General features: G+C 58.3%; 54 protein-coding genes and 1 tRNA gene (1 of these 55 running past the window's edge). 20 read left to right on the top strand and 35 right to left on the bottom strand.

What is annotated here, in order from left to right; genetic code table 11:
• Nucleotides 1-1969 carry the 3' portion of an efflux RND transporter permease subunit gene (locus ACYQ11_RS15075; RefSeq protein WP_459924633.1) on the top strand. Its footprint begins 1067 nt before the window's first position, so the window shows 1969 of its 3036 coding nt (coding positions 1068-3036); the start codon falls outside the window, past its left edge; it ends in the stop codon at nucleotides 1967-1969.
• Here ACYQ11_RS15075 and ACYQ11_RS15070 read toward each other — a convergent pair.
• A complete protein-coding gene (locus ACYQ11_RS15070; RefSeq protein ID WP_459924632.1) occupies nucleotides 1966-3513 on the bottom strand; it encodes an NAD(P)/FAD-dependent oxidoreductase in 1548 nt (515 codons plus the stop codon). The two genes, ACYQ11_RS15075 and ACYQ11_RS15070, sit on opposite strands and share 4 nt — an antisense overlap.
• Before the next feature lie 732 nt (nucleotides 3514-4245).
• Here ACYQ11_RS15070 and ACYQ11_RS15065 point away from each other — a divergent pair.
• On the top strand, nucleotides 4246-5238 hold the full coding sequence (locus ACYQ11_RS15065) for a DUF6765 family protein (protein WP_459924631.1): 993 nt from the start codon (nucleotides 4246-4248) through the stop codon (nucleotides 5236-5238).
• 7 nt (nucleotides 5239-5245) lie between these two features.
• On the opposite strand, the gene ACYQ11_RS15060 is transcribed toward ACYQ11_RS15065, so the two are convergent.
• From ACYQ11_RS15060 to yjjX, 4 genes are all read right to left on the bottom strand, one after another.
• On the bottom strand, nucleotides 5246-6406 hold the full coding sequence (locus tag ACYQ11_RS15060; RefSeq protein WP_459924630.1) for a multidrug effflux MFS transporter: 1161 nt from the start codon (nucleotides 6404-6406) through the stop codon (nucleotides 5246-5248).
• A 79-nt stretch (nucleotides 6407-6485) separates the two neighbouring features.
• Complete coding sequence (locus tag ACYQ11_RS15055) at nucleotides 6486-6836, bottom strand: cupin domain-containing protein (protein WP_459924629.1); 351 nt, start codon at nucleotides 6834-6836, stop codon at nucleotides 6486-6488.
• Between the two features lie 122 nt (nucleotides 6837-6958).
• Nucleotides 6959-7345, bottom strand: a complete 387-nt coding sequence (locus ACYQ11_RS15050) for a CBS domain-containing protein (RefSeq protein ID WP_459924628.1) — start codon at nucleotides 7343-7345, stop codon at nucleotides 6959-6961.
• Nucleotides 7346-7545: 200 nt separating this feature from the next.
• Nucleotides 7546-8088, bottom strand: a complete 543-nt coding sequence (gene yjjX, locus ACYQ11_RS15045) for an inosine/xanthosine triphosphatase (RefSeq protein WP_459924627.1) — start codon at nucleotides 8086-8088, stop codon at nucleotides 7546-7548.
• A 200-nt stretch (nucleotides 8089-8288) separates the two neighbouring features.
• Here yjjX and ACYQ11_RS15040 point away from each other — a divergent pair, with 200 nt between their 5' ends.
• Nucleotides 8289-9392 carry an NADH:flavin oxidoreductase gene (locus ACYQ11_RS15040; protein ID WP_459924626.1) on the top strand — a complete coding sequence of 368 codons (1104 nt, stop codon included), beginning with the start codon at nucleotides 8289-8291 and terminating at the stop codon, nucleotides 9390-9392.
• Between the two features lie 165 nt (nucleotides 9393-9557).
• Here the strand turns inward: ACYQ11_RS15040 and ACYQ11_RS15035 are convergent, their stop codons facing one another.
• From ACYQ11_RS15035 to ACYQ11_RS15015, 5 genes are all read right to left on the bottom strand, one after another.
• Nucleotides 9558-10256 (bottom strand): GntR family transcriptional regulator, encoded by a 699-nt coding sequence (locus tag ACYQ11_RS15035; protein ID WP_459924625.1) that lies wholly within the window; start codon nucleotides 10254-10256, stop codon nucleotides 9558-9560.
• 121 nt (nucleotides 10257-10377) lie between these two features.
• Nucleotides 10378-10791 (bottom strand): response regulator, encoded by a 414-nt coding sequence (locus ACYQ11_RS15030; RefSeq protein ID WP_459924624.1) that lies wholly within the window; start codon nucleotides 10789-10791, stop codon nucleotides 10378-10380.
• Nucleotides 10788-12623, bottom strand: a complete 1836-nt coding sequence (locus tag ACYQ11_RS15025; RefSeq protein WP_459924623.1) for a chemotaxis protein CheA — start codon at nucleotides 12621-12623, stop codon at nucleotides 10788-10790. The genes ACYQ11_RS15030 and ACYQ11_RS15025 overlap by 4 nt, the downstream gene beginning before the upstream one ends.
• Nucleotides 12616-13050: a response regulator gene (locus ACYQ11_RS15020; protein WP_459924622.1), complete on the bottom strand. Its 435-nt coding sequence runs from the start codon at nucleotides 13048-13050 to the stop codon at nucleotides 12616-12618. Before ACYQ11_RS15020 ends, ACYQ11_RS15025 begins: the two co-directional genes overlap by 8 nt.
• Nucleotides 13025-14257, bottom strand: a complete 1233-nt coding sequence (locus ACYQ11_RS15015) for a hybrid sensor histidine kinase/response regulator (protein WP_459924621.1) — start codon at nucleotides 14255-14257, stop codon at nucleotides 13025-13027. The genes ACYQ11_RS15020 and ACYQ11_RS15015 overlap by 26 nt, the downstream gene beginning before the upstream one ends.
• Before the next feature lie 450 nt (nucleotides 14258-14707).
• On the opposite strand from ACYQ11_RS15015, the gene ACYQ11_RS15010 reads away from it, so the two are divergent.
• On the top strand, nucleotides 14708-15538 hold the full coding sequence (locus ACYQ11_RS15010) for an alpha/beta fold hydrolase (RefSeq protein ID WP_459924620.1): 831 nt from the start codon (nucleotides 14708-14710) through the stop codon (nucleotides 15536-15538).
• A 4-nt stretch (nucleotides 15539-15542) separates the two neighbouring features.
• Here the strand turns inward: ACYQ11_RS15010 and ACYQ11_RS15005 are convergent, their stop codons facing one another.
• From ACYQ11_RS15005 to galU, 4 genes are all read right to left on the bottom strand, one after another.
• On the bottom strand, nucleotides 15543-15758 hold the full coding sequence (locus tag ACYQ11_RS15005; protein WP_459924619.1) for a hypothetical protein: 216 nt from the start codon (nucleotides 15756-15758) through the stop codon (nucleotides 15543-15545).
• Nucleotides 15759-15784: 26 nt separating this feature from the next.
• Nucleotides 15785-17167, bottom strand: coding sequence for a sensor histidine kinase (locus ACYQ11_RS15000; protein WP_459924618.1), 1383 nt, complete (start codon nucleotides 17165-17167; stop codon nucleotides 15785-15787).
• A gap of 106 nt (nucleotides 17168-17273) precedes the next feature.
• A complete protein-coding gene (locus ACYQ11_RS14995; RefSeq protein WP_459924617.1) occupies nucleotides 17274-17990 on the bottom strand; it encodes a response regulator in 717 nt (238 codons plus the stop codon).
• Nucleotides 17991-18007: 17 nt separating this feature from the next.
• Complete coding sequence (gene galU, locus ACYQ11_RS14990) at nucleotides 18008-18880, bottom strand: UTP--glucose-1-phosphate uridylyltransferase GalU (RefSeq protein WP_459924616.1); 873 nt, start codon at nucleotides 18878-18880, stop codon at nucleotides 18008-18010.
• A 232-nt stretch (nucleotides 18881-19112) separates the two neighbouring features.
• Between galU and ACYQ11_RS14985 the strand changes: the two genes are divergently transcribed.
• A complete protein-coding gene (locus ACYQ11_RS14985; protein WP_459924615.1) occupies nucleotides 19113-19925 on the top strand; it encodes a YkgJ family cysteine cluster protein in 813 nt (270 codons plus the stop codon).
• 81 nt (nucleotides 19926-20006) lie between these two features.
• Here ACYQ11_RS14985 and dapA read toward each other — a convergent pair whose 3' ends face one another.
• Nucleotides 20007-21038: a 4-hydroxy-tetrahydrodipicolinate synthase gene (dapA, locus tag ACYQ11_RS14980; RefSeq protein WP_459924614.1), complete on the bottom strand. Its 1032-nt coding sequence runs from the start codon at nucleotides 21036-21038 to the stop codon at nucleotides 20007-20009.
• 222 nt (nucleotides 21039-21260) lie between these two features.
• On the opposite strand from dapA, the gene ACYQ11_RS14975 reads away from it, so the two are divergent.
• The 6 genes from ACYQ11_RS14975 to ACYQ11_RS14950 all read left to right on the top strand — a co-directional run bounded on the left by ACYQ11_RS14975 (nucleotide 21261) and on the right by ACYQ11_RS14950 (nucleotide 27694).
• On the top strand, nucleotides 21261-21881 hold the full coding sequence (locus tag ACYQ11_RS14975; RefSeq protein ID WP_459924613.1) for a tetratricopeptide repeat protein: 621 nt from the start codon (nucleotides 21261-21263) through the stop codon (nucleotides 21879-21881).
• Between the two features lie 17 nt (nucleotides 21882-21898).
• On the top strand, nucleotides 21899-23041 hold the full coding sequence (locus tag ACYQ11_RS14970) for a hypothetical protein (RefSeq protein ID WP_459924612.1): 1143 nt from the start codon (nucleotides 21899-21901) through the stop codon (nucleotides 23039-23041).
• A gap of 310 nt (nucleotides 23042-23351) precedes the next feature.
• Nucleotides 23352-24728 (top strand): dissimilatory-type sulfite reductase subunit alpha, encoded by a 1377-nt coding sequence (gene dsrA, locus ACYQ11_RS14965; RefSeq protein WP_459924611.1) that lies wholly within the window; start codon nucleotides 23352-23354, stop codon nucleotides 24726-24728.
• A gap of 14 nt (nucleotides 24729-24742) precedes the next feature.
• Nucleotides 24743-25891: a dissimilatory-type sulfite reductase subunit beta gene (gene dsrB / locus ACYQ11_RS14960; protein WP_459924610.1), complete on the top strand. Its 1149-nt coding sequence runs from the start codon at nucleotides 24743-24745 to the stop codon at nucleotides 25889-25891.
• 86 nt (nucleotides 25892-25977) lie between these two features.
• Entirely contained in the window at nucleotides 25978-26226 is a 249-nt protein-coding gene (locus tag ACYQ11_RS14955) for a dissimilatory sulfite reductase D family protein (RefSeq protein ID WP_459924609.1), read from the top strand.
• Nucleotides 26227-26266: 40 nt separating this feature from the next.
• Complete coding sequence (locus ACYQ11_RS14950) at nucleotides 26267-27694, top strand: cobyrinic acid a,c-diamide synthase CobB (RefSeq protein WP_459924608.1); 1428 nt, start codon at nucleotides 26267-26269, stop codon at nucleotides 27692-27694.
• Nucleotides 27695-27718: 24 nt separating this feature from the next.
• Here the strand turns inward: ACYQ11_RS14950 and ACYQ11_RS14945 are convergent, their stop codons facing one another.
• The 3 genes from ACYQ11_RS14945 to ACYQ11_RS14935 all read right to left on the bottom strand — a co-directional run bounded on the left by ACYQ11_RS14945 (nucleotide 27719) and on the right by ACYQ11_RS14935 (nucleotide 29926).
• A complete protein-coding gene (locus tag ACYQ11_RS14945; RefSeq protein ID WP_459924607.1) occupies nucleotides 27719-28408 on the bottom strand; it encodes a PilZ domain-containing protein in 690 nt (229 codons plus the stop codon).
• 78 nt (nucleotides 28409-28486) lie between these two features.
• Complete coding sequence (locus ACYQ11_RS14940; RefSeq protein ID WP_459924606.1) at nucleotides 28487-29080, bottom strand: hypothetical protein; 594 nt, start codon at nucleotides 29078-29080, stop codon at nucleotides 28487-28489.
• Between the two features lie 45 nt (nucleotides 29081-29125).
• A complete protein-coding gene (locus tag ACYQ11_RS14935; RefSeq protein ID WP_459924605.1) occupies nucleotides 29126-29926 on the bottom strand; it encodes a PstS family phosphate ABC transporter substrate-binding protein in 801 nt (266 codons plus the stop codon).
• 260 nt (nucleotides 29927-30186) lie between these two features.
• Between ACYQ11_RS14935 and ACYQ11_RS14930 the strand changes: the two genes are divergently transcribed.
• The 3 genes from ACYQ11_RS14930 to ACYQ11_RS14920 are packed head-to-tail and all read left to right on the top strand — an operon-like array spanning nucleotide 30187 to nucleotide 33861.
• Nucleotides 30187-31305: a Coenzyme F420 hydrogenase/dehydrogenase, beta subunit C-terminal domain gene (locus ACYQ11_RS14930; RefSeq protein ID WP_459924604.1), complete on the top strand. Its 1119-nt coding sequence runs from the start codon at nucleotides 30187-30189 to the stop codon at nucleotides 31303-31305.
• Complete coding sequence (locus ACYQ11_RS14925; RefSeq protein WP_459924603.1) at nucleotides 31302-33248, top strand: thiamine pyrophosphate-dependent enzyme; 1947 nt, start codon at nucleotides 31302-31304, stop codon at nucleotides 33246-33248. Before ACYQ11_RS14930 ends, ACYQ11_RS14925 begins: the two co-directional genes overlap by 4 nt.
• Nucleotides 33241-33861: an indolepyruvate oxidoreductase subunit beta gene (locus tag ACYQ11_RS14920; protein WP_459924602.1), complete on the top strand. Its 621-nt coding sequence runs from the start codon at nucleotides 33241-33243 to the stop codon at nucleotides 33859-33861. The genes ACYQ11_RS14925 and ACYQ11_RS14920 overlap by 8 nt, the downstream gene beginning before the upstream one ends.
• Before the next feature lie 98 nt (nucleotides 33862-33959).
• On the opposite strand, the gene ACYQ11_RS14915 is transcribed toward ACYQ11_RS14920, so the two are convergent.
• From ACYQ11_RS14915 to pyrR, 10 genes are all read right to left on the bottom strand, one after another.
• Entirely contained in the window at nucleotides 33960-35675 is a 1716-nt protein-coding gene (locus tag ACYQ11_RS14915) for a flagellar assembly protein A (protein WP_459924601.1), read from the bottom strand.
• Nucleotides 35676-35921: 246 nt separating this feature from the next.
• Entirely contained in the window at nucleotides 35922-36401 is a 480-nt protein-coding gene (locus tag ACYQ11_RS14910) for a cytochrome c3 family protein (RefSeq protein ID WP_459924600.1), read from the bottom strand.
• A 110-nt stretch (nucleotides 36402-36511) separates the two neighbouring features.
• Nucleotides 36512-40969 (bottom strand): BadF/BadG/BcrA/BcrD ATPase family protein, encoded by a 4458-nt coding sequence (locus ACYQ11_RS14905; RefSeq protein ID WP_459924599.1) that lies wholly within the window; start codon nucleotides 40967-40969, stop codon nucleotides 36512-36514.
• Nucleotides 40970-41176: 207 nt separating this feature from the next.
• Nucleotides 41177-41833, bottom strand: coding sequence for a phosphate signaling complex protein PhoU (phoU, locus tag ACYQ11_RS14900; protein ID WP_459924598.1), 657 nt, complete (start codon nucleotides 41831-41833; stop codon nucleotides 41177-41179).
• Nucleotides 41834-41869: 36 nt separating this feature from the next.
• Nucleotides 41870-42706, bottom strand: coding sequence for a phosphate ABC transporter ATP-binding protein PstB (pstB, locus tag ACYQ11_RS14895; protein ID WP_459924597.1), 837 nt, complete (start codon nucleotides 42704-42706; stop codon nucleotides 41870-41872).
• Nucleotides 42703-43572 (bottom strand): phosphate ABC transporter permease PstA, encoded by an 870-nt coding sequence (gene pstA / locus ACYQ11_RS14890; RefSeq protein ID WP_459924596.1) that lies wholly within the window; start codon nucleotides 43570-43572, stop codon nucleotides 42703-42705. The genes pstB and pstA overlap by 4 nt, the downstream gene beginning before the upstream one ends.
• Entirely contained in the window at nucleotides 43569-44435 is an 867-nt protein-coding gene (gene pstC / locus ACYQ11_RS14885) for a phosphate ABC transporter permease subunit PstC (RefSeq protein ID WP_459924595.1), read from the bottom strand. Before pstC ends, pstA begins: the two co-directional genes overlap by 4 nt.
• Nucleotides 44436-44522: 87 nt before the next feature.
• Complete coding sequence (locus ACYQ11_RS14880; RefSeq protein WP_459924594.1) at nucleotides 44523-45323, bottom strand: phosphate ABC transporter substrate-binding protein; 801 nt, start codon at nucleotides 45321-45323, stop codon at nucleotides 44523-44525.
• 139 nt (nucleotides 45324-45462) lie between these two features.
• Nucleotides 45463-45975 (bottom strand): MogA/MoaB family molybdenum cofactor biosynthesis protein, encoded by a 513-nt coding sequence (locus ACYQ11_RS14875; RefSeq protein WP_459924593.1) that lies wholly within the window; start codon nucleotides 45973-45975, stop codon nucleotides 45463-45465.
• Nucleotide 45976: 1 nt separating this feature from the next.
• A complete protein-coding gene (gene pyrR / locus ACYQ11_RS14870; RefSeq protein ID WP_459924592.1) occupies nucleotides 45977-46516 on the bottom strand; it encodes a bifunctional pyr operon transcriptional regulator/uracil phosphoribosyltransferase PyrR in 540 nt (179 codons plus the stop codon).
• Nucleotides 46517-46713: 197 nt separating this feature from the next.
• On the opposite strand from pyrR, the gene mobA reads away from it, so the two are divergent.
• The 6 genes from mobA to ACYQ11_RS14840 all read left to right on the top strand — a co-directional run bounded on the left by mobA (nucleotide 46714) and on the right by ACYQ11_RS14840 (nucleotide 51490).
• Nucleotides 46714-47331 (top strand): molybdenum cofactor guanylyltransferase, encoded by a 618-nt coding sequence (mobA, locus tag ACYQ11_RS14865; protein WP_459924591.1) that lies wholly within the window; start codon nucleotides 46714-46716, stop codon nucleotides 47329-47331.
• Entirely contained in the window at nucleotides 47328-47705 is a 378-nt protein-coding gene (locus ACYQ11_RS14860) for a molybdenum cofactor biosynthesis protein MoaE (RefSeq protein ID WP_459924590.1), read from the top strand. Before mobA ends, ACYQ11_RS14860 begins: the two co-directional genes overlap by 4 nt.
• Nucleotides 47698-48189: a cyclic pyranopterin monophosphate synthase MoaC gene (moaC, locus tag ACYQ11_RS14855; RefSeq protein WP_459924589.1), complete on the top strand. Its 492-nt coding sequence runs from the start codon at nucleotides 47698-47700 to the stop codon at nucleotides 48187-48189. The genes ACYQ11_RS14860 and moaC overlap by 8 nt, the downstream gene beginning before the upstream one ends.
• Nucleotides 48176-49417 carry a murein transglycosylase A gene (gene mltA, locus ACYQ11_RS14850; protein WP_459924588.1) on the top strand — a complete coding sequence of 414 codons (1242 nt, stop codon included), beginning with the start codon at nucleotides 48176-48178 and terminating at the stop codon, nucleotides 49415-49417. Before moaC ends, mltA begins: the two co-directional genes overlap by 14 nt.
• A 392-nt stretch (nucleotides 49418-49809) precedes the next feature.
• A complete protein-coding gene (locus ACYQ11_RS14845) occupies nucleotides 49810-51375 on the top strand; it encodes a PAS domain S-box protein (protein ID WP_459924587.1) in 1566 nt (521 codons plus the stop codon).
• A 40-nt stretch (nucleotides 51376-51415) separates the two neighbouring features.
• Nucleotides 51416-51490, top strand: a tRNA-Glu gene (locus ACYQ11_RS14840).
• Between the two features lie 285 nt (nucleotides 51491-51775).
• Here ACYQ11_RS14840 and ACYQ11_RS14835 read toward each other — a convergent pair.
• The 7 genes from ACYQ11_RS14835 to ACYQ11_RS14805 all read right to left on the bottom strand — a co-directional run.
• Nucleotides 51776-52198 carry a nuclear transport factor 2 family protein gene (locus ACYQ11_RS14835; RefSeq protein WP_459924586.1) on the bottom strand — a complete coding sequence of 141 codons (423 nt, stop codon included), beginning with the start codon at nucleotides 52196-52198 and terminating at the stop codon, nucleotides 51776-51778.
• Nucleotides 52199-52234: 36 nt separating this feature from the next.
• Nucleotides 52235-52639, bottom strand: coding sequence for a GFA family protein (locus tag ACYQ11_RS14830; protein WP_459924585.1), 405 nt, complete (start codon nucleotides 52637-52639; stop codon nucleotides 52235-52237).
• 117 nt (nucleotides 52640-52756) lie between these two features.
• Nucleotides 52757-53359 (bottom strand): NAD(P)H:quinone oxidoreductase, encoded by a 603-nt coding sequence (gene wrbA / locus ACYQ11_RS14825; protein WP_459924584.1) that lies wholly within the window; start codon nucleotides 53357-53359, stop codon nucleotides 52757-52759.
• Nucleotides 53360-53749: 390 nt separating this feature from the next.
• The gene (locus ACYQ11_RS14820) at nucleotides 53750-54106 is read right to left on the bottom strand and encodes a hypothetical protein (protein ID WP_459924583.1); all 357 of its coding nucleotides are present in this window, start codon (nucleotides 54104-54106) and stop codon (nucleotides 53750-53752) included.
• Nucleotides 54107-54271: 165 nt separating this feature from the next.
• On the bottom strand, nucleotides 54272-54886 hold the full coding sequence (locus ACYQ11_RS14815; RefSeq protein ID WP_459924582.1) for a LysE family translocator: 615 nt from the start codon (nucleotides 54884-54886) through the stop codon (nucleotides 54272-54274).
• A gap of 171 nt (nucleotides 54887-55057) precedes the next feature.
• On the bottom strand, nucleotides 55058-56149 hold the full coding sequence (locus ACYQ11_RS14810) for an ATP-binding protein (RefSeq protein WP_459924581.1): 1092 nt from the start codon (nucleotides 56147-56149) through the stop codon (nucleotides 55058-55060).
• The coding region (locus tag ACYQ11_RS14805) for a PAS domain S-box protein (RefSeq protein ID WP_459924580.1) at nucleotides 56070-56417 on the bottom strand (348 nt) is incomplete at its 5' end. The genes ACYQ11_RS14805 and ACYQ11_RS14810, both read right to left, overlap by 80 nt.

Here is a 56417-nt window from a genome sequence, read left to right as displayed (position 1 = left end):
CTTCCAGAGCGCCGCCCTCATCGGGTTTATCTTGTTTCTCACGGTCATCGGCACCTTCATTTTCATGAAGCCCTTCGGCATCGCCCTCGAACGCATCTCCCTGGGGGCTCTGATCATCGCCCTGGGCATGCTGGTGGACAACGCCATCGTGGTCGTCGACGGCATTCTGATCCGTATCAGCCGGGGTACGGACAAGAAAACGGCGGCCATCGAAACCGTCAACCAGACGGCGTGGCCCCTGTTCGGCGCCACGGTCATCGCCATCCTGGCCTTTGCCGCCATCGGAACGTCCCAGGACAGCACCGGTGAATTTTGCCGATCCCTGTTCCAGGTCGTGATGTTTTCCCTGGGCCTGAGCTGGGTCACGGCGGTCACCGTCACCCCGCTTCTGGCGGTAATGTTCCTGAAGGTTCCCAAAAACCAGGGCGCCCCCCTTTACGGGTCCCGTTTCTACACCGGCTACCGCCGTCTTCTGTCTTTGTGCATTCATCACCGGTGGTTGAGCATGGGGCTCGTCGGCGTCATGTTCATCGCGGCTCTCTGGGGGTTCGGATCGGTGAAGACCAGCTTTTTTCCCGATTCCACCCGTCCCCAGTTCATGATCGATTTCTATCTGCCCCAGGGCACCCATATCGAGGAAACCGAACGGCAGGCCCTGAAGATCGAAGCCGATCTTCTGGATCGTGCGGGGGTCACCCATGTGACCACCCTGATCGGTCAGGGGGCTCCGCGGTTCATGCTCACCTACGCCCCGGAGAGGGCCAACAGCAGTTATGTCCAGTTTCTTGTGGATGTGCAGGATTATCGGGTCATCGACCACCTCATTCCCGAGATCAAGGGCCATCTGACAACGATGTTTCCCGACGGACTGGCCCGCATCCGGAAAATGGCCCTGGGGCCGGGAGGCAGCAAGATCGAACTGAGGATCGCCGGACCCGACGGCAGCGTTCTCCGCCAGGTGGGCGACCATGTCCGCCGGATCATCGAGGCCACGGGACAGGCCGACGCCGTCCGGACCGACTGGCGTCAGAAGGTTAAAACCGTTGAGGTGTCACCGGCAGAGGAACAGGCCAATCTCAACGGCATCACCCGTCCCGATGTCTCCCGCCTGCTCCGGGAGTCCTTCGAAGGTGCCGTCATCGGCCTGTTCCGGGACGGAGACGAACTCCTGCCCGTCAAGGTCCGGGCTCCCGGTGAGGAACGCAAGGATATCGCCAGTCTCAACAATCTTCAGATCTGGAGCCCCCACGCGGGGCGTATGATTCCCCTGCGCCAGGTGGTTCAAGATATCGGGATCGTGTTTGCCGACGACATCATCCACCGTCGCAACAGGCTAAGAACCCTGACCGTGTCCGCCGATCCCGTCGAGGGGGTGCTGACCAGCGATCTTCAGAAACAGGTGATGGCCCCCGTCAGCCGGATTGTCCTGCCGCCGGGCTACAGCCTGGTCTGGGGCGGGGAATACGAGAATTCCAGCAAGGCGTCGGCCCAGCTGATGCAGGGCATGCCCCTCATCGCCCTCCTGATGGTCGTCACCCTGATCGCCCTGTTCAATGCGTTGCGTGAGCCGCTGGTGATCATGCTCTGTGTGCCACTGGCCCTCATCGGCGTGACCGTGGGTCTTCTTGTGACCCATCAGCCTTTCGGGTTCATGGCCATTCTGGGGTTTTTGAGCCTGTCGGGGATGCTCATCAAAAACGCCATCGTCCTGATCGATCAGGTCAACGCGGATCTGGCCGAGGGCAAGACGCCCTACGCGGCGGTGATGGATTCGGGGGTCAGCCGGGTCCGGCCTGTGGCCATGGCGGCCCTGACCACGGCCCTGGGCATGGTTCCCCTGGTGTTTGACGCCTTTTTTGTCAGCATGTCCGTGACCATCATTTCCGGCCTGATGTTCGCCACGCTGTTGACCATGTTCGTCGTGCCGGTGCTGTATACCCTGTTTTTCAAGGTGCGCATCGAGGATTAGGACAGGTAGGCGGCCACGGCCCGGGCGACCCGCTCGCCGTCCATGGCCGCGGACACGATGCCCCCGGCGTACCCGGCCCCTTCGCCGCAGGGAAACAGGCCCCCTGCGCCGGGGCTCATCAGGGTGGCGGCATCGCGGAGGATGCGGACCGGGGTGCTGGTCCGGGACTCCACGGCCATGATCACGGCTTCGGCGGAGTCGTAGCCTTTGTATTTTTTTCCGAAGATCAGAAGGGCCTGACGCAGCCGCCGGGCCACGCCCTCGGGCAGGAGGGTGTGAAGGGGGGCCGAAACACGGCCGGGAATGTATGATCCGGCGCCCAGAGCCGTGGACAGGCGGCCTTCCATGAAATCCCGGACGGTCTGAGCCGGTGCCTTCTGACGGACGCCGTCGCCGGCCCGGAACATGTCCCTTTCCACCTTTTCCTGAAAGTGCAGGGCCGACAGGGGATCGTCTCCTGCGCCCATGTCGGCGAGGCGCAGCTCCACCACCAGGCCCGCGTTGGCAAAGGGGGCGCTGCGGCCCGCCATGCTCATGCCGTTTAACACCAGTTCCCCCGGCGCGGTGGACGCCGGAACCACAAAGCCCCCCGGACACATGCAGAACGAATACACGCCCCGGCCCTCCACCTGACAGGCGATGCGGTATTCGGACGGCGGCAGCAGGGGATGTCTGGGCGTTTGTTTGTAGAAAATCTCATCGATCAGGGCCTGGGGATGCTCGATCCTTACCCCCAGGGCAAAGGGCTTGGCCTCTGCGGGAATCCCCTTTGACACCATCAGCCGGTAGATGTCCCGGGCCGAATGGCCGGTGGCAAGAATCACCGCGTCGCCCTCGAGCCGTTCGTCCCCGTTGATACGGACACCCCTTATGTGACCGCCTTTGATGATCAGGTCATCGACAAAGGCCCCGAACCGGATCACCCCGCCTGCTCCTTCGATGGACTGACGGAGAGCCCGAACCACCCGGGGCAGCACGTTGGACCCCACATGGGGATGGGCGTCGATACGGATATCCGTCGGGGCTCCGTGGTCCACCAGAAGATCCAGAATGCGGCCCACGTTGCCCCGTTTGTCCGACCGGGTGTACAGCTTGCCGTCCGAATAGGTCCCGGCCCCGCCTTCACCGAAGCAGTAATTCGAATGGGGATCAACCGTGCCGTCGGTGTAAAGGCGCTTGATATCCTTGCGCCGGGCGGTCACATCCTTGCCCCGTTCGACGATCATGGGCCGGATGCCCTGCTCGATCAGGGACAGGGCGGCAAAATACCCTGCGGGCCCGGCCCCCACGATGATGACCCGCTTCTCCCCCAGGGGGACGGGCCTGAAATGCTCTTCAACCGGGCGGATGGCCGCCGCATCGTCGCCCACCATCACCCGGAGCTGATACCTGACCTGCCGGGACCGTGCATCGATGCTCCGCCGGACGATGCGGACCGCGCCCCGCATCTGTCCCGCCTTTTCCAGGGCAAGGGCCCGGATCAGCTCTGCATCCCGCGCCTCGTCCGGCCCCGCCGCGATATCGACCACCACCGTGTTGTCCATGTCTGATCCTTATGTTCAGACGGCTTCGTAAAACGTCCGATATCTGCGTTACGCGTCATTCCTCGTCACTGCGGCGTACCCTAAGTACGCCTCATTCCTCGGGATTCGCAAGCCTTGATCTCGAACATTTTACAAAGCCGTCTGAAATTCTAATTTTTACGAGTTCATCATGTTCTGATCCGTTAAAAAATCGCCGTCCCTGCATCCGACCTGCCGGACATCCTACCAGAAACACGGGGTTTGTGTACATGGGGAATCGTAGGTCATGCTCTCGGGAAAACGGACGATCATGATCAGGGAAAACCGGATCTTCTGCGATCCTGTCGGGGGAGCGTTTTTTTTGCTTGACTTCCCGGTGATGATGATATTCATTTTTGATTAATGTTTCTTCCAGAATCACGAACTGAAAGATTGCTTAACGATATTGAACTGGAGGCAGAGTGGCGGTATACAATCCTGATATCCACCACCGGCGCTCCATTCGACTGAAAAATTACAACTATTCAAGGGATGGGATGTATTTTATCACGATGTGCACCCACCAGCAGCAATGCCTGTTTGGTGGCATTGTCGGGGGTGTGAATGATGGAAAACAGATCGGATAATCAAAATTTCGGTGTATTTCGGCAATGGTGTCCCGGGTCGGTACAGGGGCGACCGGCGGGTCGCCCCTACGTGCCCGCGCCGAATACGGCACAAGCCGTCTGAACCCCTCACCTGCAAGGAGGCGTCATGGACAAGGAATTTCATTACCACATCACCGGGATCATCGCCCGACGGGCCGGTTTTTCTGAAGAGGATGCCGTCACCATCGCCCATGCGGCACAGCTGGTGGACGACAACGATTTTCTGTGCGTCATCGAAGCAAAGGATCAGGCCGAGCCCTACGAGGTCTATATCAGCCAGACCATGGACATCCTCAAGCCCAAACGGGATCTGATGCGGATCTATCCGATTTTTCATTTTCTTCCGGGCGATCCCCTGGCCCCGTCGGCCCGACGGTCCGACGGCAAGATGCACATTCTGACCACCACCCCCGGCAACGCCTTGGCCCGCAAGGTCATGAAGGCGGCAAGGGAGGACCGCAGCCCCTTTCGTCTGCACCGCCTGGGCGTGGCGGCCCATGCCTTTGCCGACACCTGGGCCCACCAGAATTTCGTGGGCTGGTACGACGGCATCAACGGCCAGGACCTGAACCTTCTGCCCAACATCGGTCATGCCGACTTCATCCACCATCCCGACTGGGTGGCCCACCAGTGGAACGACAGCCGGATCATCCGCAGTCAGGTGAACAACACCCATCGTTTTCTCGACGCGGCCAAATGTCTGTTTGACGAATTTGCCCGGTGTACCCGGAAGAAAAACAAAGAGGCCGCCTGGCAGGCCCTGGAGCAGGATCTGCTCGCGGCCATGGGCCCCGCCTACACGGGGGAAAAACTCAAAGGGGAGGAGGCCCGTCTCGAGCGTTACGACCGCCTGTTCAAACTGCCGGACTACGATCCCCGGGCCTGGTTCGACCGGGCCGTTGCGACCACGGTCAAGGGCCTGCCCGATACCTTCCTGCCGAGCCTCACGGTCTTCAGGGATCATTATCAGTGGAAAGACGGCTACCTGACTTCGGATTTCTTTTTGTTTCAGGAAGCCGTCAAAGCCCACCAGGCCTTTTGCATGGTCGAGCTGTCGCCGCTGTTCGAGCAGATGAACGTGACATTGCACAATCACTGACGCCGGATCATTCGGGCAAGCGGATTCGTTTTTTTACCGGCATCCAGACGGCCAGAGAGAGCAGGCCGCTGCCCAGAGAGAGGAACGCCAGGTAGCGGACCGTGTCGGACCAGTCCAGCGACACGGCGGCCATGGACAGGGCGCCAACGATGAAGTAGCAGAAGATCATGGTGGCCGAGGCGGTTCCGGCGTGGGAGTCGACCTGTTCGAGGGCCGTGTTGTTCGACGGCGGACGGCTCAGGCCGCCGGTGAAGGAGATCAGGCCCATGGGCAGGGCCAGGCCCCAGAATCCGGGGAAGAGGCCCGACAGCATCATGGCGCCGCCGATGATCATGCCCACATACCCCAGGGTGATAACTCGAAGGGTGCCGATGCGTCTGCCGAAGCGGGCGCAGGCCATGGAACCGATCATCAGGCAGAGGGCGTTGGCGCCGAACAGCAGGGCAAAGGCCTTGCTGCTCAGGTGAAAGTCCCGCATGTAGATGGTCGATGATCCGGCGATGAAGGCGAAATGGGGCAGGCCGATCATGGCCGTGCAGGTGACCACCCCCATGAACCGCCCGTTTCCCAGCATCCGCATATAATTCATCACCAGAACCCAGGGACGTTCGCCTTTCCGTTCATGATGGGACTCGCCGGTCAGAAGGACGCCGGTCAGCGCCACCAGACCCATGGCGCCCTGGAAGGCAAAAATCCAGGGCCAGGTCAGCCGGGTCATGATCAGGCTGCCGATCATGGGGGCGATCATGGGCGCCAGGGCCATGATCACGGCGATGTAACTGAGCACGGTCTGGCGGTGCCGCACATCCAGCCGGTCCTTGGCGATGGCCATGGAAATGGCCGAGGCCGAGGCCGCACCCGCGGCCTGGAGGATGCGGGCGGCGATCAGCATGACGACGCTCTGGGCCAGGGCGCAGAGAAAGCTGCCCAGGCAGTAGATCAGGATGCCCGCGATCAGCGGGGGTTTCCGGCCGAAGCGGTCGGACAGGGGGCCGTAGATCAGAAGAAAGACGCAGTAGGTGGCGAAGAACAGCACCAGGGTCAGGTTGATCACCGACAGGGGAACCTGCCACAGATCCTTGAGATGGGGAATGGCCGTCAGGTACATGTCCGTCGAAAGGGGCGGAAAGGCGGCCAGAAGGGCCAGAAGAAGAACGAGACGAACCATGACCCCTCCTTAATATCGGGTGCCTGCGGTGTATCGGTTATGCATGCCGGGTCATGACCGGGCGGTGCGCCCGATCACATTACAGTTCCGGATACCCTGCGGGAATCAGGCAGACGAAGGATAAAACCGTCTTGCCGGTATTGCGGATCTGGTGTTCCATGCCGCCGGGCACCAGGGCCGCGCTGCCGGGAACCACCTTTTTCCAGTCCCCGCCCAGTAAGATTTCGCCTTCGCCCTGGTGAAAAAAGATTTCATGCTCCCATTCGTGGCTGTGCCGGGGAGTGTGGCCTCCCTCGTCCAGTTGAAACAGGCGCATGCAGAAATGGTCCGCGCCGTCGTTTTTTCCGATCAGGAGCCGGGCGGCCACGCCTTTGGCCGCCTCGTTGTCGATGTGGGTGGGAATCACGTCGGTATAGTGCATCAGTTTCATGAAAGACCTCGAAAAGGTGTCTGAAAACAGGAACGATACGGTTCCGGTCGGTTCATTGCCAAAGGCGAACTATACCGTCTGCCCGACAAAGGTTCAAGCCTTTGTTGAGGATGACGTGATGGTCAGAGGGCGGGGTCCGTCGGTTTTTTCCAGCGCCAGTTTTCGTAATACTCAAGGCTCACATAGCGTTTCAGGTCGCTGACCTCGTCGGACTTCGCGTTCAGATTGGCGATCATCAGATCGTCGGTGGACAGCAGGCCGATGATCCGGCCCTCTTTTTCCACGAACAGGTGCCGCGTGCATCGTCCCGCGCACTGATCCTGCATTTCGATGAGACCTTCCGTGTGGGGAACGGTGTGAAAGTCGGTGGTCATGTGATCCCCGACGCGGGCGGTATGGATGTCAAACCCCTTGGTGAGAAGGTTGCGCATCAGGTCGCGTTCGGTCCACAGACCGACAATGACACCCTGTCGATCCACACAGGCCGCACCGGATTTGTTGTTTACCATTGTTTACCATGATCGAAAGGACATCGATGATCGTCATGGTTTCGGGGACCCGGATCATGGTGCGGTCGACCAGGGCCAGAATGGCTTCGGCGGTCAACATACGTCGCTCCCGTGGTTGATGGTTTCAGGAACATGAGTCGCGGATGAAGCAGTGTGAGAAGGAATACCCGGATTATATCGGGTGAGGGGGCCGGAGTCAATCAAATAAGTCGCTGGAATCGTTCAGGCATCAACCGGGCCATGGCCATGGACACGGCGGGCGTCATGTAGTCTTTCCGGGTGATGACCCCCTGGGTCAGGATGCCGATGATACCTTCGGAATAGCCGATACGCGGGTTGGTCGAGACGCCGGCGCGGAGGATGGCCTCGTCCAGCTCCAGCTTGTGTTCGGTGACGAGGCGGGTGACGGCCTCAGGCAGTTCAAAGGCCGGTCCCAGACCCAGGTAGAGGTCTGCGCCGTCGAAAATCGCGCAGGCCGACAGGTTCATATACCCGGTTCGGGACAGGGGCACCGGCACCAGGCCCGACTCCAGGCCCACGCTGAAATCACAGCCGTTAAAGGCGTTTTTCGCCCGGTTGCCCGCGCCGGTGATGGTCTCTTCCAGCCCCAGGGGCTGGTCCGACACGCCGGATGGGGCCGACACGCCGGTAAACCGTGCGCCCCTGAAGGGTTCGAACATGCAAAAGGCATCGGTGACAGCCTGGATTTTATTGGGATTTTTCGAACCGATCATGATTATCATGGCGACCTCCGTGTCGTTTGGCACCAGGGTGTCAAGCCCCGTTAACGTTGCAGGTGTCCGTCTGTATATCACAGCCGATGACCTGAGGGCAAATCCCCTGTGATGAATTATTTGCCGGTCCCTTTTTGAGGCCCTTGATTTTCGGACCGTCCGGTTTTATAGTGGCTGTTTTTTAACCGATGAGCACAGAGGAGACGGATATGAAGCGTCTGTTTGAACCGACCCGACTGGGGGGGATCACGTTGAAAAACCGATTTTTCCGGTCGGCGACCTGGGAAGCCCAGGCCGAAGAGAGCGGCCACATGACCGATAAAATCATGGCCCTTTACGAAAATCTCGCAAAAGGCGGGGTGGGGGCCATCATCACCGGCTACGCCTTTGTGATGAAACATGAGCAGCCCAGCCCCAGGATGTTCGGGGCCTATGACGCCGACGTGGTCGAATCCTTCCGGCCTCTGACCCAACGGGTTCACGCGCTGGGCAGCGCCATCTTTCTCCAGCTGGTGTACGGAGGATCATTTACCTGGCACGATGTGGGAACCCGTGAGATCTGGGGGCCCTCGGCGGTCTTGAACAAGATTTCAGGCATCACGCCCAAAGCGATGACACTCGATGATATCAGGGCCCTGGTCACCGCCTTTGGCGAGGCGGCCCGGCGGGCCATGGACTGCGGGTTTGACGGGGTGCAGATCCATGCCGGTCACGGCTATCTGCTCAACCAGTTTTTGTCGCCGAGTTTCAACATTCGTGACGATCAGTACGGGGGTACGGCGGAAAACAGAGGCCGGATCATCGAGGAGGTTTTCGACAGCATCAAAGCCCACACCCGTCCGGACTATCCCGTGCTGATCAAGCTGAACTGTTCCGATTTTATGGGGGATCGGGGATTCGTGTTTTCAGAGTGCAAGGCCCTGTGTCGGCGCTTGTCCGACAAGGGGATCACGGCGGTGGAAATCAGCGGCGGTCCGGTGTTCCGGGCGCCCAAGCCGGAAAAGGAGCCGACCCTTACCGTCGACGCGGTCGACCGGGAATCCTATTTCAGCGCATACGCCAGGGAGATCGCCGCAGCCGTTTCGGCCCCGGTGATTCTGGTGGGAGGCAACCGCTCCGTGCCGGTCATGGAGGGCCTGCTGGCCGACACCGACATCGCGTATTTTTCTCTGTCCCGTCCCCTTTTCAGCCAGCCCGACCTGATCAACGTCTGGGCCGGGGATCCCGCAGCCAAACCCCGGTGTACCTCCTGCGGCCAGTGTTTCGCCCCCGAGGGAAACCAGTGCATTCTGGACAGGAAACAAACGGCGTGACATCCCGGCGATCCGGAAAAAAGGAAGGCTCCCGCCATGGTGCGGTTCCGGCGCTCAGGACGGGGTGACACGACACACGGCCCGGAACCGGGGGCGTCACTATCGAGAAACGACGGTGGCGCCGTGTTTTCTTCGAAGTCCGAACCCCGTGCCCGCCAACAGCGGTCACGGGGCCGTTTTTTTCTCGCTTTCCAGAAAGGAGGCCAGCCTGGACTGGCGCACCGCATTCAGGGTAATGGTTTTTTCGTGGATGATGTACGCTTCGATGGCCTGGACCCCCTGGTCGACGTCCTTGTGTTCGATGGCGTCGAGGATCCGGCGGAAATAGCTGAAATTTTTCTGGAGTTCCCCGGCCTTGAGGGCGATGGCAATGTATTGGAGGCGCTTGAGGAAGGGCATGATGCTCCGGACCAGCTGGGTCAGGGCCGGGTTGGCCGCGGCGTCGATACCGATATTCACGCACTTGAGCAGGGCGTGGTAGAAATTGCGGTTGTCGTTGTTTGCGGCATGGCGGAGCATTTCATCGTACAGTGCCGTCATGGCGTCGAACTGCCGGGGCGTGTGGTTTTCGATGCATCGGCGGACCACATGGCCCAAAACGAGGATAAAGACGTCGCAGTAGGCTTCGATCCGCTCCTCGGTGATGGCGGTGACCCGGGCCCCGCACCGGGGAACAAGTTCCACCAGGCCCGTCTGCTCCAAAACCCGGAACGCCTCGCGAACCGGGGATCGGCTGACCCCCAGTTCTTTGGCGATTTTCTGTTCGAGGATGCGCTCACCGGGTAGGATGGCCAGACTGATCACCTGGTCGATCAGGTGATCGGCGATTTGATCGGAAAGGTTTTTCGAAGGATTGAATGTCATGTCCGGTTCCCAGCGTAAGACAAAAAATCGATCCGGGCCGCCTTAGGGGGTCCGAACCGCTGAATCAGATGTCTATCACAGACCGGCATGAATCAAAATGCTTTTGTGAGCGCCCGGGGGGTCATTTTTCCCCGGAACCGGAATCAAGAAGGCCGATCCTGGTCAACTCCTCGACCAGCCGGGCCTTGCTGATGGGTTTGACCAGATAGCCGTCACACAGGTTCTTGAAGGCCCTGGCCAGGTTGGCCATGTTGGACAGGGCGGTGGTCATCACGATTTTGGCGCCGTCCGATGAAAAAATCCCCCGCTCCTCCTCCAGATCCCGAAGGACTTTCAGGGTGGCCTGCCCGTCCAGCCCCGGCATCATGATGTCCAGACAGACCAGATCGAAGGGGGCTTCGTCGATCAGGGCCTTGGAAAAGGCGGCAATGGCTTCGGTGCCGTTGGTCGCAAGGTGGGTGGGGCCGTAACTTTCCATGTATCCCTGGATCAGTCGCCGGCTGGTCAGATCATCTTCCACGATCAGTGTTTTCATGCGTTTGTCCTTTCACTGTGATCACAAACATGGGTCAGCCCCCTGTCCCCGAGAACCAGGGCCACCCGGCCGTCTCCCAGAAGGGCGGCCCCGTCGAACAGGTCGGCGTGCATGGGCATGCCCTCGATGGGCTTGACCACGATTTTCTGAACCCCGACCACGGCGGCCACGGAAAGGGCCGCCGAGCGCCCCCCGTGACGGACCAGGACCAGGGTATCGCCTCCGTTAGAAGACCCGCCGGCCGGAGTGTCGCCGACGCGTTCACCCAACGGGATCAGGGGGTAGATCATTCCCCGCCGGGTGACGATCTGCGCGGCGTTCCGGACCGATCCGATCTGATCCGGATGGGCGGCAAAGGCTTCGATGACGGATTTCAGCGGCAGCACATACACGGTTCCCGAGGCCGTGGACACCAGGTAGCCGTCGACGATTTTGGTGCTGACGTTCCGGGGAAGAAGGACCTTGAAGGTGCACCCCTTTCCGGGCCGGCTGTCGACCGTGATCCGTCCTCCGGCGCTTTCGATGGCCTGCCTGACCACATCCATGCCCACACCGCGGCCCGAGATCTCCGTCACGGTCCCGGCGGTGGACACGCCGCTCATAAACAGCAGATGGATGACATCCTCGTCAGACAGGGGGGCGCCCGGGGAGACCAGACCCAGTTCCGCAGCCTTCCGGCCCAGGGCGTCCAGGTCCAGGCCCCCGCCGTCATCGGACACCGAGAGGACCAGATCCAGCTCTTCTTCGGTCAGGTCAACCCGGATGGTTCCCTCCGCAGGTTTTCCGGCCTGAATCCGTCGGTCCGGCGTTTCGATGCCGTGGTCCGCCGCGTTGCGGACCATGTGAATCAGGGGGGCGTCCAGAAGGTCGGCGTAGCTTTTGTCGATGGGGATCTCTTCCCCCGAGGTGAGGACCGTAATCTGTTTGCCCGATATCTGGGCCACTTCACGGATGATCCGGGGCGCCTTGCCCAACAGGGCCTGGGGTGAGACCTTGCGGATATCCATGATGTCCTTGCGCAGGGCGGCCGAAAGCTTACTGAACTGCTGAACCGTCTGTTTGAGATCGTCCAGCACGGGATCACCCTGTCTGCCGACCGCGGCCTTCATCCGGATGGCGTGATGGAGCATTTCCTCGATGCCCAGAAGTTCCCCCACATGATCGAGAAAGCCGTCGAGACTGCTTTCGGAGATCCGCATGGTTTTGTCCGTTTTCGGGGCTCCGGCCTGGGACCGGATCGCAGGTTCCGGTGCCGCCGGTTCAAGGGCTTGCGCGGCGGACCGTTCCGGCGACGGCGGTTTCGGCTCCGGGGCGCCGGCCTCGGTCAGGGCAATGGCGTCGTCGAGGGCCGGTGCCCATTCCTCGGGAAGAAAACGCCGGATCCGTTTGAGCAGGCGGTCGAGTTTGTCCAGGCAAGCGGCCGGATCCGTCACGGGGGGGACACCGTCCATGCGGGAGAGAATCTGATCAAACAACGCCTCGTCCTCGCATTCGGATTCACCGTCTCTGACCCGCTCGAGCATACGGCGAAGCAGGTCCAGTCCGGGGAGCAGACGGTCGATGAGATCGGGGGTGCAGGCCGTTTTTTTCTGTCGGAGGGCGTCGAGCAGATCTTCCATTTTGTGGGACAGGCGCTTGACCCGCATCAGATCGAAAAAGGCCGAGTTGCCCTTGAGCGAATGAACCGCCCGGAATACGGCGTTCAGGTGATCCGTATCATACGGTTCCGCTTCCATGCGGATCAGGCCCTGTTCGGCCTCAGCCAGGCTGTCCATCGATTCTTCGATGAATCCGAGCAGGAGTTCCCGGTCCGGATCGAGCGTGTCAGTCATGGTGCGTTTCTCCATCGGGATGCATGGCGCTCAGCGCCGTCAGCTTTTTTTTCCAGTGGTCCAGATAGTGGAGGGCCGTGTCCACGGCCCGGTCCAGTTCACCCAGGTCTTCGATGGGTTTGAAGATGCACGTATCGGCATTGTAACGCAGACAGGCCAGGGCGTTTTCCAGTGTGACATAACCGGTGATCATGATCACCCGGGTCATGGGGTAATCCTTCCGGATGCGTTTGAGCAGGTCGATGCCGGTCATGACCGGCATCATGATGTCCGAGATCACCACCTGGAAGGCTTTCTGCTCCATGACCGCAAGGGCCGACCGGCCGTTTTGCGCCGTTTCGGTCTCGTAGCCCCTGAAGGCGAAATGACGGGCCAGAGACTGGCGGATGGGTTCTTCGTCGTCAACGATCAGAATGCGTGGTTGCATGGGAAATCCTTTGTTTGGGTGGACGAAACCGTAAGGGCAGACGGATGCTGAACACGGCCCCGCCCGCATCGGCGTTCGTTGCGGTGAGGGTCCCACCGTGATCCGTGATGATGCCCTGACTGATGGAAAGGCCCAGTCCGGTACCCTTGCCTTCTTCCTTGGTGGTGAAAAACGGTGAAAACATCCGCTCGAGCACATCGGGCGTCAGACCCGGCCCCGAATCCCTGACGGTGATCGTCAGCCGGTCGTCATCGGCGGAGGCCTCGATCACGAGGTCCCCGCCCGTGCCGTCGGCCTGTTCCATCGCATCGGCGGCGTTGATGAACAGATTGACGAACACCTGCTCGAGCCGGCGATCGTCGGCGATGATCCTCGGCAGACCGTCCGGAAGATTCAGGTGGACCCGGACCCGGTGCTTGAGGCGGTTGGCGCACAGCTTCAGGGCATGGTCGATACAGGTGTCGACGGCGATTTCCCGGTACCGGGGTCCGTCGGACCGGGTAAAGCTTTTCAGGTTGTCCACGATGCCCTTGATCCGGGAGATACCGTCACGGATTTCCGAAAACATAGCGGGGATTTCCCGGCAGATTGCCTGCGCCCGCTTCCGCTCGTCGTCCGAGGCCCGGCCGGCGACAGAGGCCTCGATCAGGTGCCAGTTCTGCTCCAGGGTCTGGATGTTGATCGAGATAAAGGACGCAGGATTGTTGATTTCATGGGCGATGCCGGCACTGAGGGTGCCCAGGCTGGCCATGCGGTCCGCATGGATCAGCTGGGCCGCCCGTTCTTGGGCCAGCTGTTCCATGTTCCTGGAATAATCCTTCAGCTGCATCTGGAGATCCAGGGACCGGAAGCCGGCATCGATCCGAGCCATCAGTTCGCGGGTGTCGACGGGCTTGGCGATGTAATCGTCGGCCCCGGCGTTGAGGCCGTCGACCATGTCTTCCGGTCGGCTCCGCGATGTGATGATGATCAGGTACAGGGGGTCCATCCGGCTGCTTTCCTTGAGAATCCGGCATACCGTGGGGCCGTCCGTGCCCGGCATCATCCAGTCGAGCAGGGCCATCTGGGGTGCATCGCTTTTCAGCAGGGTCATCAGGGCTTCCCGGCCGTCCCGGGTTACCACCACCTCGTAGCCCCATCGTTTGAGAACGGTCTCAAGCATCAGGCGCGATGTCGTGTCGTCGTCGGCGATCAGCAGTCGTTTCACGATGGATTCTCCATGGTTCTGTCGGATGACGTCGGGCCGACGGGCAAGGCCCTGGGGATGTCGTCCCGGTTGGGGGCGTCGATCCGAAAACGCCGGGACGATCGTTGTCACGGCCTGGGTCGGGTTGATTGATCGGCGTCCCGCCGGAGGGGGACGATGCCAAGGCTCTTGATGAGTTGATGTTCGGGTTATTTTAGGGGGTTTGATTGTGTTTGTCAATCGTCCAGGCCGGGTGAAACAGGGCAATCGCATGTTTCATCGTCTTGAAGAAAAGCAAACCGGCCTCCGTGAGAAAGCATTTAGGCCGGCTATCGATGCCGGTTTTGACAGGGGTTCAACAGGAAAGGGGCCACGGGGTTGACCCGGTCCGGGCGTTGACAGATTCGATGGATTTCCCTATAGCATTCCCATCGATATCGACCTCAACGTCTATCAGAAAAGGAAACGCCCATGCCCTTTGCTCCCAGCGGGAATGCCCGAATTTATTATGAAGACCACGGCGACGGAGAACCCGTCATCGCCGTTCACGGACTCATCGAAAACACGCGGTATTATACAAAAACCGGGGTGAGCGACATCCTGGCCCGTCATGTCCGGGTGATCCCCATGGACATGCGGGGCCATGGCGAAACCCGGATCATCGGAGATCACCCGGGCTATGACGTGGACAGTCTCTGTGCGGATATCGACGCGGTGGCCGATCACCTGAGACTGGACCGGTTCCATCTGCTGTCCCATTCCACCGGCGGATTTGCCGCCGTACGCTATGCCGCGGGCCGCAGTGATCGCCTGCTCAGCCTGATGCTCACCGGCACGGCCTCGCGCACCAGCTTCTTTGAGGACGCCGATCAGGGCCGGGCCTTTCACGACCGGTTCGCCCGGAGTTTTGAAACCAACAGCTGGGAACGGATCATGGCCGGCATCCGGATGCAGCCCTTTCCGTTTTTCAGGGGCATAGCCGAGCGGCCGGATCGAGAGATTCTGTTTCAGAGGGCCTATGACATGGTCCGGGTGGGGGATCGCATGGCCCTGGGCGCGTTTATCCGTTCGTTTTATACCGACCCCGATCCCCGGATCGAGGGGCTCCGGTCCATCGCCTGCCCCACCCTGATTCTGGTCGGCGACAAGGACGATCTGTTTATTGAACCCAGCCGCATGATGGCCCGGGAAATTCCGGGAGCCCGGCTGGTGGTGTTCGAGGACACCGGTCACATGCTCGCCGTTGAACGCCCCGAAGCCATGAGCCGGGAGATCCTGGCCTTTCTTGGCTGCGGCCGGTGAATGGTCAGGCCGTGCCGTCGTTTGCGCTGCCCAGGTAACGATGCGCCGTCAGGGCCAGGTACATCAAGATGATGGTGCTGAACGGGGCGAAGGGGCAGAGGGCCTTGTATCCCAGAATTGACGGGGAATCTGCTCCGCCGTGGGGCAGGACGGTCATGACGGCCAGCAGCGCCGGCACAATGGAAAGAAAGCGTAAAAGGCGTTTTGTCGATTTTTTCATCCATGTCTCCCGTGATGTCAGAGTGTTTATGAATTGTCGGGCGGCGATCCGGGTTCCGCCGTCTTGGCCAGACAGAAGGAAAACCGGGTCTGACGGTCGATGCGTGCGTAGCTCAGGACCCCGCCGTGAAGTTCCACGATGGTGCGTGCAATGGAAAGCCCCAAACCGGCCCCGCCGATGTTTCGGTTTCGCGAGTAATCCACCCGGTAAAGGGGGTCGAAAATTTTGTCCGCCTCGGATTCCGGAACGCCGGGACCCGGATCATCCACATAAAAGCACAGGGAGGCCCCCCGGTCTTCGACGCCCAGGGTGATGGTTCCGCCCGGGCCGGTGAACCTCAGGGCGTTGTCCAAAAGGTTTGAAAACACCTGTTTGAGGCGCTCGCCGTCGCCGGTGACCCGGTCCGGGGTGTCGGGAACCGCAAGGGAAAGACAAATGCCCCGGGCTTCCGACAGGGGCAGGTAGACCTCCCGGAGGCTTTTCAGCAGGTCCAGGGGACGGATGGGCGCCACGGACAGGGAAAATCCCGGAAGATTCATTCGGGAATAGGCGGCCAGGGTATCGATCAGATGATCGAGGGTGTCGATATCGCTTTCGATGTTCGTCAGGTAGCGGACGGCCGACGGATCGTCGGTTTTGCCCCGGATCAGTTCGGTGCCGACCCGGATCCGGGCCAGGGGGGAACACAGTTCATGGGAAATGTCGGCCAGCAGTTTTTTTTTCGAGACGATCATCCGGTGGACCGATTGGCTCATATCCCGGTAGCCGCGGATCAGCCGGCCGATTTCGTCGGCCCGGGAGCTGTCCGGAAGTTCGTCGAAGCGGCCTTCGGCCAGGCGCGTGAGATCCCGTGTCAGATCGGACAGGGGACGGGTGATGGACCGGGACAGGGGATAGACGGCCGCCGCCAGCAGAAGCCCGATCAGGACAAGGCCGCTCAGAAAGGCGCGGGGCATTCGGTTGGCCGGAAAATGTCGGGACAGGTACAGCAGGTAAGGCGGTGAGCCGTCGACGTTCACGGGCAGGACATAGATCAGCGGCCGGCCGAAGTGGCTGCTCTGCACGAACAGGTCCCCCTGTTCCAGTGCCGCCGTCATGGCCTCGGTCAGGGCCGGCATCGCAGGGCCGAGGTTCGAGGTGGCGGCCAGGGGCCGTCGGTCGGCGTCGTACAGGACGATATCGAATCCGTAGCTCTGCCGAAAGCGGTCGAAGTCCTCCGACAGGGACCGGGTGTCCCCGTCCCGGACCAGATCCGAAAGGTATCGGGTATGGCTGCGGAGCATGGTGTGGATTTCCCGGGCCAGGGGCCGCCCCACGGTGAAAAAGAACAAAAGGGTCACGGCCGTCAGGGTGACGGCGATCACGCACAGAAAATAAAGGGCCATGGTTACATATAATCGTTGGAACATATAGAGTCTCCCGTCATGCATCAGGGTATATCACAGGGGTGTAAACCGGGTGTGTCGGGGAATGTAAAAAGTGTGACAGGGTGTAAAGGCCGGGATGAAAAACGCTTCAGGACAAGGGGGTTTCGCCCCAGGCATACCCCCTGCCCCAGACGGTTTTGATGAAGACCGGGCGGGCGGGCCGGTCTTCGATTTTTTTCCGGATCCGGCTGATGTGGACGTCGATGGACCGGTCGAAGGCCTCGAAATCCCTGCCCCGGGCGATGTTCAGCAGATGGTCCCGGGACAGGGGCCGGCCCGGATTCATGGCCAGCTCTTTGAGAATGTCGAATTCAACGCCGGACAGCGGAATGTCCCGGCCGTCCCGGAACAGTTTCCCCTTTGCCGGATCGAGGGTGAAGGGGCCGATCTGAACGATCTCCCGGTGAAGGTCGTCGGCCGGGCCCGTCGCCGGGCCGGAGCGTCTGAGCACGGCCTTGATCCGGGCCAGCAGCTCCCGGGGATTGAAGGGCTTGTGCATGTAGTCGTCGGCGCCCATTTCAAGGCCGATGATGCGGTCGGTTTCGTCGTTCCGGGCCGTCAGCATGATGACCGGCACGGCGGACAGGGTCCGGATGCGCCGGAGGGTTTCGAAGCCGTCCAGGTCCGGAAGCATGATATCGAGGACCACCAGATCGAAGGCCGGATCCGGCGAGGCCGTCAGAACGGCAAGGCCCTCGCCGCCGGTCAGGGACGACGTGACGTCGTACTGCTGGGCCGTCAGGTAGTCGGCCAGCAGCTGCTGGAGGATTGCATCGTCGTCGATCACGAGAATTCGTCGTGTCATCACGGAGTTTCCTGCGTCTACCAGGTCCCGACCAGGTCCCGGATGAAGGGAACCAGTTTTTCCCGGATCTCGGGACGATCGAGGGCGAAGGCGATGTTGGCCATCTGGAACCCCGCCTTGTCGCCGCAGTCGAACCGGGTGCCGTCGAAACGATAGCCGAAGATCGGCTGGGACCGGATCAGGGTTTCCATGGCGTCTGTGATCTGGATTTCGTTGCCGGCCCCCCGTTTCTTCCGGCCCAGAATGGAAAAGATTTCCGGGGTGAGAATGTACCGGCCGATGATGGCCAGGTTCGAGGGCGCCTCGGCCGGTGCGGGTTTTTCCACCAGGGCGTCGAGCTGGATCACGTTGTCTTCGATGTCCCGGCCGCTGATGATGCCGTATTTGTCGGTCTGGTCCGGGGCCACCTCCATGACGGCCACCATGGAGGCCCGAAGGCGGCAGAACCGCTGGATCATCTGGGACAGAACCGGTTTTTCGCTTTTCACCAGGTCGTCGGCCAGAAGCACGGCGAAGGGCTCGTCGCCCACCACGTCCCGGGCGCACCAGATCGCGTGACCCAGGCCCAGGGGTTCGTTCTGGCGGGTATAGATGATGGTGCCGGTTTCGGGAACCAGTTTCACGATTTCCCGCAGGGAGTGTTCCTTGTTTTTTTCCTGGAGAATGCTTTCCAGTTCGAAGGATTTGTCGAAATGATCCTCAAGGGCGGTCTTGCCCCGGCCGGTCACGAAGATGATCTGTTCGATGCCCGCGTTCAAGGCTTCTTCAACGGCGTACTGAATCAGGGGCTTGTCAACGACGGGAAGCATTTCCTTGGGCAGGGCCTTGGTGGCCGGAAGAAATCGGGTGCCCAGGCCCGCCACGGGAAAAACGGCTTTTCTGATTTTCATGGGTCGACCTCGGTTCAGAATCGGTTAAGAGAATTCGGCGCCCCTGAATGCACCGGAGAAAGGAACCGGCCGGGACGGACATGATCGTCAGACATGGTATAATCTCAATCGGTTGTAAAATCAATCGTTGCAAAGAAAATTATTGAACTAAAGGAAATTTCCGTTTAATCTACTAAACTTGTTCATCCGATCAGGGTGATGATTTATCAATTAAACCGAGGAGATAAAGCTAATGAGCCAGAATGACGCCGATGCCAAGGCACAGATTACGCCTGTCAAACTGGGCATGGATACACCGTTTACCTTTGAATGCCACAAAAACGTCAGCTGCTTCACCCGGTGCTGCCGGGGCATCGACATCATGCTGACGCCCTATGATATCCTTCTGATGAAAAACCGACTGGAAATGACCTCCGAAGAGTTTCTGGCCGTGTACACCGAACCCAAACTCCTGGAAAAAACCGATCTGCCGGTGGTGACCCTGAAACTTCTGGATGACGAGATCCGCTCCTGCCCCTTTGTCCGGGACGAGGGCTGCCTGATCTACGATTCCCGGCCCACCACCTGCCGCTATTATCCCCTGGGTGTGGGGTCCCTCAGTCACAAGGAAGGCACCGACGAGGACGATTTTTTCTTTTTTATCAACGAACCGCACTGCAAGGGTTTCGAGGAAAAAAAGGAATGGACGGTTCGTGAATGGCGCAAGGACCAGGGGGTGGACATCCACGACGAGATCAATGCCGGCTGGGCCGATCTGATCGTCCTCAAGCGGTCCTTTCCCGCGAACATCCAGTTTTCCGAAAAAGCCAAGCAGATGTTTTTCATGGTCTGCTACAACATCGACAAATTCCGGTCGTTCGTGTTCGAAAGCAGCTTTCTGTCCCTCTACACCATCGACGACGACGTCGTCGAGGCCATGCGCAACGACGATGTGGCCCTTCTGGAATTCGGGTTCAGCTGGCTGCGGGACGTGTTTTTCAACCGGGATGAAAAAACCTACAAACTCAATGAAACCGCCGCCCAGTCCCGGAAAAAAACGAGCTGACCCGGGGGTTCAAACCGTTATTCAACAGAAAGGGCGCCGTTATGCGGCGCCCTTTGTCGTTTGATGGTCCGGCAGGACCAATCAATCGTCGTAGGAAAGGTGACGGTGCAGGGCCTCGTCGTTCAGCCGCGCATCGATGTCCACCCCGAAAAACTCGGCGATGGGCGCCAGCAGATGGGGCGTCTGGGCCTGAACGGTTTTCAGGATGGCCAGCACATGATCGAGGCCCTTGCGGGTCATCCGGCCCAGGGGGCGTCGGCAGCCGCCGGAGGGCATGCCCAGAATCGCCATGGCCGTCTTGATGCCCAACGGGTTCCGGGCGCGGCAGGCGATCTCGCCGTAGGGCGTGGATTCCCGGGTGACCACGGTGGTCAGGTTGAACAGGGGTTCGAGTTCCGTCATCAGGGCGCGGGCTTCGGTCAGACGGTCCTGGGCGATCAGGGACACCAGGTTTTCGGCAAACCGGGGGACGATGTTGGACGCCACGGAAATCAGGCCGCAGGCCGAGATGGCCGGATCGGTCATCATCTGGTAGACCAGGGCGTCGTCGCCGGAAAAAATCATGAAGTCCTTCCCGCAAACCTGGCGGGTCCGCTTCATGTTGTCCAGGTTGCCCGTGGCTTCCTTGACGGCGGAGACGTTGGGATACCGGTCCTTGAGCAGGGCCAGATCCTCGGGAAGCAGCTGGGCTCCGGTCCGGCCGGGTATAATATAAGGTATCACGGTCAGGTCCGGGAAGGCTTCGGCCACCGGTCCGATATACTCTTTCCGGATTTCGATGGAGCTGGGTCCGTTGTAGTAGGGATCGACCAGCAGCACGGCGTCGACTCCGGCCGCATGGGCATGCCCGGTGGCGGAAAGTGCTTCGAGGGTGTTGTTGCTGCCCGTACCGGCGATGCAAAGGCAGGTGCCCTTCGTTTTTTTGGAGATATGTTCGATGACCTTGATGTGTTCATCCCAGACGAGGGTCGGGCTTTCACCCGTGGTTCCCACCGCAAGAATTCCGCTGATTCCGTTTGCAATCTGAAAGTCAGCCAGCCTTTCAAGGCCCTGATAGTCCACGTCCTGACCCGAAAACGGGGTGATCAGGGCCGTGTAGCAGCCGGTATGCATAATGCCTCCTGATTAGGGTTGTTCGTTGTTTGCTCAACACGGTTTAATAAAAAACGGCAGGGATAATGTCAATGATTTTCGGTGCCAAAATCCATAGGAATTCAGTTGTTTAAAAAACCGATTTTTCTTTGCGGCGTTTTAAACATTGTCAATCCCGGCAAAACCATGTACATACATTTGTTCACAACATGGAAACTCATTGAGAATAAAGGGTTGAAAACAATGGCTATAGCACGAAATGCAGATGAGTACGTCGCCCAGCTGAGAAACGCGCTGGCGTCCAATTCCGAATGCGGGACCACCCATTACAATCTGGCCGTGGCCCTGATGGGACAGAAGAAATACGAGGAGGCCGAAGCGGAGCTTCATGAGGCCGTGGGATGCAGCCCCACCCTGGCCGAGGCCTATGTGCAGCTCGGTGCCATCTGCCTTCAGCGCGAGGACATGGAGGGCTGCCTGTACTACAACAAAATGGCCACCAAGGCCCGGGCCGGTTTTTCCATCGGCTACGGCAACATCGGGTTTATCGAACTGCAACGGGGGAACATCGACGAGGCCATCAAGAACCTTCAGAAGGCCATCGTGTTCAACTCCCTGTTTCTCCAGGCCTATACCACCCTGGCCAACGCCTACCTGATGAAGGGGCTGGTCTACGAGAGCATAGAAACAAGCAAGAAGGCCCTTGAAATCGAGCCGGATTTCCCCATCGCACACAACAACCTGGCTATCGCCTACCTGGAAAACGGGGACTATGCCCTGGCCGCCGAGCACATCGACAAGGCCGTCGGTTTAGGGTACGAGGTATCCAAGGAACTGCTCGACGACATCAACGCCCATCGATGACATCGGAGCAGCCTGCCATGACGCCCGGCCCCCATTTTACGTTTTTCGTGTCCGACACCGATCATCCGGTAAACGAGCGGTCGGCGCTTTGGGCTCACCCCCTGCCGGACAGTCGGCGTCCCGGAGAGACCGCAGGAGCCGCCGTCAGCCTGGGCGATTATTTCACCCTGGCCCGCCGGTTTCTGGCGGACGATGATTATGCCGTGGTCCGGGCCGCAGGTTCGGCCCTGTCGGGAGAAGCCGTTGCCGTTTCCGATCTGTCCGAGCTTTCCGTCTGTCTGGTCAAACACGGCACGTTCTATCATCCGTCCCGGGTGGATGTTTGTCTCCGTCGCGGCGGGGGATGGTCCCTGGCACTCAATCTGGCGGTCTCGCCGGCGGGTCTGTCCTGCATTGACCGGGAGTGTGAGGCCCTGAGTCGTCTTGCCCGCGTGACCGACGCCCTGCCCGAGGTTTACGGCCGGGGGCGATTCACCACCGACGGCGGGGCCGAGGCGGCCGTGTTCGCCGCCCGATGGCTGGACGATTATCATGAATTCCACCTCACACGAAACGACGGCGTCCAGCAGGTGGTGGTCTGGGATGAACAGCGGGGGCATTACCGCTTGACGCCGCAGGAGTGCGGACGGCTGTACCGCAAGGCGGCCCGGATTCTCACCTCCTGCTACAACCCTCTGACCGGTGAACAGATCCAGCCCTGGCATCATGCCGCCGGTGATTTTGTGGTCAAGGGCCGTGGGGAGGATCTGGATGTCCGGCTGATCACGGTGCGCCAGTATACCTCCCTGTTCGAGGATATGCCCGATGACCCCGACGCCGTGATCGAGGCCGCCCTGATTTTCTTCATCAATCTGTCAATACGAATGCGCCTCGACAGGGAAGACGGTATTCATGACACCCTCTGGGCCGAGTCCGCCTGTCTCGGTCCGGTGATCGACGGTTTCCTGGATGGGCTGGCGTCCTGTGGTCCGGACAGGGCAGGCGGCTTCACGGCCTTTGCCCTGGAAATCCCCGAAGGGGAGTGGCTGGAAACGGCCGAGATGCTGATCGGGTCTTACCACCCCGACTCCCCCGATCTGCCGGTGATCCGGGCCAACCTGACCGATCATATCCGGCAGGTCCGGGCGGCTCTGGATGCGAGGGCCAACGGATCGGCGTGAACACAAGATAACCAGAACGGATGACGGCCACACCCAAGATACGGTAGTGCGAGGCAGCCGGGTGTCGGGGCTAAGGTCTCAAAAACAGGGAAAGAATCCTTTTTTATTGACAATAACGCCCAATAAATTTATACCATGTAGCTTGAATATCATGGTTTTGCATATTGAATAATTGTAGAACTTGTTGAAGTCCTAAATTATTTTAAGTAGTTACATTTTGGTGGAGTAACTTGACAGCCCGGCCTACGGGTCAAGCGAACGTTTTTCGTTATGTTGAGTTGAGAACATTTTATTTAATGGAGGTAAGGCAATGGCAAAGCATCAAACCCCTTTGTTAGACCAGCTGGAATCCGGGCCGTGGCCGAGTTTTGTGTCCGACATCAAGCAGGAAGCTGCTTCTCGGGCAAAAAACGAAAAAGGTCTCGACTATCAGATCCCTGCTGATGTTTGTGAAGATCTTCTCGGAATCCTTGAACTTTCCTACAAAGACGGGACCACCCACTGGAAACACGGCGGTATCGTCGGCGTTTTCGGTTACGGCGGCGGTATCATCGGCCGTTACTGCGACAAACCCAAAGACTTCCCGGGTGTTGCCGCTTTCCATACCGTTCGCGTGGCTCAGCCCGGCGGTAAATACTACACCACGGCTTACCTGCGTCAGCTCATGGACATCTGGGACCTTCGCGGCAGCGGTCTGACCAACATGCACGGTTCCACCGGCGACATCATCCTCCTCGGAACCACCACGCCCCAGCTCGAAGAAATCTTCTATCAGCTGACCCACGAGATGAATCAGGACCTTGGCGGTTCCGGTTCAAACCTCCGTACCCCGGCCGACTGTATCGGAAGCTCACGCTGTGAATATTCCTGCTACGACACCCAGGAACTGTGCTACTTCCTGACCATGAAATACCAGGACGAACTTCACCGCCCGGCTTTCCCCTACAAATTCAAATTCAAGTTCGACGGCTGCCCCAACGGCTGCGTCTGCTCCATCGCCCGTTCCGACCTGTCCTTCATCGGGACCTGGAAAGACGCGATCCGCATTGACCAGGCCCAGGTTAAAGCCTACGTGGACGGCACCAACGTGGCCGGCGGCGGTTCCCACAAGGGACGTGACTGGGGTAAATTCGACATCCAGAAAGAAGTCATCGACCTCTGCCCCACCAAATGCATGGCCTACGTCAACGGCGAACTCAAGATTTACGACAAGGAATGTACCCGCTGCATGCACTGCATCAACGTCATGCCCAAGGCCCTGAAACCCGGCGTTGAAACCGGCGTTTCCATTCTTTGCGGCGCCAAGGCCCCCATTGTTGACGGTGCCCAGATGGGTACCCTGATCAAACCCTTTATCGCCATCGATTCAACCATGAACAAACAGCTGGCTGATTTCGACGATGAAGACGAATGGATGGAATACCTGGAAGAAAAATACGAGGCCCTCTGTGAGTTTATCGAACTCGTTTGGGATTACTGGATGGAAGAAGGCAAGAACCGTGAACGTCTCGGCGAGCTGATGATCCGTCAGGGTCTCCAGAAGTTCCTCGAAAAAGTTGAAACCGAGCCCATGGCCGTTCATGTTCAGCATCCGCGAACCAACCCCTACATCTTCTGGAAAGAAGACGAAGTTGACGGCGGTTGGGAACGTGACATTGAAGAATACAGAAAAGCGCATGCACGCTAGGGAGGTATAACAACATGGCATTTATTTCCGCAGGATACAATCCGGATAAACCGATGGAAGGCCGTATCACCGATATCGGGCCCCGTCACTATGATGAATTTTACCCGGAAGTGATCAAGAAAAACAAAGGCAAATGGTCCCATCATGAAATCCTCGAACCCGGCGTTCTGGTCCATGTGGCCGAATCCGGCGACGAAGTGTTCACCGTGCGCTGCGGCGGCGCCCGTCTGATGAGTATCACCCACGTCCGTGAAATCTGCGACATCGCCGACAAGCACTGCGACGGTCATGTCCGTTTCACCACCCGGAACAACATCGAATTCATGGTGACCAGCAAAGACAAGCTCGACGCCCTCAAAGCCGACCTGGCCCAGAGAAAATTCGACGGCGGCAGCATGAAGTTCCCCATCGGCGGCACCGGTGCCGGTATCTCCAACATCGTGCACACCCAGGGCTGGATTCACTGCCACACCCCGGCCACCGATGCCTCCGGTACGGTTAAGGCCACCATGGACGCCGTGTTCGCCGACTTCCAGGATATGAAGCTGCCCGCGAAACTCCGTATCTCCATGGCTTGCTGCCTGAATATGTGCGGTGCCGTACATTGCTCCGACATCGCCATCCTCGGTTACCACAGAAAGCCGCCGATCCTCGATCACGAATACCTGGACAAGGTCTGTGAAGTGCCCCTGGCCGTGGCTGCCTGCCCCACCGCAGCCATCCGTCCGGCCAAGGTTGAACTGCCCAACGGCACCACCGTCAACTCCGTGGCCGTGAAGAACGAACGCTGCATGTACTGCGGTAACTGCTACACCATGTGTCCGTCCATGCCGCTGTCCGATGCGGAAGGCGACGGTATCGTTCTGATGGCCGGTGGTAAAGTGTCCAACCGCATCAGCGCACCCAAGTTCTCCAAGGTTGTCGTGGCCTTCATTCCCAACGAAACCCCGCGCTGGCCGACCATGACCGAGACCATTCAGAAGATGGTCAACGCCTACTCCAACGGTGCCAACAAATACGAACGTCTGGGCGACTGGGCCGAGAGAATCGGTTGGGAACGCTTCTTTGAAGTATGTGACCTCGAGTTCACGCACCACCTGATCGACGACTTCCGTGATGCAGCCTATCACACCTGGCGTCAGTCAACCCTGTTTAAATTCTAATTTAAGCCGGGTATCATCTCGTTATACGGTCGACCGGAACCCGGATACCCCGGGTTCCGGTCGCTATTTAAAAAAGGAGAAGGAACATGGCATTAGACATCGCTGAAGCCCACAAAATCATCGTTGAAAATCTCGAGAAAAAAGGCAAATCCAAATCCAAATTTTACCTCAAGGATTTCTATGCCTTCTTCCCTGAAGAAAAACCCAGAACCGTCAAGAAAATCGTCAACGACATGGTAGCCGAAGGCATCCTCGAATACTGGTCAAGCGGCAGCACCACCATGATCGGCCTCAAGGGTGCAGGCAAACAAGCCGGCGCCGAAGGCGAAGATTGATCGGTTTGTTTTGACATTTCCCAAAACGCTGTGAATGATCATGCTAGCTGACAACGAAGGGTGCCCGGGTTTTTTTGTGTCCGCCCTCTGCGGCGGGTCCGGAAAAACACTGATCACCATCGGGATCACCGCAGCGCTGAGGGCCAGTGGCAAAACACCGGCCCCCTTCAAAAAAGGTCCGGATTATATCGATGCCGGCTGGTTGTCTCTCGCCGCCGGCCGGCCTTGTTATAATCTTGACACCTATCTGATCTCCGAAGAACACGTTCTTCACTCCTACATTACCAAAACCCTGCATGCCGGTGCCGATATCGCCGTGGTCGAGGGCAATCGCGGTCTGTTTGACGGCATCGACCTGGACGGTCGGACCAGCACGGCGGAAACCGCCAAGCTGCTGGGACTTCCGGTGATTATGTGCCTGGACTGCACCAAGTCCACCCGGACCATGGCCGCCGCCGTTCTCGGCTGTCTTCATTTCGATCCCGATCTGACCCTTGCAGGCGTGATTCTCAACAAGGTCGCCGGGGCCCGGCACCGGGACAACCTGACCCGGAACATCGAGTACCACACCGGCGTCCCGGTCATCGGTTCCGTGCCCAAGCTGCGCAGTCATGATTTCCCCGAACGCCATATGGGTCTGGTTCCCACGCCGGAACACGCCTGGGCCGGATCATCCATTGAAAGCGCTGAAAAAATCGCCCGGGAAAACATCGACATTGATCGGCTGGTCTCTCTTGCCGTCCGTCACGCCCATACCCGAATCCCCGAGGGACTCAAGCACCCGGTGCCTGCTCACATCGTTTCAGAAAACGCCGAGGACGGACCCCGAATCGGGGTGGTTCGTGACGGCGCCTTTCAGTTTTATTATCCGGAAAACATCGAAGCCCTGGAGGCCGAAGGCGCGCGCATCGTCTACCTGAGCGCCCTGACCGGCAGTGGCGATGCGGATGTGGACGCCCTCTACATCGGCGGGGGATTCCCGGAGACCCACGCCCGGGAACTGGCGGCCAACGAGCCCTTTCGGCGGCGTGTTCGGGAACTTGCGGACGCGGGGCTCCCCATTTACGCGGAGTGCGGCGGATTGATGTATCTGGGACGAGACCTGACGGTCGACGGGGCTCTCTACCCCATGGTCGGTGTGTTTCCCTTGTCGTTCGGACTGTCCAAGCGGCCCCAGGGGCACGGCTATGTCGTGGCCCGGGTCAGCCGGGAAAACGCCTTTTTCGACCTGGACACCGAGGTCAAGGGGCATGAATTCAGGTATTCGAAAATCGTGGACTGGGACGACTCATTGGATACGGCCATGACCATGATCCGGGGCACGGGCATGGCCGATAAAAAAGACGGTGTGGTCTACAAAAACGTCTTCGCCTGTTACACCCATATCCACGCCCTGGGAAATCCGACCTGGGCGGCCCGTTTTGTCCAAAAAGCCGGGGAATACCGGGCCGGACGCGCAGCGATCTGATTCCCCGTTTTTACCGGCAGGCTCTCACGGTGTGGTCGGCGGCTGGCCGATCATGCTCATTTCGGTGACATTGCGAATGTAGTCGTCGATGCTGGCATGAAGCTTCGGATCGAGGTTTGTGAATTCGACGCCCAGAGCGATCTTTTCCCGGTCGATGGTGGTGTTGCGTACATTCCCGCCGAAAAACTGCAGGCCGGGCATACCCATGATGGGAAAGGACAGGTCGACGGCATCGATGAGAAGCACCTGCCTGGGCATCAGGTTGACCGGCAGACGGATCACGAAACGGCAACCCCGGGTGCTGATATCGGTAATCGTTCCCTTGATCGTGTTTTCATTGAGCTGGGCCGTGGCTGGAATATAGCAGCTGACCCGGGCCTGGACCCGGGTTTCCAGGCTTTTGACCTGGCGAGGGTAGGCCAGAAAGGTCAGACGGAACGGTTTGTCGATCACATCGATGACGGAGGTTTCAAATCCGTATTCCAGATCGAGACTCTGGTAGGTGACATGGAAGATCAGGCCGGGCATGATCGCGCATTCGAATTCCTTGGGAATGGCCGTCCGGACCAACAGGTACTCCTGGGGTTCGAGACCCACCAGGACCCCCTTGAAGGGCTGGTCGAAATTCTCGATGTGAATTTTGATCGGACTACCCAGTTCCATGTTCAGCCGCATGCCGGTGTATTCCGGTGCGGTGCTTTGAGCCTCGTTCATGGCGATGATTCCTTTTTAAAAGAAACCCCCCTTCTCTGCCCGAAAAACCACCGTCGCTGACGTCGGACCGTCAGCCTGTCACCAGGATCCTGCGTCGACGGTTCTGACGTAGGACAGGCCGGTTTCCTCTCGAACAAAGATCGTGAACTGACGATCACGTGAATCGGCGGGTTTCAGCAGTTTGAGCGGGATCCGCCCCGCGTCGTCGGTGACGGCGTCCATCATCGTCACGCTGATGGGATACTGTACCACCAATGGCTGCCGGGCCGCAGGAAGATGATCGCCGCAGGCAACCACATGGTGGCCGGGCGCGATCTCTCCGGGCGATTCCTCCACACTGGCCCGGGTGATCACCCCGGCCACCACCAGGTCAAGGAGCCCCAGCCCGAAAAACGGCATTTCCAGAATCGCGGGAATCACGCCGTGAAGCTGCTTGCGTTCCACCTTGATCAGTTGGATGTTTTCCCTGCACAGGGGCTGCTTGAGCAGCAAAAGGTCTTGTTTTTCTTCGCTTATAGCGTAACTGAACCCGATTTGATCTCCGACGACGGTGTCGCCGTGCCGGGTTTCGTTGATCGGCTTGTACGCCGTTGTCAGAACCGTGGCGCAGCCGCTCACGAAAAAACACAGTGACACAAGAAAAAGGGTGCTGATCGTTTTGAATGTCATCATGGCCTTCCTGTCGAGTGAAATGAAAAAAGAAAGATCGGCCGACCCTTAGTTGAGCAAGGGAACCATGCCGCGATCGACCATGTGCTGTCTGGCCTTGTCCGACAGCATGTACTTGATCACTTCTTTCATCATGGGCGAGGGCTCTCCTTTGAGAACCATGTAAAACGTCTGATAAAACGGATAACTGCCGGCACCGGGCGAGACGCCGTTCACGGAGAGCATCGTGATGTCCTTGTGTTTCCGGGCGATGGCCCCGGCGATAAACGACACGGAACCGGGTATGCTGCGGACCCCGGTCAGGGCGGTGAAGGTTTTTCCGGCAATCAGGTCGTCGCTGATCTCAAAGGGACCCATGACCTGCTGCTTGAAATTGATACAGGCTCCGGTGTTGGCCGCGGGGATAATCCGGACAACGGGAAGGTCGTTGCCGCCCACGTCCTTCCAGTTGGTGACGGACCCGCTGAAAATCCGCCGGATCTGGGACAGGGTAAGGTCGGTGACGCCGCTTTCGGGGTTGACGATCACCGCCATGGGGTCTTTACACATGGGAATCTCGATCATGCCGGTGTTCCGGTCCGCCTGGGAAATGGGGACAGTGGAGCCCGCAAGGTTCGAAAACCCGTTGCGAAGCCGATCCAGGCAGACATCCGAGGAGAAGACGTGAACCTTGACCTTGACACCGCTGTCGGTCATGAAGCGTTCGAGCAACTCACGCTGGAAGGCTTCGGCGATCTGTGAGGAACAGGCGGCATTGAGGACGAACTCGGGTCCGGCGCTCACGGGAACCGCAAGACCATAAATGAAAACCATGAAAGCTGAAAAGAGGAAGACGAGATGTCGTTTCATTATCCGGGGCTCCAGGTACAGTGAAGGGTTAAAGATGCTGTGTGACACGAAAATAAATCGTTCCTTTTTATACGTCATATTTCCTCCGGACGCAAGCCAAGATCCTGTTTCAAGAGGGCATTAAGGCGATCCGTGTTCAGGGAAAAAAACGCGGCTTGACAGCGTCCGGCATCTTCTTTATAGTGTTCAACTATAGAATATAGCGTTCGAAATAGTCGAACTATACTATCCCCCAACCACATCGTGAAAGGATGGCCGACATGGTCGTTCAGGGTTCATCGGACGTGTTCGATCAGGTTCTCGCGCAGGGTCTCTGTGTGGACTGCGGGGCCTGCGTGGGCATGTGTCCGTATTTTGTAAGCTACCGGGGAAAGATCGCGCGGCTTTTCCCCTGTACCCTTCCCCAGGGACGGTGCTACGCCCATTGCCCCAAAACCGCCGTCGATCTAGACGACCTGTCGCGCATCATCCCGGGTCTGCCCTACGACGGGGCAGCCCTGGGTCACGTGCGGACGATTCTTAAAAGCCGGGCCGGCGACAGGCTGAAAAACGGGGGGCGCTTCCAGAACGGCGGAACCGTCAGCGCCCTTCTGATGTGCGCCATGGACGCGGGGTTGATCGAGGCCGCCGCCCTGACCCGCCGGAAGGGGATGATCCCAGAGGCGGTATTAGCCGGTACAACCGAGGACATCCTGTCTTGTGCCGGGTCCAAATACATGGCCGCCCCCACCCTTTCGACCGTCAACACGTACATGAGGCGCGGCGGTCGGCGTCTGGCCGTGGTGGGAACCCCCTGCCAGATGACGGGACTGGCCGGCATAAGAAAAAATCCCCTCGACAGGCCGGACGGGTATGATCCGGTGTCGCTGTCGCTCGGTCTGTTTTGCACCTGGGCCTTGGACACCCGGCGGCTGATCGAGCGGCTGGACGACCGGCTGGATACCCGAGAGGTCCTGGCCATGGATGTACCGCCCCCGCCGTCTAACGCCATGGTGCTGACGACCCGAAACGGTATAGTCAGTGTTCCCCTTGACGAGATCCGATCGGCCATACCGGACGGCTGCCGGATCTGTCCGGACATGACGGCGGAATTCACGGACCTTTCCGTGGGCGCGCACGAAGGAGAACCGGGCTGGAACACGCTGATTGTAAGGACCCAAACCGGAGAAGAGCTGGTCAGCCGGGCCGTGCACGAGGGCTTTCTGACCTGTGAAACCATGCCTGAGGCCTCGTGCGATCAGCTTCGAAACGCCGCGTTGGCCAAAAAGAAACGGGGCCTCGAGACGGCCCGGAAAACCGGGCGCCTCAACTCGGAAACACCCGCCCTGATCGTGGATGACTCCCTGGTCGAGGCCCTGATCGGACAGGAGGCGCCATGACCGCACTGATTTCGGGAAAAAAAGGAAGCCGTCACCTGTTTATGGGCAACGAAGCCATCGTTCGCGGGGCACTGGAAGCCGGCGTCCGGGTGGCCGCCGGCTATCCGGGCACGCCCTCGTCGGAAATCATCGAGAATCTGGCCGCCGTCGCCCGCACGTCGGACCTGCCCCTGTATGTGGAATGGTCCGTCAATGAAAAGGTGGCCCTGGAGGTGGCGTCGGCGGCGTCGTTCGCCGGCCTTCGGGCCCTGGCGGTGATGAAGCAGCCGGGCCTGAACGTGGCCGCCGACTATCTGCTGCACCTGTCGGGCTCGGGGGTGCGCGGTCCCATGGTCCTGGTGTCGGCCGATGATCCCGGGGCGTTATCCAGCGTTAATGAGGGCGAAACCCGGCCCTACGCGAAACTCATGGAGGTCCCGCTTTTGGAGCCCGGTGATTTTCAGGAGGCCAAGGACATGACACGGTGGGCCTTCGAGCTGTCCGACGCCCTCAAGAATCTGGTGCTGCTCCGGACGGTCACGCGGCTGTCCCACGCCAGCGGGACCGTGATTCTGGGAGAAATCCCAACAGACGGCGCCAAAGCCGTGTTCAGGCATGACGGATTCATTCTCGACCCCGGCGAGGGCGTGATCATGAGCCCTCCCGTGGAATACAAGCACGGCGAGCAGCAGCGCAAGCTCAGGCTGGCGGCGGAGCTGTTCGATCAGTCCCCCTTCAATACCTACGACGGGCCGGAAAAGCCGGAACTGTTGATCATCACCAGCAGCACCTGCAGCCTGTATGCCCGGGAAGCCGTTCACATGCTGGGCGTCGGGGAGCGGGTGGGTCTGGCCAAGCTGGGCACGACCTGGCCACTGCCCCCGCGGTTCACGGCACGCCAGCTGGCCCGATGCGATCGAATCTTTTTTGTGGAGGAGGTGCTGCCTTTTCTTGAAGAGGAAATCAAGATTTTCGCGGCGGAACAGGCTGAAACCCTGGGGGTGAAGACCTTTTTCGGAAAAAAAGAAGGTTTTCTGCCCACGGTCGGGGAGTTGAATCCCGACAAGGTGGCCCAGGCCCTCGGCAAGATCCTTAGCATTCCGGAAACCGGCGAAAACGCGGATTACCGGACACGGGCCGCGCTGATCTCCTTTGCCGGCTCTCCGCACCGGGAAGCGACCTTCTGTCCGGGATGCCCGCACCGGGCCTCGTTCTGGACCCTGAACACGGCCCTTTCCATGGACAACCGCAAGGGATTTGTCTGCGGCGACATCGGCTGCTACTCCATGGCTGTTCTTCCGGCGGGTTTTTCCACCCTGAAAACCCTCCATGCCATGGGATCGGGAACCGGGGTGGCCTCGGGGTTTGGAAAACTCGGGCCCTTCGGCATGGACCAGCCGGTCCTTTCGGTCTGCGGGGACAGCACCTTCTTTCATTCGGCCCTGCCCGCCCTGGTGAATGCCATCCACAACCGGTCGGACATGACCCTGGTGGTCCTGGACAACAGCGGGACGGCCATGACCGGATTTCAGCCCCATCCGGGACTGGCCGCGGACGCCCTGGGCCGGACGGCGGAAAAAATCGATATTCCCTCGGTCTGCCGTGCCCTGGGTGCCGAGGTTCGGGTCTGCGACCCCTTTGACCTTGAAACCGCACGGGAAACACTGCTGGACCTGATCGAACATAAGGGCATATCGGTTCTGGTGTTCCAGCAACCCTGCGCCCTGAGCCCCGATAAAAAAGGAAAGAACCGCTATGCCGTGACGATCGACGAAACCCGGTGTGTGGGCGAAGCCTGCGGATGCAACCGTCTGTGTACACGGATTTTCGCCTGTCCGGGTCTGGTCTGGGACAAGGAGGCGGGCCGGGCGCGCATCGATGAGGTGGTCTGCGCCGGGTGCGGGGTCTGCGCCTCGATCTGCCCCAATGGGGCCATTGTGAAAACGGAGGTGGCCCATGCCTGAACTGATTCTGAAACAGGATCCTTACAACGTGATCATTACCGGTGTGGGCGGGCAGGGCAATGTGATGACCTCCCGGACCGTGGGAAACATGCTGTCCGCCCTGGGATTCCATGTGACCATCGGTGAAACCTTCGGCGCCTCCCAGCGGGGCGGATCGGTGATGAGCCATCTGAGGATTTCCAACACCTCGAGCTGGTCGCCCCAGATTCCGTTGGGCCGGGCCCACATGGTGGTGTCCATGGAACCCACCGAGGCCATCCGGGTGCTCAAGGATTACGGAAATCCGACGGTCCGGGTGATCACCAACACCCGTCCGTTTTATCCGGTGGGGGTGATTTCCGGTCAGATCAGCTATCCGTCGGACCGGGAGATCCGGCAATGGATCACCGAGCTGTCCGACACGGCCTGGTTTATCGACGCCACGGACAAGGCCGTCAGCATCGGTGCGCCGATTCTGGGCAACGTGATCATGGCGGGCGCCCTGGCCGGAACCGGCGAGCTGCCTCTGTTGCGGGATGCCTTTGAAATGATCATGGCCACCCGCTTTTCCGGGGAAAAACTCGAAAAAAATTTGGAGGCTTTTGATTACGGGGTCAGCGCCGTGAACCCCTGAAAGGTGTGCGGGCCGGATTATTTTGGGAGGGACCTGGGCTTGGGGGGGACAGGTCGCCTCCCTTTTTTTTTGAGCCTGCCCCGGCGGACGGGCCCGGCTTACTTGGTCTTGAACCCGAACTCCAGATGATAGGACGCGGAAAAGGCCAGGGATTCGTTGGTGTCTCTGTTCAGGGGCTTGATTTCATGGATCGGTTCGTCCGAGGGTGTTTTGCCGCAATAAATCTGAATGGTCGCCGTGGGATTGATTTTTCCGTGAAGGACGCATCGGATGCCGTTGATGGCCACCTCGGTCTGATTGAGAGCACGGGTGAGTTCGTTTTTCCGGTTGGTGTAGGCCAAAATGGCCTGGGAAAGCTTTTCCAGTTCCTGGAAGGTCCGGGTCAGCTGGTCGATGGGGGTGACGTTCATCCGTTCCCTGAGATTGGCCAGGACCTTGTAGGCATCGGAAAAGGTGAAGGCCTGAAGGGAGTGAATCAGGAGCCGGAACATGTTCAGAAGATCGGCATCGGTTATCTGGGAGGCCAGGGTCTTGAGACCGTTAAGGAGCCTGCTTTTGATGGAATCGATAGCGTTTTGGACATCCTGATGGCTTTTGTCCACCGCCGCAAGATCATCGATGATCCCAAGGCGCCGGCTGAACAGGTCCCGGCCCAGATAAATTTTATTGGTTCCGCAGTAATACACATTCTGAAAGGTCAGGGTGCAGGCGTCCACCGTTGCGTTGAGCATACTGCCCCGGGACGTCTTGAACGTCACCTCGGCGCCGCGGATGCGGGCGTCGCGCAACTCGTTGGTGATGGTGATCGGTCCCTCGGAGCAGATCAGTTCCGAATCCACCACGGTGTTCGCCGTGATCCCCAGCCTGGCCTGGGCCGTACTGTGGGGCCTGATCTGGTCGATGACCGCCTCGTCATCGGTGATCACATGGCCTCCGTCCAGACACTGGACCTCCATGCGTCCGTGGGCCCGGATGCGAAACCCGTCGTTGACGGTGCCGATCTTCATGCTCACCGGGGAGATGAATTCACTGCCGATGTTGCCGATGGAAAAATCGATGGTTTCAAGCTCGATCAGATCCGTCACGTCGATTTCCCGGATCTGGCCTGCCGTCTGCTTGAGGAGAATCACCCCGGTTTTGGCCGCCGTCAGAAAGTAACCCACCGCCCGTCCGTCGGCGTCCAGATGATTCTGCTTCCGGACCCCCTCGCCGTAGACCAGATCGAGAACCCGCGGCTCGGCGACGGGAATGATCCGTCCGTCAAAGGTCACGCCGGGCCTTCCCGGCACCGGATAGCGGATCAGCATCAGTTTGTCGCCCTGGGCAACGGCCGGGAACTGGTGCAGTTCGCGAAAATCGATTTTTCCATTGGGCAGCAGCTTGCCCGGATGTTTTTTTGGCTCGAAATAATACTTGACGATTTCCTCGTGCTGCTCGATTTGCGGTTTCAGGCCCGTGATCACCACATCGATCAGGGGGTATGCGACCCGGATGTCCAGAATCCGGTCGCCCTGATCCAGGGTGGCGGCCCGGATCGGCAGACGGATCTCCCGGACGGGGGCGGCTTTGTCCCGGGTCTGGGCCAGGGCCTCGGACAGCTTGTCCAGTACGACTGAGGGATGGATGTTCACCCGGAACAGCACCTGGGCCAGGGCCTTTTCCACAATCACATCCAGGGTGCCCTCCCGGTCGACGCGCAGCCGGGCTGTGGCCTCGCTGTCTGATTTCTTCAGATCCTGAAAAAGGTTGTTCTCAAGAATATCGGCCTTGGTCTGGATACGTTCCGGCGTCAGGGATGCTTCCGTCACGGTCATGGGTCTATCCTGATTCTTGGGTTCAGGCCTGCGAATACGGCCGATCGTCGTGCGACCATCTCAGGGTCCGGGACAGATGCGTGGTCCGAACGGGTCGCTGTCAGGGGTTTCATGGTGAAGACAAAGCAATTATATAGGGCGTCGTTTGCTTTTACAAGTAAAAACAACGTGTTCCGAATAAAGAAGGGGAACATTGTCACCAATGTTCCCCTGTCGGTCATTGCGAACGGGCGGCAAGGCGGGCGATTACTTGATTTTTCCTCCGGGGTGGCAGTCGTTGCAGCTGGTCGGAGCGTTGCCGTTTTTGCCCGTGTCTTTCTTGACTTGTTTGTTGTGGTCGCTGTGACAGCCCTTGCAGTTGTCATGCATGGCTTCGGCATGATACTGGCGGGCCTGGGCATCGGTCAGCTTGGGTTCGCCCTTTTTCGCGGCGGGTTTGCGTCCGGGAATCTTATGGCATTCGATGCATTTGTGAACGTTGTCGCCTTCCTTGAGATTGGTCAGGGGCTTGCCTTTGTCGTCGTGGTGGCAGTCGCCGCAGGCGGCCTTGTATTCGTCGATGTGTTTTTTGTGGGAAAGCGTGGCCGGATGATAGGTGTGCTCCGTATAGGCCTCGGTTTTCATTTCAAAGGTGTCCGGGACGGTGGTGCCTGCAACAAGGACGGCTGCGACAAACAATGAGGAAAAAACGGCAGCGATCGCGGTGAGTACGGTTCTCTTCGTCATGGCTGTTTGATCTCCTGCTGATAATAAGTAAAAAATATAATGAAAGACGGTGGTGCCCACAAAAAATATGGTTGACCTTAACAAGGGCCTTGCCCGATGTCAACGATAAATCAGGCCGGCGTGCCCCGGGACAGACGCTGCTTCAGATGGCATTTCTCTGAAAAAACGGCGATCTCCGCCTCGAGATTGGCAAGCTCCGAATCACCGAACACCGCATCCATGAACGGGATGATTTTTTCGTCGATCGACAGGGCCGCGCTTCGCTTTTGGCGATAGATCGACTGGATCTGCGACGTGGCGGCGGTTTCCTGCATGCAGCCGAAGGGGCCCACATGGAAAATGCCGGAAATGTCCGGCAGTTTTCCCATGGCGAACATGTAGGCTTCGCCGATGGACAGCGGTGATTCGCCCTGGATGCTTTTGTCGTAGACAAGGTTCTGCTGAATGTGGTCGATGATGTGCCCCGAATCGTGGGCCTCGCGGCCTTTGAGAAAATCGCGGAACGGTTCGATGAGGGCCCTGGCCGTTCGCCGCATGTAGTGTTTTTTAAGAACGGCCTTGGCACAGTGCTTCCAGCGCCGTGTCAGCCGGAAGGTGTCGATGCTCGATGCGTTGGCATAGTCCATCCACAGCGACAGGGGCGACAGACGGGTCTCCAGGCCGTATTTTTCGAGCATCATCAGGGACTGTTGATTGGCGTGGGGATTCAGGCGGACGAAAATTTCGCCGGTCATGGCGATGATGGGCTTTCGCCGGATCGTCTGATCGATCAGGGCCTCGTAGGCGTTTTTTGCCTCGTTCATGAACGGCAAAAGGGTCTTGACGCCCGCGTTTTTTTCGACGAGGGCAAGAAGGGCGTTGGACAGCCGGCGGTAGCAGCGCTGGGCCGATCCTTTTTCCTTTTCGTAGGGCCGGGTCCTGAGCAGGGCGTCGTAGAGGATGTCCATGCAGTAGATTCCCCGGAACAGGTTGCGGGCCTGGGACACGATCTGGCCGTCGGTCATGGGCAGGTTGGCGTAATCGCTGTCCGCATCGGGACTGAGCATGTCCACGCCGGGAAAACCGTTTTCGATGAAAATTTTCTTGAGCAGCACATGGTACTGGCCGAAGCGGCAGGGTCCCTTGGCCATGGGTTCGAGCACCACGGCCCGGGTGTTGGGATCGAGGCCTTCCCGCGCAAGGCTGTTGAGCCAGGAAAGGGTATCGCCCACCTGAAAGGAAAAGGGCCGGCAGATGTTGCCCGCACCGCCGCCGGCCTTGGCCGCCAGGGCCTTGGCTTCCGGTGTCTGGGTGGGCATGACCCGGGCGTCGATGCCAAGGGCCGTAAAGGTGGCCGCCAGCACGTGGGAATGATCGCCCATGTAAGGGATGCCGATGATTTTTCCTTTGAGCACCACCTTGGGGTGAATGGTGATGAAGTCCTCGATCCGGACCGGTGCGGGCCTGAAGGTTTTCACCACCTCGTGGTTGGCCAGAATCCGTGTGCCGAACTGGGCGTTGCTGGAATGGCCGTCGGTCTGGAGAACCAGGTGGGGCTTGCGGGCCCGTTCCATGATGTGCTCCTCATGGAACAGAAGCATGGAATCGCTGCCGCAGTTGAAGTTGGTGGCCCGGACCGGAAAGAAATCGGGGTGAAGGGCCGTCTCGAGGGTATAACGGATGATGCTGCGCCCCTGGACCCAGTACATGTTTTCGGCGATGTGACCGATGTCGTGCATGGCGGGCTTCAGAAAAAAAGAGGGGATGAAATGCAGGCCGTTTTTCACGAACAGCTCATGGACCCGTGACCCGGCTTTGTCGTCGAGCAGGGTGTAGCCGCGCCCCAGGCCGATATAGATGTCGGTCTTCTTTCGCCTTAAATCGTCGACCAGGGCCTGTCCCGTGCGGTAGATCTCGTCGAGGCAGGCCTTCTGGGCGGCGCCTGCCCGGCCAAGGGCCTGCTTGACCTCCCTGACCCGGAACCGTTTGCCGAAGACCCTCTGAAGATCGGCGTGAACGCTTTTGAACAGGGGATTGGCCGGATCATCGAAATAGAGCACGGGCAGCAGGACGTCATCGGCCGGAAGATCCAGGGCCTCCTTGGTCAGAAAGCCGGCTCCGGCCACATAGGGGCAGAATTTGTAGCGTTTCTTTCCCTGGCCGATGGCGTTGACAAGCAGCATCTTGTCCAGACCGGGCCGCAGGTGTTCCCTGAGCCGTGCCGCATGGCCGTGGGCCAGTTTAACGGGAAAGCAGGTTTCCGAATGGGCGTAGCGCAGGCCCATCTCGTTGACGGCATCGTCGGATTCGGGAGACAGCGCCACGTTAAACCCCAGGGACCGGTACAGGGCGCAGTAAAAGACGCCCTTTTCATTCTGGAAGGTCAGGGACCGGGGAACCAGAATCCGTTCGGCCGGGGAAGGGGCGTTCAGGTCGCAGGTCCACTGCGAGAGGTGTCGGTCGACAATGGCCTTGTAGCGGGCCACGTAGTCCGGCGCTTTTTTGGAAAGGCCGTCGGTATTGCCCTTGGGGCAGGCCCCGCCGGTGATGATCCGTTCATCCCCTGCGGCGTAGACGCTTAGCCGGCAGTCCTTGAGTCCGCAGGAATCGTCGATGATGCGGCTGCACGTCGTGTCCTGTTTTTCGAAGGACAGACGGTGGAGGGCCAGTCCCCGGAACCGGCATTCAAAGGGAATGTTCTCCCGTTCCATGGCGGTGACGGCGTCCCGGGCGGCGATGGCGGCGCCCAGGGCACCGAACATCTGACGATGGGGAAAAGCGTGGATCGTCATGCCCGTATGCATGGACAGGGCCGCCAGGGGGGCCCGGCCCAGAAAGGGACCGCCCTGAGCCGAGGCGCAGTCGCCGAAGATCTCCTGCCCGATGAATTTGTTGACATAGCCGCCCATGAACCCGTAAGCGATGGCCGCGGCGATTTCGGCTTTGGGAAATCCCAGGGCGATCAGCCGGGCGATGCCCGCTTCGGTGAACACCCCGCAGGTGTCGTCGACCACCGGGGTGCAGTCGGCCGAGAGGGCCATGTCGTGGAAGGTGGTCCGGATATCAAGCCCCAGCATTTCCACCATGTTCTGCATGGTCTGGCCGGTTCCGGCCATGCAGGACAGGTTCATCCGGGATTTTTTCACGGTGCCGTCGGCGTTGAACACGGTGAACTTGGCGTCCTGGCCGCCCAATTCGAAAATCGTGTCGGTCCGGGCGTTGAAATGCCGAACCCCCAGGGCGTGGCAGGTGATTTCATCCCTGACCAGGTCCACGGTCCGGACGGGGGAGCCGTTGGGGTGCCGGGTGAACAGACGATGATAGAAGGCCCCCGATGATCCGGTGTAGGCCACGGCCCGGATGGTCAGGCGGTCGCCGAAGGCCGTCTCGATTCGTCGGAAAATATCCTGGATGGCGGCAAGGGGTTTGCCGTTGGTGTACAGGCAGATCTGGGCCAGAAGGGTCAGATCGGAGGCCCTGGCCACCACCACCTTGGTCGTGGTCGATCCGCCGTCAACGCCCAGAATCACATCGACGGGACCGTCCTCGGCCCGGTCAAAGACCTGCAGGGGATCATCGGGCCTATCCGGGGTCGCCTCGGGATAGATGATCACGCGCTCAAGGGCCTGACGCAGCGGCGGCATGACGGGGACGGCCTGTTTTTCCGCGTCGACCATGCGATCCAGAAGGGCCGGATCGAAGGCCCGACGGTCGGCCCCGGCCTTGATCACGGCGCCGATGGCCCCCACGCTCCGGGCCGCTTCCGGACACGTGACGGACACACCGATCATGTCGGTCAGAATGCGTCGAAGACGGGGGCTTTGGAACACGCCGCCGGTGGCGACGGCCGGATCGTTGCCGTCGAAGTCCCGGGTTTTGAGTACATCGGACCGGTAGTTTTTGATGATTCGGTGGTAAAGGCCTGCCAGAATATCGGGAATCGATTCACCGGTGTTCTGAAGATGAATCATGTCCGACTGGATCACCACGCCGCAGCGTCCGCCCACATCGATCATTTTTTCCGAGGCCGTGACGGCGTCTTCGGCCAGATCGAACAGACGGTTCAGGCGGCGGTCGAGAAACTCCCGGCGCAGGGACGGCTCATCGGGCAGGGTCTCGGCGGGCAGCATGGACTCGAAAAACCGTCGGCACTGTTTGGCGATCAGAAGACCGCTCCCGCCCCCGCACTTGGTCCCGGTGCCGTGATCGGGCACGAAGGTCCGGCGGACCCCGTCATCGTGAAAGGCTTCCATTTCGAAAAAATACGAGTCCCGCGCACCGATATGAAAGATGTACCGGGTGCCCGGCGAAAGCATCGCCGCCCCGGCCGGAATGGTGATGGTGTCATGGAAAAACGGCACATCGAGCTGCCGGGCGAACCATTCGCCGCCGTTGCCCGTGAACGCCGTCTGGGTGATGCGGTCGCCGTAACGTTCGACAATCCGGCCGAGGCATTCCCGGAGGGTCTGGACGGGATTGCCGAAGTGATACATCGGCGGCAGGGCGTCGATCAGGTCGAGATCATGGGACAGGACGGCGGCGCTGATGCAGTCCGTGCCGATGTCAATACCAAGGCGAAGAGAATCCATAAGGCGTATCCGTCAGACAGTCAAAAAAGGTTTAAAAGATATTCATGCGGCCCGAGGGTCCGGCGGACGGATCACGGGGTGTGAGCGTTCCGGAAGTTGGGCGACGGAATGCATTTGTATAAACCGGAAACCGGGAGAATGGCAACAGAAAATCCTGATGAGGCCGGGGGGAACGGTTGCGGCCCCGCCGGGGCGGAGCCGCTTCGGCTATCGATGCCGGACGATTTCCCCTTTTTTCATGTAGATGGCTTCTTCGGCGATGTTGGTGGCGTGATCGGCGATGCGTTCGAGGTGGCGCGAAATCAGAAGCATGTTGATGAATTTTCCGGTTTTATCCGGGTTTTGGGAGATATCGGCCTTGATGCGGTCATAGAACCGGTTTTTCATGTCGTCCACATCGGCATCCATGGTCCGGACGGTTTCGGCCAGGGCGATATCCAGGTTGACGAAGGCGTCCAGGCTCATCTTGAGCATGGCGCCCGTCATCTCGGCCATGGCGTCGTAATCGGGGATGTAATTATCGTGGTTGAATCCCTGGATGCGGATCACCCGCTGGGCGATGTTGACGGCCTGGTCGGCGATGCGCTCCAGGTCGTTGTTGATCTTGATGACCACGATCAAAAACCTGAGGTCCCCGGCCACGGGCTGGTGCAGGGCCAGCACCTTGAGGCAGTCCTCTTCAAGCTCCACCTCCATGGCGTCGATTTCGTGGTCGCCCCGGATGATCTGGTGACACAGGTCCGTGTCTCCCTGGTGGATGGCCCTTACGGCCATGCGAAAGCGGTCTTCGACCAGGGCTCCCAGCTCAAGCAGGCTTTTTTTTATTTTTTCCAGCTCTTTTCGCAACAGATGATTCATCGGCATGGCATTTCTCTCGTTGTGGGTGACGGAAAAACCGGATCAGCCGAAGCGTCCGGTGATATAGTCCTCGGTCTGTTTGTCGAAGGGCCGCGTGAACATGATGTCCGTGTCGTTCACCTCGATCAGCTTGCCCATGCAGAAAAAGGCCGTGGTATCGGACACCCGGGCGGCCTGCTGCATGTTGTGCGTGACGATGACGATGGTGAACTTTTTTTTCAACTCGTCGATCAGTTCCTCGATTTTCAGGGTCGCGATGGGGTCCAGGGCCGAGGCGGGTTCATCCATCAGCAGCACCTCCGGTTCCACGGCCAGGGCACGGGCGATGCACAGGCGCTGCTGCTGGCCGCCGGACAGTCCGGTGGCCGGTTTGGACAGGCGGTCCTTGACCTCGTCCCAGAGCGCGGCCAGTTTCAGGCTCTGCTCCACACGGCCGGCAATCTCGGAGCGGTCCTTCATCCCGTTGACCCGGAGCCCGTAGGCCACATTGTCGAAGATGCTTTTGGGAAAGGGATTGGGTTTTTGAAACACCATGCCGATGCGTCGCCTGAGAGACACCACGTCGATCTTCGGTGAGACGATGTCCGTCCCGTCAAACAAAATTTCGCCCTGGGCCCTTGTTCCGGGAATCAGGTCGTTCATCCGGTTGAGGCAGCGGAGAAAGGTGCTTTTCCCGCAGCCGGACGGACCGATCAGGGCGGTGACCTTGCGGGGTGCCGCGGTCAGGCTGATGTCGAACAGCGCCTGGACGTCGTGGTAGAAAAAATTCAGGTGTTTCACCGAGATGATCGGTGCTTCGGCGGCCTTGTCCCGGGTCGCCTCCGGTGACCGTGCGGAACGGTTCATGGCTTCGTCCTCCAGAAGACGGGTGTGTTTCATGGTTTCATCCTGCCTCTCAGGCGCTGCCTGAGAATCATGGCGAACAGGTTCATCCCCAGCACCAGGGTCACCAGGACCAGGGCCGTCCCATACTGCATGGGCCGGGTCTGTTCGATGTTCAGTCCGGCCGTGGCCAGCACATAAATATGGTAGGGCAGGGCCATCACTTCGGACAGCAGGGAGTCGGGCAGTCTGGGGGTGAAAAACACCGCCCCGGTGAACATGATGGGGGCGGTTTCCCCGGCGGCCCGGGAAAGGGCCAGAATGGTACCGGTCAGAATGCCGGGGGCGGCCGTGGGCAGCACCACCCGGTAAATGGTCTGCCATTTGGTGGCGCCCAGCCCCATGGAGGCTTCCCGGTAGGTGTCGGGAACCGCCTTGAGGGCTTCTTCGGAGGCCCCGATGATCACCGGCAGACTCATCACGCCCAGGGTCAGGGCCCCGGCCAGGATGCTGACCCCCATGTTCAGGATGATGCAGAAAAAGGCCAGGCCGAACAGGCCGTAGACGATGGACGGTACCCCCGCCAGGTTGGTGATGGAAAGACGGATGAATCGGACCATGGCCCCCGGCCGGGCATATTCGTTCAGATAGACGGCCGTGGCCACCCCCACGGGCAGGGCGAACACAATGGCCCCCACCGCCAGGCTGACGGTGCCGATGATGCAGGGCAGGATGCCGCCGCGGGTCATGGACTCCCGGGGCATTTCCGTCAGAAACGTCCAGGAAAGGGCTGAAAATCCCCGGCTGACCATGAAATAGACAATGGCGAACAGGGCCAGACCGTTGATCAGGGCCGCTCCCCGGAACAGATAAAACAAAAGGTTCTGGGTGATTCGGCGTCGTTGGATGCGGTTGTCGGTCATTGCTGCTTGTACCTCTCGGCAATCCGGGCCGCGCAGATGTTGAAGGCCAGGGTAAAAAGGAACAGAACCACTCCGGTGGCGAACAGTGCGTTGTAATGCACGCCGCCGAAGGGCGCTTCGCCCATTTCCGCCGCAATGCTTGCGGGCATGGGCCGAACGGGATCGAACAGGGACGAGGGCGTCATGGCCGCGCCTCCGGCCACCATCAGAACCACCATGGTTTCCCCCACGGCCCGGCTCATGCCCAGGATGACGGCGGTGCTGATGCCTGACACGGCGGCGGGCACCGTGACCCTGAAAATGGTTTCCAGGTGGGTGGCGCCCAGAGCCAGGCTCGCTTCCTTGAGGGCGGCGGGGACACTGCGAAGGGCGTCCTCCGTGACCGAGCAGATGGTCGGAACGGCCATAAAGGCCAGCATCAGGGAGGCGTTGAACAGATTCAGGCCCGAGGGGACGCCGAAGACGTCCTGGAGAAAGGGCGAGACGACCACCATGCCGAAAAAGCCCACCACCACCGAGGGGATGGAGGCGATGAGTTCGACCAGGGGTTTGATCACGGAGGCCAGCCGGTCCCGGGCTATCTCGGCAATGTAGATCGCCGTCATGATGCCCAGGGGAACCGAGATCAGCGCCGACAGGGCGGTCACCGAGGCCGTTCCCACAATCAGGGGAAAGATGCCGAAATCCGCCGGATCATCGGTGGGATACCAGTAGTGGCCGAAAAGGAATTCTTTCAGGGTCACATGGGAAAGAATCGGGGCACCTTCCTTGACTAGGAAAATCATGATCAGGCCCAATATGGTGACCGAGATAAAGGCGGTCAGGAAAAAAAAACTCTTGATGGCGTATTCGCTTTGTCGCATGACGCTCTTTCTTCCGGTTGTTCAGACGTCGAAACGGAGCGGCGCAGGGCCGCTCCGCGTGCAATCCCCCTTGTGTTCCGGGGGGAATCAGTACAGCGTGATACTTCCCGCTTCCTTGACCAGGGCCTGGCCTTTGGGTGACAGGAGGAAGTTGATGAAATCGAGGGTTTCGCCCTGGGGCCACCCGGCGGTGAACATGTAAAGGGGCCGGCTGATGCTGTAGCGTCCGTTCTTGGCGGTCTGCTCGCTGCCCATGACGCCGTCCACGGCCACCACCTTGACATCCGGGGTGATGTAGCCCAGAGCGATGTAGCCGATGGCGCCTTTGGTCCCGGCGATCTGGGTGACCAGGCCGCCGTTGGAGGGCTGGGTCAGGGCGGCGGGGGTGACGCGCTCACCGTCCAGAGCCAGTTCTTTCCAGGCTTCGAAGGTACCCGAGGAGCTGTCCCGGGCGATGACCACGATTTTCATGTCCGGGCCGCCCACGTCTTTCCAGTTGGTGATCTTGCCGGTATAAATGTCCTGGATCTGTTTGCGGCTGAGATCCGACACGGTGTTGCTCGGGTGAACCACGGGAACGATGCAGTCCAGGGCGATGCGGTGGGGAACGGGGTAGACGTTATTGTCCACGGCCTGCTTGACTTCCTTGTCCTTGATGAACCGGGACGCGTTGCCGATGCCGGCGGTGCCGTCGATGATGGCCTTGATGCCGTTGCCGGAGCCGCCGCCGGACAGGGTGATCACGGTATCTGGGTGAAGGGCCATGTAGGCCTCGGTAGCTTTCTGGGCAATGGGAAGAACGGTGGTGGAGCCTTTGATCACCAGCTTGCCGGCCAGGGCGGGGGTGGCGATCAGGGCCAGGGTGAGGGCCAGAATAATCTTTTTCATGTTAATCTCCTTAGGGTCTTGGAATCGTGCATATCCGGCCGGGCCGGAGCCAATATTCAGTTCGGAGATAAAATAGAGTTTTTGTGTTAGGATGGTGTTAGCGGCGTGTTAGGTTTGTGATAAACCTTTGGTTTTAATATCAGTCACCGATGTGGCCGATCAGATGACCCAGCTCGGGAAAGATGATGGCCCGGCAGGCCAGTTTGCAGGCCTTGAGGCTTCCGGGCAGGCAGAACACGGCGGTGTTTCCGATGATCCCGGCCGTGGCCCGGGACAGGATGGCCGCCGAATCGATTTCCTCGAAACTCAGCTGGGCGAAGACCACGGCAAAGGCCGTCATCACCTTGCGGAACATGGGGGTGACCGCTTCGATGGTCACGTCCTTCCGGGTCAGGCCCGTGCCGCCGGTCAGAAGCAAAACATCGGGGTCGTGGGTGCGGATGATGTCCCGGATGGCCTTCCGGATTTCCGCCTCGTCGTCCGGTGCCAGGCGGTGGCAGACCACCTCGTGACCTTCCCGGGCGGCGTGCTTCGCCATCCAGGAGCCGCTTTCGTCGTCCGCCGGGGTGGTGCGGCTGGTGGACAGGGTCAGAATGCCCACCTTGAAGCGGTGGTCGGCTGAGGGGTGGTGATGGGAATGCCTGTGACCCATATCAGCCCCTCACGATGACGATGTCGTCGGTGCCGTCGTGCTCGGTCAGATGCACGTTGATGGAATCCTGGTAGCGCGTGTCGAAAAACCGTCCGGAATAATCGGGCTGGATGGGGAATTCCCGGTGGCCCCGGGAGGCCAGCACGGCCAGTTCGATGCGGGCGGGGCGCCCGAAATCCATCAGGGCGTCCATGGCGGCCCGGATCGTCCGTCCGGTGAACAGCACGTCGTCGACCAGGATCACGTCCAGCCCGTCGACGGAAAAGGAAATTTCCGTGGGTTTGACAACGGGGTGATGGCCGATCCGTGTCCAGTCGTCCCGGTACAGGGTGATGTCCAGCTCGCCGATCAGCACGTTGACCCCCTCGATTTTTCGGATTTCCGACTGGATGCGCCGGGCGATATAGACCCCGCGGGTCTGGATACCGATCAGGGCGAGGTTGTCGACGACACCCTGGTGTTTTTCAAGGATCTCGTGGGCGATCCGGGTGATCATGCGGTTGATGTCCGCCGCGTTGACGATGGGGTTGTCCGTGTTCACTGTCTGCTCCGCCGGGTTGTTCGGGTTATGGCGCGATGGGTCGGGGACCCAAGATGGCTTGAAAAGATAACGTATAGTGTGTATAAACCAGTTTGAGTCGAACAGGCAATACTAAAATGGACCCCGGAGCGTGTGATCGATCGCGGTACGGGGTCTGTGACGCCATGAGCGGTCGCCATGCAGGAAAAGGTGTTTCGATGAGCAAGGTACCATGCACGGGGGTCATTCTGGCCGGTGGGCGGAATTCCCGGATGAACGGAGACAACAAGGCTTTTCTGACCATCGGCGGCATCCGGATCATCGACCGGATTCTTTCGGTGCTCCGGCCTTTTTTTGACGATATCGTTCTGGTGACCAACGACCCCCTGGCCTACACGGATCTCGATGTGAGAATCGTCACGGACGTCATTCCCGCCGGGTGCCCCCTGGCCGGATTGCACGCCGGGCTGTTTCATGCCCAAAACCCCTTTGCCGTGGTTTTGCCCTGCGACGTGCCCTTTGTCCGGCCGGACATGATCGGCCTTCTGATCGATCACATCAGCGATCGCTACCAGGTGGTGATTCCCCGGACGGCCAAGGGGCTGGAAGCCCTGTTTGCCGTCTATGCCCGGGCCGCGCTGCCGTCCATCGAACGATCCCTCGCCCGTGGTCAGTTGAAAATCCGTTCGTTCTTCAAACCCGGTCGGGTCTATGAGGTCTCGGAAAAACGTCTGAGGTCCGTGGACCCGGACCTGATTTCCTTCACCAATATCAACCGGCCCGAGGAGCTTGAACAGGCCCTTCGTCTGAACGGGCCGGACAGGGAGCCCTCATGAATCTGAACGCCCTCAAGGAACGCGTGACACGCCTGCCCGATTACCCCCGGGTGGGCATGATCCTCTGCCACAACGGCGTGGTCCGGGAAACCTCCCGGGACGGACGGCCCGTGTCGGGTCTTTCGATCCGCATCGACCGCGATCGTCTGGCGTCGGTCATCGAGGAGGCGAAACGCCGTCCGGGCATTGTCGAGGTTCTCGTGGAACTGGCCGACGAAGACCGGTTTCTCGCCGTGGGCGAGGATGTCATGTGCCTGGTGGTGGCAGGCGACGTCCGGGAGCGGGTCATCGCCTGTCTGGCCGAGACCCTTGACGCGGTCAAGGCCACGGTCACCTCCAAAACCGAATACTATAAGGACGGGGACCATGACTGAGCTGACCCACCTGGATGAACGGGGCCATGTGCGCATGGTCGATGTGACGGACAAGGCGGACACCGAACGGTGGGCCCTGGCGCGGGGATCCGTTCGGATGACCCGAAAGACATTCGAGCTGATCACCCTGGGGAAGGCCTCCAAGGGTAATGTGCTTGAAACGGCGCGCATCGCCGGAATCCAGGCCGCCAAGAAAACCTGGGATCTGATTCCGATGTGCCACCCCCTGTCCATCACCTCCGTCCTGATCGATTTCACCGCCGACGACCACCACCCGGCCGTTCACATCGCGGCCGAGGTTCGGGTCAAGGGCCCCACGGGCGTGGAAATGGAAGCCCTGACCGCCGTCGCCGCAGCGGCCCTGACCATCTACGACATGTGTAAATCCTATGACAAAGCCATGGTGATCAGCGATATCCGTCTTGAAGAGAAAACCGGCGGAAAAAGCGGTCATTTCATTCGTGATGCCCATGAAACTCCCTGACGCGTTCTGCCGGTACAGTCATGTTTTCATCGTGCTCGCCCTGATTCCACTTCTTTCGGGCGGATGCTTTTTCAAGCTCATCTCTCCGGAAAAGCGCTCGCTGTCCCTGGTGCGGCTCGCGCCGGAGGACTACCCCCGGTTTTCCGACGATCTGTTTTTCGACGGCATCGACCGGGCCGTGTTCGAAAGCCTGAGCTATTACAACAAACTGCCCCGGACGCGAACCTTTTCCCTGGCCGATGACGCCTATGACGTCGGCCACATGATCCGGTCCCTCGAACACTTGCTGGCCTTTCTTCAGTCCGAACCCTCGGCCAACGATCTCAACGCCTTTATCCGGGACAACTACACGGTCTACCGGTCCACCGGCAAAGACCGGGACGATCAAGTGCTGTTTACCGGATACTACGAACCCCGGCTGAGGGGCAGCCTTTCTCCGTCCGATGTGTACCGGTATCCGGTGCTGAGTGATCCCGATGATCTGATGACCATCGATCTGAGGCTCTTTTCCGATGATCCGTCCATGCGTCGGACCCTGATCGGACGGTGCACCCCGGAAAAGAAGGTGGTGCCCTACTACGATCGGCGTCAGATCGGAACGGGAGACATTCTCATGGACCGGTCCCGGGTTCTGGCCTGGGTCGACGACCGGATCGATCTGTTTTTTCTGGAGATCCAGGGCTCGGGCATCATCTACCTGGATAACGGCGGGTTCATCCGCGTGCATTACCACACGAAAAACGGGCATCCCTACCGAAGCATCGGCACCCATCTGATCCGGACGGGCAGGGTGGCCAGGGAAGAGATGTCCATGCAGAAAATCCGGGAATACCTGACCGCCCATCCCGACGAGGTCGACGAGATCCTCAACTACAATCCCAGCTATGTGTTTTTCAAGACCGAAGAGGGGGGGCCCTACGGCTGTTACGGCGTAGCGGTGACGCCGGAGCGGTCCATCGCCACGGACAAGCGCATGTTTCCGGCCTGCGCCATGGCCTTCATCGAATCGGAAAAGCCTTTGATCAGCGGGGATGGAGACATCGTGGAGTGGCGGCCCTTCGGCCGCTTCGTGCTCAATCAGGACACCGGCGGGGCCATCCGGGGGCCGGGCCGGGCCGACCTGTTTACCGGGAACGGCCACTACGCCGAAGTGTCCGCCGGGCATATGCAGCATACCGGCCGGCTGTATTTTCTGGTGCTGAACCGGGACCGTTCCGGGACCCCTTGAAAAAAGCGACCCGCGATGCTCGTGCATCGCGGGTCTATGCAAATGCCGCGTAGCCCCTTCTCCGTCAGGGACGGATTCATCGTTGGTCGGATGTTCAGGAAATGCGGCAGTTTCAATCGATCCTAACTGTTATGATCATTATAGGGATCCGTCCTTTTCCGGGCAAGATCTGTCAAAGTTCCAGAACAAAAACTATGTTTCCCTTTGTTTTTCCCCTTTGCGTCGATGCGCGGTTTCTGATATAAATAAGGACGTTCCAGAAAAACACCGCGATCGTTTTCGTATTTCGAATCAACGATTTATTGTTTTTCCTCTCTTGAAACGTACGACGGCCCGACGGTGTTCCCGCATTGCCCCTGATCATGCTCCGCATGGGTTCAAAGAAGGTGACCATGACCGAAAAACAAACCGATAACGATCGTCAACCCGCCGCGGACGACGCCCGTCGACCGATGTCCTTAAGTGAGATAAAGACGGGTCTTGACGCCGAAACGCTCCACGGCCTCAAACGTTCCGGCGATCTTTTCCGCGTGATTTACGAAAACGTGTCGGACTGGATCTATATCCACGACATGGACGGGATGTTCGTCGAAACCAATTTCCACTACATCAAGGTGCTGGGCTATACCCTGGAGCAGCTTGCCGGGGCCGGGGTGCGGGACCTGATGCCCGAGCGCTACCGGGCAGGTTTTGACGATTACCTGGCCCGCATCGCAAAACAGGGCAGCGACAGCGGCACCATGATCATTGTCACGGCCGGCGGCGATGAACGCGTGGTGGAATACACGAACACCCTGATCGATCACGGCGACGGCAGGCGTCTGGTCTACGGCCTGGCCCGGGATATCACCGAGCGTCTGGCCGCCGAGCAGGCTCTGATGAAAAGCGAACAGAAGTTCCGTTCGATCATCGAAAACATCACCGAAGGGTATTACGAGGTGGACCTTTCCGGGAATTTCACCTTCGTCAATCCGGCGGTCTGCACCATCATGGGGTACGACGAATCCGAACTTCTGGGTATGAACAACAAGGATTACATGGACGGCCGCAAGGCCAAGGGCCTGTTTGCCATCTACAACAAGGTCTTTCAGACCGGACGGCCCATCGACGGTATCGAGTTTGAGATTCGACGCAAGGACGGTTGCATCCGTCAGGTGAGATCGTCGGTCAGTCTGATTTACGACAAAGCCGGACAGCCCGTCGGGTACCGGGGCATCGTCCGGGACGTGACGGAGCAGAAGGCCCTTGAAGAGCAGCTCGACGCCCATCGCAAGCTGACCCAGAACGCCCGGGAAGTGACCATCATGGGGCTGGCCAAGCTGTCCGAATACCGGGACAACGATGCCGGGTCCCACCTGGAACGCATCCGTGAATATTCCAGAATCATCGCCCAGGAACTGTCCGTTCATAAAAAATTCAATGATTACGTGACGGAAAAATACGTGGAGGATATCTATCAGTCCGCCGTTCTTCACGACATCGGCAAGGTGGGCATCCCCGACTCGGTGCTGCTCAAACCCGGCAAGCTGACCCCCGAGGAATTCGAGATCATCAAGGAACATTCCCGGCTGGGCGGTGATGCCATCCGGGACATCGAAGCGAAGATCGACGGAGAATCCTTTCTGACCCTGGCCAAGGAGATCGCCTACTCCCACCACGAACGGTGGAACGGCACCGGCTACCCCAGGGGTCTGGCCGGTGATGCCATCCCCCTGTCCGCCCGGATCGTGGCCTTGGCCGACGTCTATGACGCCCTGACCTCCAAACGGGTCTACAAGGAGGCGTTCACCCATGAGCAGGCCATCAAGATCATCGTGTCCGAACGGGGCCGTCAGTTTGACCCGGACATCGTCGATATGTTCATGGCCCGCAACAAAGAGTTCGTCGCCATCCGCAAAACCCTGGACGACCGTGATGAGAAGCTGAAAATCTCGTCCCCCCCGCCGTCTTTTGTTTGACAACGGGGCGGCGATTCTTTATAGTCTCATCCATCTTTGCGGTCCCATCGTCTAGCGGTCAGGACGCTGGCCTCTCACGCCGGAAACACGGGTTCGATCCCCGTTGGGACCGCCACCAAAGAAGCGCCAAGGCTCTCGAATGATTTCGAGGGCCTTTTTTGTTGGGTAACCTTAAGGGTGCGGATGTGATTAACGTCTCTGGGGTTTGATTTCCTCTTATGATTTCGTGCCCGTCTTTCGAGCTTTCACTAAGTTCGTTTCAAGCCATGGTTGAGGGCCGTGTCACACCTTTCGGGTATAGGGCCATGTTGGGCCTGGAAATGCTTTTTACGAAGCCGTCAAGTTTGAACAATTCCCCGCGCCGTAAACCCGGTCCCACTCTAAAAAAACGTTTGGTGATTTATTTTGTGATTGTATATGTATCATCCATGAATATGGATTTTTCTTTTAAATACCAGCGGCCATCAGTTCGTACAAGTTTATCTTCATAGCGACAAACCGATATCACAACCTGACCGCCGTCTTTCGGCGCTGCATCAACATCCAAATATGAAAAGGCTGTCGCCTCATCACCATTTACATCTATCAGTGGACACGTTATTTTGTGCCGCAAATAGTTCAAAGCGGATGTCATTATTTGAGTATAATTGAGAAACCATTGACGTATGGCTTCATGCCCTGAATGTCGGCCGTTTTCTTCCCAGTTTATGATCAATGTCGCGCTTGGATGAAAACACTCCATGATACTGTCGACATGCCCGTGATCCACGGCATGACAACAGCGATAAAGTAATTGTTCTATTTCTATAACGTTTTTGTTCATGGTTACGGCCTCTTTCATGTCAATGGGGTTTTATGCTTATGACGGCAACGTCTCTATCATGGGACATTTATGAAGATCGTTATCCCAATTTGCTTTGCTCGAAATAAAAATGTGAGCGGTAGGCCTGATGTGGATATCACAATCAAGGCTTCCGGCAGGAACCACCAGAAGGGCGCCTCCCAATTGAATATTTGGAAGTGCCGATCCACAGATTGAGCAAAATGATTTGCTGTGTTGAGTTGACGGCAATGTAAAATTTGCGACCTTATCGACGCCTGACAGCCATTTCAGCGTGGCGGTAGACGAAAAAAGGTTGGCTCCATGAGCCGAGCCCGTATCTTTTCGACACCGACTGCAATGGCAAAGGTAAAAATGATCAAAATCGCCTTCAATTTCGAACGTGACCTCACCACATAGGCATGATCCCGGCTTGATACTCATAGATGAAACTCCCCTCGATTGTGACTGATGCAGATTCGATGCGGAAAACGCTACGCTGAACGTCATTGGAAAGCCTTGCGTCGCAGGGCTTTCCAACGTACAAGACCAGGCGCCCTTTTAGGCTGAAAGCTTTTTCGCTATGCTCGCAACATGTTTTCCCTGGAAACGCGCAATCGCCAATTCATTCTCGGACGGTTGGCGGCTACCGTCGGCACCGGCCAGAGTGCCGGCCCCATAGGGCGTTCCACCCGTGATCTCATCCATATTGGTGAGCTCCCTGCAGGAATAAGGCACTCCTACGACGATCATTCCGTGATGGAACAGGGTGATGTGAAAAGATGTGATGGTGGTTTCCTGACCGCCGTGCTGCGTACCGGTCGAAGTAAACACACTTCCGACCTTGCCGACCAGTTTGCCGGAGGCCCACAAACCGCCGGTCCGGTCGAGAAAGCTGCGCATTTGCGAACACATGTTACCGAACCGTGTCGGTGCACCGAAAATGATCGCATCATAGCTTGCCAACTCCTCCACCGTCGCGATGGGCGCCGGCTGATCGAGCTTCGCCCCGGCATTGCGTGCCGCGTCATCCGCCATCAGTTCGGGTACACGCTTGACGCTGACATCGACATCCTGAAAGCCTCTCGCGCCTTCGGCTACTGCGTTTGCCATGCTTTCCACATGGCCGTACATACTGTAGTAGAGAACCAGTACCTTCGTCATTTGTATCTCCTTTCGCGTGCCTTTTTGTGTTGATGCCTCAATGTTATTCACTTAACAAGGGATTTTGATGTTTCACATGATGGCCAGAAAAGGTCGAAAAATTAGAGAATTTCTAAAACGGACAAGCTCTATCCAGGTCCGGTGGAAGCAATCGGCGGCTTTTAACTTTTTGTAAGCTGGTTTTAAACCCTTCATCATTGGGTAATGCTCTACATTCAGGGACTTTAGCGCGGCATTTTCAGATTCACACGTTGCAGTAATGATTGAGTCTGCAAGGCCAACACCATGTGATTTGACATAATCATGCTTGAAAAGACCGCCTACTCCGGCAATTTCAGAGGTAACCGGGATAACAGTAAACAATGAGATAAAATTGTCTAATGCGGTTAGTTATGCCTTTTTGATTGTCTCGACCCATGCCAAATATTCTTTTCCCCCTTTATCCTGAAGTTTTTTATATTTTTCACAATCTTTTTCTCTAATCCCCCACCGCCTGGATGAATGTGGATACTCAGCAGAACAAAGCAAATCCCTATAATCAATACATGCAAGGTCTATAAATGAATCTAACTTTTCAGGTTCTTGAGACGCAAGGTATAAAATGCCAAGTTTAACTCTTGATTGTTCGCTATGGAATGACTCTTTTCCATAGGCATCAAGCTTTCTCTTTACTTCATCCCTTTTTGGAAGGTCTGAATACATGGCCTTTAGAGACATCGGTAATAATGTTTTGTAGTTAATCTCCATGGGCATAACACTAGTTTGAACCGCCAATATCGACGCTTTAGCGGCGATATTGGTCGGTCTCTAAACACTTGTTGACAGAGGATTGGTCGTGACATTCGTCACATCAATCCTTATTGTTATGCGAATAGCTGCATCTTAAGTACCGTTTTTGGACGGACAGTATTATTACTCCGACATTGCCAACTTGACACCAAGTGAAGCGAAAACGGTTGCAAATGATCTTTGCATCCATAGCACACGCTTAGAGGAGGACACGATATGGGCTCTTACACTGTGCGCCGCGATGCCATAAAGTACAAAAATGATAAGTGTCATTCCCATGAACATCCCGCTGAGGATAATCAACTGATTGAATGCTGGTGTTCCCGTATTTTGCGAAATAAACTGAGGTAGAAAGGCTAAAAAAAATATTGATAATTTGGGATTAAGAATATTGATTAAGAACCCTCTGTTGGCAATCTGCCAAGTCCCCTTTTTTTGAACTGACTTATCAAAATCAATTGTGATTGTTTCACACCACATAGACCAAGCAAGGTAAAACAAATAGACAACTCCAGCATATTTTAGAAATTGGAATGCAACCGCACTCATATGGAGAATAGCCGATAATCCGAGAATACAAGAAAGCAAGTGGGGAATAATTCCACATGTACAACCAAGCGCGGCTGCAATACTACTTCGCCAACCAAGAAAAAGCCCTGTTGAAACAGTATAAATCACACCTGTTCCTGGAATTAAAACAACAACCAATGAAGTAAGAAAAAACTCAGTACAGAACATTTTGGGTTCCAATTAATTATGAGTATGAATTTTGTAGCGCATAACCCAAATCACCGGCTCGCCCGGTGGATTTGAGTTGTTAAGCATCCCTTACAAAAAAAATAGTTTGACCAGATTACAGTTTTTTTGGGGTAGAGCACTCTTTTCCTTTAACGAACCTTATCCACCCTTTTATAGATCCTCCAACGTCTCTTTCACCTTGTCCGCCAGCTCTTTTGCAGAAAATGGCTTTTGAATAAAGTGTACGCCTTTATCAAGAACGCCATGATGAGCAATCACGTTGGCGGTGTATCCTGACATGAACAGGCGTTTTACATCCGGGTAAAGGGAAAGCAGATTATTAGCCAGATCCCGACCATTCATTTCCGGCATAACCACATCAGTTATCACCAGGTGGATATCGCCGGTATTCTCACGGGCCAGGCGGAGCGCTTCACCTGGTGTATTCGCTGCAATAACGGTATAACCCAATCGATTGAGCATTCTTACTGTCATTTTCAGAATGGCCGGTTCATCCTCCACCAACAGGATGGTTTCACAGCCTTGGACAGCAAGGCCTGCTGGGTCTTCTTTTTTGATATCTTCGGGTTTGCTCATGTGACGGGGCAGATAGATTTTGAAAGTCGTGCCTTTGTCGGGCTCACTGTACACATGTATGTTGCCATTGTTCTGCTTGACAATACCGTAGATCATCGCAAGACCCAGGCCGGTACCCTTGCCCTTGGTTTTGGTGGTAAAAAACGGTTCGAAAAGTTTGTCCAGAGTACTTTTGTCCATACCGCAGCCATTGTCACTGACAGCGAGCATGACATACTCACCCGGTAGAGCATCGATGTAAGCAGTGCAGTCGCCGGGATCCAGACAGATATTTTCGGTTTCTATGGTCAACTTTCCCACACCCGCAATGGCATCCCGGGCATTGACGCAGAGATTGGCCAGAATCTGATCAATCTGGGATGGGTCAATATTGATCGACCACAAATGTGCCCTGGGTTTCCACAAAAGATCAATGTCTTCTCCAATCAGCCGATGAAGCATCTTGAGCATGGATTCAACTTGATGGTTCAGGTCGATAACTCTGGGTGTGACGGTCTGTTTACGGGCAAAGGCCAGCAGCTGATTGGTGATTTGAGCAGATTGCTTGGCCGCCTTAAGAATTTCGTTCAGGTCATCCTTAAGCGGATCATCGGAAGACAGCTTTTCTGCGGCCAGCTCGGCATAACCGATGATCACGCTGAGCATATTGTTGAAATCGTGGGCCACACCTCCGGCCAATGGACTCCATTTTCTGAGCCTGAGTCAGTTGATCCTGAAGTTTTCTGCGTTCTTCCTCGCCGTGTTTGCGCTCGGTGATGTCTCTTGCGATACTCAGAATTGCCGGTTTCCCCTGATACGTTACAAGACTGGAACAAATTTCAACGGGAAAGTATTTCCCGCCTTTTGTCCGATGCAATGTTTCGATTTTTTTTATGATATCTGACGACATTTCCCTGGCAAGTGCTTTTATATCCTCTTGATTACCAGACACATC

This window comes from Desulfatiferula olefinivorans (assembly GCF_054657895.1).
The sequence above is the reverse complement of the archived record's forward strand: the minus strand, read 5'-3'. Positions and strand labels throughout refer to the sequence as shown.

Excerpts from the sequence above, each read along its gene's own strand:
- ACYQ11_RS14860 (WP_459924590.1), top strand. The coding sequence starts at position 47,328 with ATGAATCTGAACGCCCTCAAGGAACGCGTGACACGCCTGCCCGATTAC.
- wrbA (WP_459924584.1), bottom strand. The coding sequence starts at position 53,359 with ATGACGAAGGTACTGGTTCTCTACTACAGTATGTACGGCCATGTGGAA.
- ACYQ11_RS14945 (WP_459924607.1), bottom strand. The coding sequence starts at position 28,408 with ATGAACGAGGCTCAAAGCACCGCACCGGAATACACCGGCATGCGGCTG.
- mobA (WP_459924591.1), top strand. The coding sequence starts at position 46,714 with ATGAGCAAGGTACCATGCACGGGGGTCATTCTGGCCGGTGGGCGGAAT.
- ACYQ11_RS15020 (WP_459924622.1), bottom strand. The coding sequence starts at position 13,050 with ATGCAACCACGCATTCTGATCGTTGACGACGAAGAACCCATCCGCCAG.
- pstB (WP_459924597.1), bottom strand. The coding sequence starts at position 42,706 with ATGAAACACACCCGTCTTCTGGAGGACGAAGCCATGAACCGTTCCGCA.
- ACYQ11_RS14820 (WP_459924583.1), bottom strand. The coding sequence starts at position 54,106 with ATGGAGATTAACTACAAAACATTATTACCGATGTCTCTAAAGGCCATG.
- ACYQ11_RS14950 (WP_459924608.1), top strand. The coding sequence starts at position 26,267 with ATGCTAGCTGACAACGAAGGGTGCCCGGGTTTTTTTGTGTCCGCCCTC.
- ACYQ11_RS14880 (WP_459924594.1), bottom strand. The coding sequence starts at position 45,323 with ATGAAAAAGATTATTCTGGCCCTCACCCTGGCCCTGATCGCCACCCCC.
- ACYQ11_RS15030 (WP_459924624.1), bottom strand. The coding sequence starts at position 10,791 with ATGAAAACACTGATCGTGGAAGATGATCTGACCAGCCGGCGACTGATC.
- ACYQ11_RS14915 (WP_459924601.1), bottom strand. The coding sequence starts at position 35,675 with ATGACCGTGACGGAAGCATCCCTGACGCCGGAACGTATCCAGACCAAG.
- ACYQ11_RS15065 (WP_459924631.1), top strand. The coding sequence starts at position 4,246 with ATGGACAAGGAATTTCATTACCACATCACCGGGATCATCGCCCGACGG.
- ACYQ11_RS15060 (WP_459924630.1), bottom strand. The coding sequence starts at position 6,406 with ATGGTTCGTCTCGTTCTTCTTCTGGCCCTTCTGGCCGCCTTTCCGCCC.
- ACYQ11_RS15010 (WP_459924620.1), top strand. The coding sequence starts at position 14,708 with ATGCCCTTTGCTCCCAGCGGGAATGCCCGAATTTATTATGAAGACCAC.
- ACYQ11_RS15000 (WP_459924618.1), bottom strand. The coding sequence starts at position 17,167 with ATGTTCCAACGATTATATGTAACCATGGCCCTTTATTTTCTGTGCGTG.
- ACYQ11_RS14970 (WP_459924612.1), top strand. The coding sequence starts at position 21,899 with ATGACGCCCGGCCCCCATTTTACGTTTTTCGTGTCCGACACCGATCAT.
- dsrB (WP_459924610.1), top strand. The coding sequence starts at position 24,743 with ATGGCATTTATTTCCGCAGGATACAATCCGGATAAACCGATGGAAGGC.
- ACYQ11_RS14985 (WP_459924615.1), top strand. The coding sequence starts at position 19,113 with ATGAGCCAGAATGACGCCGATGCCAAGGCACAGATTACGCCTGTCAAA.
- ACYQ11_RS14910 (WP_459924600.1), bottom strand. The coding sequence starts at position 36,401 with ATGACGAAGAGAACCGTACTCACCGCGATCGCTGCCGTTTTTTCCTCA.
- ACYQ11_RS14935 (WP_459924605.1), bottom strand. The coding sequence starts at position 29,926 with ATGAAACGACATCTCGTCTTCCTCTTTTCAGCTTTCATGGTTTTCATT.
- ACYQ11_RS14875 (WP_459924593.1), bottom strand. The coding sequence starts at position 45,975 with ATGGGTCACAGGCATTCCCATCACCACCCCTCAGCCGACCACCGCTTC.
- ACYQ11_RS14920 (WP_459924602.1), top strand. The coding sequence starts at position 33,241 with ATGCCTGAACTGATTCTGAAACAGGATCCTTACAACGTGATCATTACC.
- phoU (WP_459924598.1), bottom strand. The coding sequence starts at position 41,833 with ATGCCGATGAATCATCTGTTGCGAAAAGAGCTGGAAAAAATAAAAAAA.
- ACYQ11_RS14815 (WP_459924582.1), bottom strand. The coding sequence starts at position 54,886 with ATGTTCTGTACTGAGTTTTTTCTTACTTCATTGGTTGTTGTTTTAATT.
- ACYQ11_RS14975 (WP_459924613.1), top strand. The coding sequence starts at position 21,261 with ATGGCTATAGCACGAAATGCAGATGAGTACGTCGCCCAGCTGAGAAAC.
- ACYQ11_RS14940 (WP_459924606.1), bottom strand. The coding sequence starts at position 29,080 with ATGATGACATTCAAAACGATCAGCACCCTTTTTCTTGTGTCACTGTGT.
- dsrA (WP_459924611.1), top strand. The coding sequence starts at position 23,352 with ATGGCAAAGCATCAAACCCCTTTGTTAGACCAGCTGGAATCCGGGCCG.
- ACYQ11_RS15035 (WP_459924625.1), bottom strand. The coding sequence starts at position 10,256 with ATGACATTCAATCCTTCGAAAAACCTTTCCGATCAAATCGCCGATCAC.
- ACYQ11_RS14835 (WP_459924586.1), bottom strand. The coding sequence starts at position 52,198 with ATGAACAAAAACGTTATAGAAATAGAACAATTACTTTATCGCTGTTGT.
- galU (WP_459924616.1), bottom strand. The coding sequence starts at position 18,880 with ATGAAAATCAGAAAAGCCGTTTTTCCCGTGGCGGGCCTGGGCACCCGA.
- ACYQ11_RS14905 (WP_459924599.1), bottom strand. The coding sequence starts at position 40,969 with ATGGATTCTCTTCGCCTTGGTATTGACATCGGCACGGACTGCATCAGC.
- ACYQ11_RS14930 (WP_459924604.1), top strand. The coding sequence starts at position 30,187 with ATGGTCGTTCAGGGTTCATCGGACGTGTTCGATCAGGTTCTCGCGCAG.
- ACYQ11_RS14830 (WP_459924585.1), bottom strand. The coding sequence starts at position 52,639 with ATGAGTATCAAGCCGGGATCATGCCTATGTGGTGAGGTCACGTTCGAA.
- yjjX (WP_459924627.1), bottom strand. The coding sequence starts at position 8,088 with ATGATAATCATGATCGGTTCGAAAAATCCCAATAAAATCCAGGCTGTC.
- ACYQ11_RS14925 (WP_459924603.1), top strand. The coding sequence starts at position 31,302 with ATGACCGCACTGATTTCGGGAAAAAAAGGAAGCCGTCACCTGTTTATG.
- ACYQ11_RS15040 (WP_459924626.1), top strand. The coding sequence starts at position 8,289 with ATGAAGCGTCTGTTTGAACCGACCCGACTGGGGGGGATCACGTTGAAA.
- ACYQ11_RS14845 (WP_459924587.1), top strand. The coding sequence starts at position 49,810 with ATGACCGAAAAACAAACCGATAACGATCGTCAACCCGCCGCGGACGAC.
- pstC (WP_459924595.1), bottom strand. The coding sequence starts at position 44,435 with ATGCGACAAAGCGAATACGCCATCAAGAGTTTTTTTTTCCTGACCGCC.
- pstA (WP_459924596.1), bottom strand. The coding sequence starts at position 43,572 with ATGACCGACAACCGCATCCAACGACGCCGAATCACCCAGAACCTTTTG.
- ACYQ11_RS14995 (WP_459924617.1), bottom strand. The coding sequence starts at position 17,990 with ATGACACGACGAATTCTCGTGATCGACGACGATGCAATCCTCCAGCAG.
- ACYQ11_RS15025 (WP_459924623.1), bottom strand. The coding sequence starts at position 12,623 with ATGACTGACACGCTCGATCCGGACCGGGAACTCCTGCTCGGATTCATC.
- dapA (WP_459924614.1), bottom strand. The coding sequence starts at position 21,038 with ATGCATACCGGCTGCTACACGGCCCTGATCACCCCGTTTTCGGGTCAG.
- ACYQ11_RS15005 (WP_459924619.1), bottom strand. The coding sequence starts at position 15,758 with ATGAAAAAATCGACAAAACGCCTTTTACGCTTTCTTTCCATTGTGCCG.
- ACYQ11_RS14955 (WP_459924609.1), top strand. The coding sequence starts at position 25,978 with ATGGCATTAGACATCGCTGAAGCCCACAAAATCATCGTTGAAAATCTC.
- moaC (WP_459924589.1), top strand. The coding sequence starts at position 47,698 with ATGACTGAGCTGACCCACCTGGATGAACGGGGCCATGTGCGCATGGTC.
- mltA (WP_459924588.1), top strand. The coding sequence starts at position 48,176 with ATGAAACTCCCTGACGCGTTCTGCCGGTACAGTCATGTTTTCATCGTG.
- ACYQ11_RS15055 (WP_459924629.1), bottom strand. The coding sequence starts at position 6,836 with ATGAAACTGATGCACTATACCGACGTGATTCCCACCCACATCGACAAC.
- ACYQ11_RS15050 (WP_459924628.1), bottom strand. The coding sequence starts at position 7,345 with ATGGTAAACAACAAATCCGGTGCGGCCTGTGTGGATCGACAGGGTGTC.
- ACYQ11_RS15070 (WP_459924632.1), bottom strand. The coding sequence starts at position 3,513 with ATGGACAACACGGTGGTGGTCGATATCGCGGCGGGGCCGGACGAGGCG.